The 57,671-nt window shown below is 73.0% G+C and carries 46 protein-coding genes (1 of these 46 cut by a window edge); 21 read left to right on the plus strand and 25 right to left on the minus strand.

Annotated elements, in window-relative coordinates; genetic code table 11:
* Positions 1-112: 112 nt before the first annotated feature.
* From SNR22_RS07715 to SNR22_RS07725, 3 genes are read left to right on the plus strand one after another with little or no spacing between them, the layout of a single operon-like run.
* Positions 113-1,663: an ABC transporter ATP-binding protein gene (locus tag SNR22_RS07715; RefSeq protein ID WP_320066010.1), complete on the plus strand. Its 1,551-nt coding sequence runs from the start codon at positions 113-115 to the stop codon at positions 1,661-1,663.
* A complete protein-coding gene (locus tag SNR22_RS07720; protein ID WP_320065787.1) occupies positions 1,660-2,994 on the plus strand; it encodes an ABC transporter permease in 1,335 nt (444 codons plus the stop codon). The genes SNR22_RS07715 and SNR22_RS07720 overlap by 4 nt, the downstream gene beginning before the upstream one ends.
* 3 nt (positions 2,995-2,997) lie before the next feature.
* Positions 2,998-4,278 carry an ABC transporter permease gene (locus SNR22_RS07725; RefSeq protein ID WP_320065788.1) on the plus strand — a complete coding sequence of 427 codons (1,281 nt, stop codon included), beginning with the start codon at positions 2,998-3,000 and terminating at the stop codon, positions 4,276-4,278.
* A 120-nt stretch (positions 4,279-4,398) separates the two neighbouring features.
* Here SNR22_RS07725 and SNR22_RS07730 read toward each other — a convergent pair whose 3' ends face one another.
* Positions 4,399-5,025, minus strand: coding sequence for a hypothetical protein (locus SNR22_RS07730; RefSeq protein ID WP_320065789.1), 627 nt, complete (start codon positions 5,023-5,025; stop codon positions 4,399-4,401).
* Between the two features lie 216 nt (positions 5,026-5,241).
* On the opposite strand from SNR22_RS07730, the gene SNR22_RS07735 reads away from it, so the two are divergent.
* The 3 genes from SNR22_RS07735 to SNR22_RS07745 all read left to right on the plus strand — a co-directional run bounded on the left by SNR22_RS07735 (position 5,242) and on the right by SNR22_RS07745 (position 8,071).
* Positions 5,242-5,949, plus strand: a complete 708-nt coding sequence (locus tag SNR22_RS07735) for a cytidine deaminase (protein ID WP_320065790.1) — start codon at positions 5,242-5,244, stop codon at positions 5,947-5,949.
* Positions 5,950-6,000: 51 nt separating this feature from the next.
* Entirely contained in the window at positions 6,001-7,281 is a 1,281-nt protein-coding gene (locus SNR22_RS07740; protein WP_320065791.1) for a thymidine phosphorylase, read from the plus strand.
* 109 nt (positions 7,282-7,390) lie between these two features.
* Positions 7,391-8,071, plus strand: a complete 681-nt coding sequence (locus SNR22_RS07745) for a DUF4272 domain-containing protein (RefSeq protein WP_320065792.1) — start codon at positions 7,391-7,393, stop codon at positions 8,069-8,071.
* Positions 8,072-8,137: 66 nt separating this feature from the next.
* Here the strand turns inward: SNR22_RS07745 and SNR22_RS07750 are convergent, their stop codons facing one another.
* Positions 8,138-9,013 (minus strand): putative RNA methyltransferase, encoded by an 876-nt coding sequence (locus SNR22_RS07750; protein WP_320066011.1) that lies wholly within the window; start codon positions 9,011-9,013, stop codon positions 8,138-8,140.
* A 64-nt stretch (positions 9,014-9,077) separates the two neighbouring features.
* Between SNR22_RS07750 and SNR22_RS07755 the strand changes: the two genes are divergently transcribed.
* Positions 9,078-10,154: an adenosine deaminase gene (locus SNR22_RS07755; protein ID WP_320065793.1), complete on the plus strand. Its 1,077-nt coding sequence runs from the start codon at positions 9,078-9,080 to the stop codon at positions 10,152-10,154.
* On the opposite strand, the gene SNR22_RS07760 is transcribed toward SNR22_RS07755, so the two are convergent.
* Positions 10,155-10,493, minus strand: coding sequence for a hypothetical protein (locus SNR22_RS07760; protein ID WP_320065794.1), 339 nt, complete (start codon positions 10,491-10,493; stop codon positions 10,155-10,157).
* A 460-nt stretch (positions 10,494-10,953) separates the two neighbouring features.
* Between SNR22_RS07760 and SNR22_RS07765 the strand changes: the two genes are divergently transcribed.
* The 4 genes from SNR22_RS07765 to SNR22_RS07780 all read left to right on the plus strand — a co-directional run bounded on the left by SNR22_RS07765 (position 10,954) and on the right by SNR22_RS07780 (position 15,833).
* Entirely contained in the window at positions 10,954-14,355 is a 3,402-nt protein-coding gene (locus SNR22_RS07765; RefSeq protein ID WP_320065795.1) for a nitrate- and nitrite sensing domain-containing protein, read from the plus strand.
* Positions 14,352-14,756, plus strand: coding sequence for a roadblock/LC7 domain-containing protein (locus SNR22_RS07770; protein ID WP_117671056.1), 405 nt, complete (start codon positions 14,352-14,354; stop codon positions 14,754-14,756). The genes SNR22_RS07765 and SNR22_RS07770 overlap by 4 nt, the downstream gene beginning before the upstream one ends.
* Before the next feature lie 101 nt (positions 14,757-14,857).
* On the plus strand, positions 14,858-15,238 hold the full coding sequence (locus SNR22_RS07775) for a DUF742 domain-containing protein (RefSeq protein WP_320065796.1): 381 nt from the start codon (positions 14,858-14,860) through the stop codon (positions 15,236-15,238).
* 1 nt (position 15,239) lies between these two features.
* Positions 15,240-15,833, plus strand: a complete 594-nt coding sequence (locus tag SNR22_RS07780; protein WP_320065797.1) for an ATP/GTP-binding protein — start codon at positions 15,240-15,242, stop codon at positions 15,831-15,833.
* Between the two features lie 110 nt (positions 15,834-15,943).
* Here the strand turns inward: SNR22_RS07780 and SNR22_RS07785 are convergent, their stop codons facing one another.
* The 10 genes from SNR22_RS07785 to deoC form a co-directional block, all read right to left on the minus strand.
* Positions 15,944-17,170, minus strand: coding sequence for an ABC transporter substrate-binding protein (locus SNR22_RS07785; protein ID WP_320065798.1), 1,227 nt, complete (start codon positions 17,168-17,170; stop codon positions 15,944-15,946).
* A gap of 215 nt (positions 17,171-17,385) precedes the next feature.
* Positions 17,386-20,070, minus strand: coding sequence for a hypothetical protein (locus tag SNR22_RS07790; protein WP_320065799.1), 2,685 nt, complete (start codon positions 20,068-20,070; stop codon positions 17,386-17,388).
* Between the two features lie 64 nt (positions 20,071-20,134).
* Positions 20,135-21,151, minus strand: a complete 1,017-nt coding sequence (locus tag SNR22_RS07795; RefSeq protein ID WP_320065800.1) for a DNA primase — start codon at positions 21,149-21,151, stop codon at positions 20,135-20,137.
* Between the two features lie 243 nt (positions 21,152-21,394).
* Positions 21,395-23,287, minus strand: a complete 1,893-nt coding sequence (gene cydC, locus SNR22_RS07800) for a thiol reductant ABC exporter subunit CydC (RefSeq protein WP_320065801.1) — start codon at positions 23,285-23,287, stop codon at positions 21,395-21,397.
* Complete coding sequence (gene cydD, locus SNR22_RS07805; RefSeq protein WP_320065802.1) at positions 23,284-24,963, minus strand: thiol reductant ABC exporter subunit CydD; 1,680 nt, start codon at positions 24,961-24,963, stop codon at positions 23,284-23,286. The genes cydC and cydD overlap by 4 nt, the downstream gene beginning before the upstream one ends.
* Positions 24,964-25,381: 418 nt before the next feature.
* Complete coding sequence (locus tag SNR22_RS07810) at positions 25,382-26,287, minus strand: M56 family metallopeptidase (protein WP_320065803.1); 906 nt, start codon at positions 26,285-26,287, stop codon at positions 25,382-25,384.
* 10 nt (positions 26,288-26,297) lie between these two features.
* The gene (locus SNR22_RS07815) at positions 26,298-26,747 is read right to left on the minus strand and encodes a BlaI/MecI/CopY family transcriptional regulator (RefSeq protein WP_320065804.1); all 450 of its coding nucleotides are present in this window, start codon (positions 26,745-26,747) and stop codon (positions 26,298-26,300) included.
* 203 nt (positions 26,748-26,950) lie between these two features.
* A complete protein-coding gene (locus tag SNR22_RS07820) occupies positions 26,951-27,775 on the minus strand; it encodes an aldehyde dehydrogenase family protein (RefSeq protein WP_320065805.1) in 825 nt (274 codons plus the stop codon).
* Entirely contained in the window at positions 27,768-29,198 is a 1,431-nt protein-coding gene (locus tag SNR22_RS07825; protein WP_320065806.1) for an aldehyde dehydrogenase family protein, read from the minus strand. The genes SNR22_RS07820 and SNR22_RS07825 overlap by 8 nt, the downstream gene beginning before the upstream one ends.
* Positions 29,199-29,203: 5 nt before the next feature.
* Positions 29,204-30,202 (minus strand): deoxyribose-phosphate aldolase, encoded by a 999-nt coding sequence (deoC, locus tag SNR22_RS07830; protein ID WP_320065807.1) that lies wholly within the window; start codon positions 30,200-30,202, stop codon positions 29,204-29,206.
* 200 nt (positions 30,203-30,402) lie between these two features.
* Here deoC and upp point away from each other — a divergent pair, with 200 nt between their 5' ends.
* Positions 30,403-31,035, plus strand: coding sequence for a uracil phosphoribosyltransferase (gene upp / locus SNR22_RS07835; RefSeq protein ID WP_320065808.1), 633 nt, complete (start codon positions 30,403-30,405; stop codon positions 31,033-31,035).
* Positions 31,036-31,143: 108 nt separating this feature from the next.
* Positions 31,144-31,821: a GOLPH3/VPS74 family protein gene (locus SNR22_RS07840; RefSeq protein WP_320065809.1), complete on the plus strand. Its 678-nt coding sequence runs from the start codon at positions 31,144-31,146 to the stop codon at positions 31,819-31,821.
* A gap of 47 nt (positions 31,822-31,868) precedes the next feature.
* Here the strand turns inward: SNR22_RS07840 and SNR22_RS07845 are convergent, their stop codons facing one another.
* On the minus strand, positions 31,869-33,536 hold the full coding sequence (locus tag SNR22_RS07845; protein ID WP_320065810.1) for a phospho-sugar mutase: 1,668 nt from the start codon (positions 33,534-33,536) through the stop codon (positions 31,869-31,871).
* Positions 33,537-33,596: 60 nt separating this feature from the next.
* Complete coding sequence (locus SNR22_RS07850; RefSeq protein WP_320065811.1) at positions 33,597-35,846, minus strand: serine/threonine-protein kinase; 2,250 nt, start codon at positions 35,844-35,846, stop codon at positions 33,597-33,599.
* A 211-nt stretch (positions 35,847-36,057) separates the two neighbouring features.
* Here SNR22_RS07850 and SNR22_RS07855 point away from each other — a divergent pair, with 211 nt between their 5' ends.
* Together SNR22_RS07855 and SNR22_RS07860 are read left to right on the plus strand one after the other, a co-directional pair.
* Positions 36,058-37,641: a methylmalonyl-CoA mutase gene (locus SNR22_RS07855; RefSeq protein WP_320065812.1), complete on the plus strand. Its 1,584-nt coding sequence runs from the start codon at positions 36,058-36,060 to the stop codon at positions 37,639-37,641.
* Between the two features lie 478 nt (positions 37,642-38,119).
* Positions 38,120-39,382: an amidohydrolase gene (locus tag SNR22_RS07860; protein WP_320065813.1), complete on the plus strand. Its 1,263-nt coding sequence runs from the start codon at positions 38,120-38,122 to the stop codon at positions 39,380-39,382.
* Here SNR22_RS07860 and SNR22_RS07865 read toward each other — a convergent pair.
* Positions 39,339-40,268, minus strand: coding sequence for a DUF4349 domain-containing protein (locus SNR22_RS07865; RefSeq protein ID WP_413775608.1), 930 nt, complete (start codon positions 40,266-40,268; stop codon positions 39,339-39,341). The two genes, SNR22_RS07860 and SNR22_RS07865, sit on opposite strands and share 44 nt — an antisense overlap.
* Before the next feature lie 104 nt (positions 40,269-40,372).
* On the opposite strand from SNR22_RS07865, the gene SNR22_RS07870 reads away from it, so the two are divergent.
* The 4 genes from SNR22_RS07870 (at position 40,373) to SNR22_RS07885 (ending at position 43,860) form a co-directional block, all read left to right on the plus strand.
* Positions 40,373-41,002, plus strand: a complete 630-nt coding sequence (locus tag SNR22_RS07870) for an MBL fold metallo-hydrolase (RefSeq protein ID WP_320065815.1) — start codon at positions 40,373-40,375, stop codon at positions 41,000-41,002.
* A gap of 4 nt (positions 41,003-41,006) precedes the next feature.
* A complete protein-coding gene (locus tag SNR22_RS07875; RefSeq protein ID WP_320065816.1) occupies positions 41,007-41,966 on the plus strand; it encodes a hypothetical protein in 960 nt (319 codons plus the stop codon).
* 6 nt (positions 41,967-41,972) lie between these two features.
* Positions 41,973-42,722, plus strand: coding sequence for an SCO6745 family protein (locus SNR22_RS07880; protein WP_320066012.1), 750 nt, complete (start codon positions 41,973-41,975; stop codon positions 42,720-42,722).
* Positions 42,723-42,894: 172 nt separating this feature from the next.
* On the plus strand, positions 42,895-43,860 hold the full coding sequence (locus SNR22_RS07885; RefSeq protein ID WP_320065817.1) for a GNAT family N-acetyltransferase: 966 nt from the start codon (positions 42,895-42,897) through the stop codon (positions 43,858-43,860).
* Positions 43,861-43,958: 98 nt separating this feature from the next.
* On the opposite strand, the gene SNR22_RS07890 is transcribed toward SNR22_RS07885, so the two are convergent.
* Positions 43,959-44,414: a gamma-glutamylcyclotransferase gene (locus tag SNR22_RS07890; protein WP_320065818.1), complete on the minus strand. Its 456-nt coding sequence runs from the start codon at positions 44,412-44,414 to the stop codon at positions 43,959-43,961.
* A gap of 106 nt (positions 44,415-44,520) precedes the next feature.
* On the opposite strand from SNR22_RS07890, the gene SNR22_RS07895 reads away from it, so the two are divergent.
* Positions 44,521-45,924, plus strand: coding sequence for an NAD(P)H-quinone dehydrogenase (locus tag SNR22_RS07895; protein WP_320065819.1), 1,404 nt, complete (start codon positions 44,521-44,523; stop codon positions 45,922-45,924).
* An 18-nt stretch (positions 45,925-45,942) separates the two neighbouring features.
* Here SNR22_RS07895 and SNR22_RS07900 read toward each other — a convergent pair whose 3' ends face one another.
* The 7 genes from SNR22_RS07900 to SNR22_RS07930 all read right to left on the minus strand — a co-directional run bounded on the left by SNR22_RS07900 (position 45,943) and on the right by SNR22_RS07930 (position 55,666).
* On the minus strand, positions 45,943-46,779 hold the full coding sequence (locus tag SNR22_RS07900) for an SDR family oxidoreductase (protein WP_320065820.1): 837 nt from the start codon (positions 46,777-46,779) through the stop codon (positions 45,943-45,945).
* Between the two features lie 104 nt (positions 46,780-46,883).
* Positions 46,884-47,492 carry a DedA family protein gene (locus SNR22_RS07905; protein WP_320065821.1) on the minus strand — a complete coding sequence of 203 codons (609 nt, stop codon included), beginning with the start codon at positions 47,490-47,492 and terminating at the stop codon, positions 46,884-46,886.
* 402 nt (positions 47,493-47,894) lie between these two features.
* On the minus strand, positions 47,895-49,943 hold the full coding sequence (locus SNR22_RS07910) for an ABC transporter ATP-binding protein (protein ID WP_320065822.1): 2,049 nt from the start codon (positions 49,941-49,943) through the stop codon (positions 47,895-47,897).
* Positions 49,940-51,673 (minus strand): ABC transporter ATP-binding protein, encoded by a 1,734-nt coding sequence (locus tag SNR22_RS07915; RefSeq protein ID WP_320065823.1) that lies wholly within the window; start codon positions 51,671-51,673, stop codon positions 49,940-49,942. The genes SNR22_RS07910 and SNR22_RS07915 overlap by 4 nt, the downstream gene beginning before the upstream one ends.
* The gene (locus SNR22_RS07920; RefSeq protein WP_320065824.1) at positions 51,667-52,149 is read right to left on the minus strand and encodes a MarR family winged helix-turn-helix transcriptional regulator; all 483 of its coding nucleotides are present in this window, start codon (positions 52,147-52,149) and stop codon (positions 51,667-51,669) included. The genes SNR22_RS07915 and SNR22_RS07920 overlap by 7 nt, the downstream gene beginning before the upstream one ends.
* Before the next feature lie 208 nt (positions 52,150-52,357).
* Positions 52,358-53,797 (minus strand): GuaB1 family IMP dehydrogenase-related protein, encoded by a 1,440-nt coding sequence (locus SNR22_RS07925; protein WP_320065825.1) that lies wholly within the window; start codon positions 53,795-53,797, stop codon positions 52,358-52,360.
* A gap of 117 nt (positions 53,798-53,914) precedes the next feature.
* A complete protein-coding gene (locus SNR22_RS07930) occupies positions 53,915-55,666 on the minus strand; it encodes an acetyl/propionyl/methylcrotonyl-CoA carboxylase subunit alpha (RefSeq protein WP_320065826.1) in 1,752 nt (583 codons plus the stop codon).
* A 158-nt stretch (positions 55,667-55,824) separates the two neighbouring features.
* Here SNR22_RS07930 and SNR22_RS07935 point away from each other — a divergent pair, with 158 nt between their 5' ends.
* Positions 55,825-57,081 carry an MFS transporter gene (locus tag SNR22_RS07935; RefSeq protein WP_320065827.1) on the plus strand — a complete coding sequence of 419 codons (1,257 nt, stop codon included), beginning with the start codon at positions 55,825-55,827 and terminating at the stop codon, positions 57,079-57,081.
* 35 nt (positions 57,082-57,116) lie between these two features.
* On the opposite strand, the gene SNR22_RS07940 is transcribed toward SNR22_RS07935, so the two are convergent.
* Positions 57,117-57,671 carry the 3' portion of an O-methyltransferase gene (locus tag SNR22_RS07940; protein ID WP_320065828.1) on the minus strand. It continues 99 nt past the right edge of the window, so 555 of the gene's 654 nt are visible here — the last part of the coding sequence; the start codon falls outside the window, past its right edge — the gene reads right to left on this strand; the stop codon is at positions 57,117-57,119.

The raw sequence follows: 57,671 nt of genomic DNA on the forward strand, positions 1-57,671 counted from the left end.
CCGGTTCGGCAGCGGCTACGCTGCACCATCGCTCACACTCCAGGAGGTTGCGCTGAGACTCGAACTGCGCGGCATCACCAAGCGGTTCGGTGATCTGGTCGCCAACGACCACATCGACCTGACGGTGGAGCCTGGAGAGATTCACGCCCTGCTCGGCGAGAACGGTGCGGGCAAGTCGACCCTGATGAACGTGCTCTACGGGCTCTACCAGCCCGACGAGGGCGAGATCCTGGTCGACGGGACACCGCTGAAGCTGAAGGGCCCGTCCGACGCGATCGCGGCCGGGATCGGCATGGTGCACCAGCACTTCATGCTGGTGCCGGTCTTCACCGTGGCCGAGAACGTCATGCTCGGCTCCGAGCAGGTCAAGGGCGGCATCGCCGGCTTCCTGGACCGGCGCCGGGCCCGCCGTGAGGTCGCCGAGGTCTCCGAGCGGTACAACCTTCGGGTCGACCCGGACGCGGTGATCGAGGACCTGCCGGTCGGCATCCAGCAGCGGGTGGAGATCGTCAAGGCCCTCACCCGCGACGTCGACCTGCTGATCCTCGACGAGCCGACGGCCGTGCTCACCCCGCAGGAGACCGACGAGCTGCTGACGGTCATGCGGTCGCTGAAGGCCGCCGGCAAGTCGATCGTCTTCATCACCCACAAGCTCGGTGAAATCAAGGCCATCGCCGACCGGATCACCGTGATCCGGCGCGGGAAGACCGTGGGCACCGCCTCGCCGACGGCGAGCCGGGACGAGCTGGCCGCCCTGATGGTGGGCCGCAGCGTCCGGCTGACCGTGGACAAGGAGCCGGCCGTCCCGGGCCGGCCGATCCTGGAGATCGCCGGCCTGGTCGTCGACGACGACCGGCAGATCCGCGCCGTCGACGGGGTGGACCTCACCGTGCACGCGGGCGAGGTGCTCGGCGTGGCGGGTGTGCAGGGCAACGGCCAGACCGAGCTGATCGAGGCGGTCATGGGCCTGCGTCCGGTCCTCGCCGGCACGGTCACCCTCGACGGTCAGCCGGTGCACGGCTGGTCGACCAAGAAGGTGCTCCGCGCCGGGGTCGGTTACGTCCCCGAGGACCGCAGCGTCGACGGCCTGGTCAAGGAGTTCAGCGTCGCCGAGAACCTGGTGCTGGACATCTACGACCGGCCGCCCTTCGGCAAGGGGCTGTCGCTGAAGCCGGACGCCATCGCGGCGTCGGCGCGGGAGCGGATCGAGCAGTTCGACGTCCGCACCCCGTCGGCCGACGCGGCCGTCGGCACGCTCTCCGGCGGCAACCAGCAGAAGGTGATCGTGGCTCGGGAACTGTCCCGACCGCTGAAGCTCTTCATCGCCGCCCAACCCACCCGCGGCGTCGACGTCGGCTCCATCGAGTTCATCCACTCCCGGGTGATCCGGGAGCGGGACCAGGGCACCGCCGTCATGGTCGTCTCCAGCGAGCTGGACGAGGTGATCAACCTGGCCGACCGGATCGCGGTGATGTACCGCGGCCGGGTCATCGGCATCGTCGGCCCGAACACCCCCCGCGAGGAGATCGGCCTGCTGATGGCCGGCATCACCCCCGACGCGGCCCCCGAACTCGTCGAGCCGGCCCCCGACTCGCCGGCTGCCGGCGACACGGCATCCCCGGCCCCGGCTCCCGAGGGCCCCGGTAACGAGGACAAGGCATGAGCGACTCGAACCCGTTGTCGGGCTCCCCTGACAAGGAGCCGGCGACCGAGGACCAGGCGGCGCGGGTCTCGGCCGGCGACACCGACCGGACCGTCACCGCCACCGCGCCGAAGCGGCCGGAGCCGGCGACCCGGCCCACCCTGGGCCGGCTGTTCCTGGACAACCTCTGGGCGGCCAACACGGTCACCGTCACGGTGCTCGCGGTGCTGCTGGCGATGCTCGTCGGCGCCGTGTTGATCATCGTCTCGGACCCGGACGTGCTGGCCACCTACGGCTACATCACGGCCCGCCCGGGCGACGCGTTCAGCGCGAGCTGGACGGTGGTCAGCGAGGCGTACGCGAACCTGTTCAAGGGCGCGATCTTCGACCCGGAGGCGTCCGGGTTCAGCGCGGCGCTCAGCCCGATCTCGGAGACGCTGACCTACACCGCACCGCTGGTCTTCACCGGCCTGTCGGTGGCGCTCGCCTTCCGGGGCGGCCTGTTCAACATCGGTGCCCAGGGCCAGGCCACCATCGGCGTCATCTTCGCCGCGCTGGCCGGCTTCCTGCTGCCACTGCCCCCGGTGCTGCACCTGCTCGTCGCCCTGATCGCCGGCGCGGTCGGTGGCGCGCTCTGGGGCTTCATCCCGGGAATCCTCAAGGCGCGCACCGGCGCCCACGAGGTGATCAACACGATCATGCTCAACTACGTCGCGGTCTACTTCCTCTCCTGGATCATCGTCCAGAGCGGCGTGCAGAACCCCGACCGGGCCGACGCGATCAGCAAGCCCGTGGACTCCTCCGCCCAGCTGCCCCGACTGCTCGGCGACAACCTGCGGGTGCACGCCGGCATCCTGCTGGCCGTGCTGGCCGCCTGGTTCGTCGCCTGGCTGCTCAACCGCTCCACCTTCGGCTTCGAGCTGCGTGCGGTCGGCGCCAACCCGGACGCCGCCCGCACCGCAGGCATCAGCGTCTCCCGCACCTACGTGCTGATGATGGCGCTCGCCGGGTTGCTCGCCGGGTTCGGCGGCAGCCAGATGGTGCTCGGCTCGACGGCCACCGCGCTGACCCCGCTGGTGATCGCCCAGATCGGCTTCGACGGCATTCTGGTGGCCCTGCTGGGCCGGGTGAAGCCGTGGGGCGTCCTGCTGGCCGCGCTGCTCTTCGGCGCGCTCCAGGCCGGCGGCAACCGGATGCAGTCGTACTCGGGGATCTCACTGGAGCTGGTCACGGTGCTCCAGGCGCTGATCGTCATCTTCATCGCCGCGCCGGCCCTGGTGAAGGCGATCTTCCAGCTCCGGGCCGCCCGCGCCGCCCGGTTGCAGACGAGCCTTGCGGCGAAGGGCTGGTAACGCATGTCAACCATGGCTGTCCCGGACATCGCCGTTTCCCAGGTCGACCACGGCTTCTGGAATCGCACCCGGAAGGTCGGCCTGGTGCTGCTGGCGCTCGGGGTGATCTCGGCGGTGCTCTTCGGGGCGCTCGCCACCGATCAGCAGGCCCGCTTCACCCTCAGCGAGACCGAGGGCGGCGCCGCACTGGAGATCAACGGCACCATCGGGGCGATCCTGTTCGGGGTCATCGCCGCGGCGACCGGCGCGGCGCTGCTGGCCGGCGTGCCGAAGCGCTGGTTCGCCGTGCTGCTCGGCCTCGGGCTGGCCGCCTTCGTGCTCTCCTTCCTGTGCTGGCAGGTGTCGGCCGCCCCCGAGGGGCGCAACTTCATGCCGCTGGTCAACATGGTGCGCGGCACCTTCATCCTGGCCCTGCCGCTGATCTTCGGTGCCCTCTCCGGCCTGCTCTGCGAGCGCTCCGGCGTGGTCAACGTGGCCATCGAGGGGCAGTTGCTGATGGGCGCCTTCAGCGGCGCACTGTTCGGCAGCCTCTCCGGCAGCGTCTGGGTGGGCCTGGTGGCCGCCGCGGTCGGCGGCGCGTTGATCTCGCTGCTGCTCGCCATCTTCGCCATCCGCTACCTGGTCGACCAGGTGGTGATGGGCATCGTGCTGAACCTGCTGGCCGTCGGCATCACCGGCTTCCTCTACGAGCGGCTGATGCAGACCAACACGGAGCGGTACAACTCCGCGCCCCGGTTCGGCAACTGGGAGATCCCGCTGCTCTCCGACATTCCGGTGCTCGGGCCGGCGCTGTTCAGCGCCAACATCTTCCTCTACCTCGGGTTGCTGCTGGTGCTCGTCATCCACATCGCCCTGTTCCGCACCCGCTGGGGGCTGCGCACCCGGTCGGTCGGGGAGCACCCGACCGCCGCCGACACCCTCGGCGTGAAGGTGCTGCGGCTGCGCTACCGCAACGTCGTGCTGGCCGGCGTGGTGGCCGGGATCGGCGGGGCGTCGTACACGCTGGCGCTCTACTCGTTCACCAAGAACATGATCGGCGGCAAGGGCTTCATCGCCCTGGCCGCGCTGATCTTCGGCCGGTGGAGCCCGACGGGCGCGCTGCTCGCCGCGCTCTTCTTCGGCTTCGCCGACCAGCTCGGCACGTACCTCGGGGCGATCGGCAGCAGCATTCCGAGCCAGTTCCTGGCGATGCTGCCGTACCTGGCGACGATGCTGGCCGTGGCAGGCCTGGTCGGCAGGGTCCGCGCGCCAGCCGCCAACGGCAAGCCGTACATCAAGGGCTGAGAACTGATCGGATCCGTGCCCGGCCGGGGGAGTCCCGGCCGGGCACGGTCGTCTCCGCGGTCGGGAGGGACGGCGATGCCACTGATCGGACGGCCTCCCGGCCGGCTGATCCCGCCCCGGTCAGAGCAGTCCGGCGTGGATCAGCGACATCGGCACCTCCGGTCGCCGGTCCTCCCATCGCCCCTCGTCCGCCGACCACCAGTAGTACCGCTCGCCGAGCAGCCGTTCCCAGATCGCCAGCAGGTCGGTGAGCGAGGCCGTGTGGGCCACTCCGACGTCCTCCGGCTGGGCTGCCCACAGGTGAAGGGGAACCCCGACGTCGGTCGCCCCGTCGAGATTGGCGAAGACCAGGTTCGCGTCGAACGCGAACAGCGGCATCCACGACGGTCGCCAGTAGCCGTCCCAGTCCCGATCGTCGGCCGGGTAGTGCGGGCGACCGCAGAGCTTCAACATCAGCGCCCGCTCCGACAGCGCCTCATCGAGGGAGAGTAGCTCCCACCCGCCGGGGCCGACCTGGCTCTCCGTCCCGAGCCTGGTCCCCGGCTGGAACCGTCGTACCCCGTCGTGCCGGCCCCACCACAGCCGCAGCTCGTCCGGCAGGGCCGACCCGAGGGGGCGGAACCGGGCGGCCAGTTCGTCCTCGGCCAGCCCCGGCGCGAGCCGACCGGCGATCGGTGCCCCGTGCTCACGCCAGCGGGCCTCAAGCGCTTCGAGGATGTCGGCCGTCCTTCCCTGAGTCTCAGACATCGTCGGAGGGTGGCACGGGCGGTCGACACGCGCAATCACCCCAAATGGGCGGTCCCGGACGGGTGCCGCGCGGTGGCCGGCCACCAGGGTCTCCGGGGACTCGTTGAGCTCGATCGGGTGGCCCGCCCAGCCGATCACGGCCAGGGCGGCGGCCCGCACGCACCGTGGCCCGCCCCTGCCCGCCCCTGGCCGGCGTGAATTGGGCAGAATGACGAGATGACCGACATTGACTGGGAGCGGCTGCGGGCCGCCGCCACCGAGGTGATGCGACACGCGTACGTGCCGTACTCGAAGTTCCCGGTCGGGGCCGCCGCCCTGGTCGACGACGGCCGGATCGTGGTCGGCTGCAATGTGGAGAACGCCGCCTACGGCGTGGTGCTCTGCGCCGAGTGCGGGGTGGTCTCCTCGCTGCACGCCACCGGCGGCGGCCGGATCGTCGCGCTCTCCTGCGTGGACGCCACCGGCGAGCCGCTCATGCCGTGCGGCCGGTGTCGGCAACTGCTCTGGGAGCAGGGCGGCCCGCAGTGCCTGATCGAGGCCCGGGGCGGCCCGCTGACCATGGCGGAGTTGCTGCCGCACGCGTTCGACGTGACCGACCTGGAGGCGGTGACCGGCGAGGACCCGGTGCCGGTGGTGCCGGACCGGCTGGCCGCCTGGCGCGGTCGGGGCACCGTCTTCGTGCACCCGGACCTCTCCGCCGGCCAGCAGGTGTGGACGGCGTACTGGGAGCGGTCGGCCGGGGACACCGAGGGCGCCGAGACCGGCGTGCTGGAGGAGGGCCCGAGCTGGAACGCCCCGGCGGACGCGATCACCTGGGGCCACGCCCGTACCCCGCGTGTGGTGGTGGTCGACGCGGCCGGCACCATCTTCTGGGCGGGCGATGGAGAGCCCCCGATGGAGATCCCGATCCGCTGGGGTGGCTGAGCCCCTTCGACCGGCCACCGTCCACGACGACAAGAGGGGATCGACTCGACGATGAGTGCTTTTACCGCGGTGGACGTCATCCGCACCAAGCGGGACGGCGGCGTGCTGAGCGACGCCCGGATCGACTGGGTGGTCGACGCGTACACGAAGGGGCTGGTTGCCGACGAGCAGATGGCGGCCCTGGCCATGGCGATCCTGCTGCGCGGGATGACCGCCTCGGAGATCGCCCGGTGGACCGCCGCGATGATCGCCAGCGGGGAGCGGCTGGACCTGACGGCCGTCAACCGGCCGACCGTCGACAAGCACTCCACCGGCGGCGTCGGTGACAAGATCACCCTGCCGCTCACCCCGCTGGTCGCGGCCTGCGGCGGCGCGGTGCCGCAGCTCTCCGGGCGGGGCCTGGGCCACACCGGCGGCACCCTGGACAAGCTGGAGTCGATCCCCGGCTGGCGGGCCGCGCTGACCAACGACGAGTTCCTCCGCCAGCTCCGCGAGGTGGGCGCGGTGATCTGCGCGGCCGGCGAGGGACTGGCCCCGGCCGACCGCAAGCTGTACGCGCTGCGCGACGTCACCGGCACCGTGGAGGCGATCCCGCTGATCGCCAGCTCGATCATGAGCAAGAAGATCGCCGAGGGCACCGGCGCGCTGGTGCTCGACGTGAAGGTCGGCTCCGGGGCGTTCATGAAGTCCGTCGACGACGCCCGCGAGCTGGCCCGCACCATGGTCGAGCTGGGTGGTGCGCACGGTGTGCGGACCGTCGCCCTGCTCACCGAGATGTCCACCCCGCTCGGGCTGACCGTCGGCAACGCGGTCGAGGTGACCGAGTCGGTCGAGGTGCTGGCCGGTGGCGGCCCCGCCGACGTGGTGGAGCTGACCCTGGCCCTGGCCCGGGAGATGCTCGACGCGGCCGGGCTACCCGACGCCGACCCGGCGGCGGCGCTGCGTGATGGCCGGGCGATGGACGCCTGGCGGTCGATGATCCGCGCCCAGGGCGGCGACCCGGACGCCCCGATGCCGACCGCGAACGAGGTCGAGGTGGTCCGCGCCGACGCGGCCGGCTTCGTCTCCTCGATCGACGCGTACGCGATCGGGGTGGCCGCCTGGCGGCTCGGTGCCGGCCGGGCCCGCAAGGAGGACCCGGTCAGCATCCCGGCCGGGGTGGTGCTGCACAAGCGCCCCGGCGACCCGGTGCGGGCCGGCGACCCGCTGTACGAGCTGCGCGCCGAGGACGCCACCCGGATCCCCGCGGCGCTCGCCGAGGCGGCCCCCGCGGTACGGATCGCGGCGTCCGCCCCGGCGGTGGCCCCACTGGTCATCGAGCGGATCGGTTGAGGGGCCCAGCCGTCAGGTGCCATGGTGCCGCCCACCGGTACCGGCTATTCTCCCAGGCCAGGGGGGACGACCGGGCACTGAGCCGATGCGACTGACAGGGATCTGAGCCGTGCGTGTACCCGCCCCCGACCCGCGAGAGGTCCGTGACGCCAGCCTGGACGAGTTGTCCCGGTTGGGGTTACCGCTGCCCCCGAGCCAGTTTCCCCTGGTCTGGGAGCCGGGCGACGAGATCGAGCTGCGGCCGACCGTGGAGATCGAGGCCCGGATCGCGGTGCTGCACCTGATCCTGGCCCGGTGCTTCGGCATGCCGCCGCAGGCGGCGATGAGCTGGCTGCTCGGTTCGCACCTGGTCGACATGCTCACCCCGCCCGAGGGGCAGTTCGTGATGGGCGGCAAGGGCGACCACCGCTCGTTCGTGCTGCACCACGACGCGGTCTTCTCGCTGGCCTGGGTGCTCGGCCTGGCCAAGCAACTCGACCCGACGCTGCCGGTGGACGAGCGGCTGATGGAGCGGCTGCCACAGATCGCCGCCGGGGAGACGTTCCCCGAGTGGCGCTCCCGCATCCTCGCCGCGCCCCAGCACCCGGCCGACGCGGCGGCCCTGCTCGACCTGCACTACTGCCTCGACTGGGCGTACCTGGAGACGGAACGGGCCGGCGGGTCGCTGCCCGGGCTGGTCGACGCGAACGCCATCGGGCAGCGCCGGTGGGCGCTGGAGTGGGCGGTGGTCCTGCACGGGCCGTACCACGACGAGCCGCCGGGCTGGGAAGAGGTCGACCTCTCCACCTGACCCGCGACCGGCCTCCGTCCGGGCGGTGCCGGGCGCTCCGCCCGGGGGTGCCCCCGGCTGGGGCGTTCAGCGCGGGCGGTGCACGGTCAGCCGGACCGCGAGGGTCACCCCGACCGGCTCGGGCAGCGTGGCGATCCGCACGGCGAGGGCGGCCGGGTCGGTGTGCCAGGCGCTGGGTCCCATTCCGACCAGGGTGGCCACCTCCGGCCGGGTCAGCTCCAGCCGGGCCCGCAGCACGCTCTCGGCGACCTCGTCGAAGTGGGCGGCCAGGCTTCCGGCGACCCGGTCGGCCTTGGCCGGGTCGACCCGCAGCAGGCCGAGCACGTCGACCAGTTCGGCGAGGTGGGCCCCGGTCGGGGTGACCACCAGCAGCGCGCCGGCCGGGTGCAGCACCCGGCGGAACTCCGCCCCGTTGCGCGGCGCGAAGACGTTGAGCAGCACGGCCGTCGACGCGTCGGCCAGCGGGAGCCGCTGCCAGGTGTCGGCGAGGGCCGCCGCCACGCGGGGGTGGGCCTGCGCCGCGCGGCGCAGCGCCGGCTTGGAGACGTCCAGGGCCAGACCCACGGCGTCCGGCAACGCCGCCAGCACCGCGGCGAGGTGCCACCCGGTTCCGGCGCCGGCATCCACCACCAGCGGGTACGCCCCGAGCGCCGCCCCCGCGGCTCCGGCCCTGTCCGCCGCGTCCCGGGCTGCGTCGGCGAGCGCGGTGGAGACGGTGTCGTAGTGGCCGGCGGCCAGGAAGTCGGCCCGGGCGGTCACCATCTCGGCGCTGTCCCCGACGTGCGGGGCTCGGCCGGTGAGCAGGTTGACGTACCCCTGACGGGCCACGTCGAAGCTGTGCCGGCGCGGGCAGCGCAGCGCCCGGGCGGTGCCGGCGGTGGCCTCGGCGAGCGGTTCCGCGCAGACCGGGCAGCGCAGCCGGTCGACGATGCGGGGATCCATCACCCGGTGATTCTCCCAGCCGGTCCCGTGGCCGGGGCGGCCGGTGGCTGACTAGGGTCTGACCATGGTCGCTATCTCATACGAGGACATCGTCAAGGTCCCGAAGGCGCTGCTGCACGACCACCTCGACGGCGGCTTGCGCCCGGCGACGATCGTCGAACTGGCCGCCGAGGTTGGCCACGAACTGCCCACCACCGATCCCGAGGCGCTCGGCCGCTGGTTCGTCGAGGCGGCGGACTCCGGCTCGCTGGAGCGGTACCTGGAGACGTTCGCGCACACCGTCGCGGTGATGCAGACCGCCGCCGCGCTGCACCGCGTCGCCCGGGAGTGCGCGCTCGACCTCGCCGCCGACGGGGTCGTCTACGCCGAGGTGCGGTTCGCCCCCGAGCAGCACCTGGAGCGGAACCTGACCCTGGACGAGGTGGTGGAGGCGGTCGTCGCCGGTTTCACCGAGGGCGCGGCGCTCGCCGCGGCGGCCGGTAACCCGATCCGGGTCGGCACCCTGCTCACCGCGATGCGGCACGCCGCCCGGTCACAGGAGATCGCCGAGTTGGCGGTGCGGCACCGGGACGCCGGGGTGGTGGGCTTCGACATCGCCGGCGCGGAGGCGGGCTTTCCGCCCACCCGGCACCTGGACGCCTTCGAGTACCTCCAGCGGGAGAACTTCCACTTCACCATCCACGCCGGCGAGGCGTTCGGACTGCCGTCGATCTGGCAGGCCATCCAGTGGTGTGGCGCGGACCGGCTGGGCCACGGGGTGCGCATCGTCGACGACATCGTCCCCGGCGATCCGCCGGTGCTCGGCCGGCTGGCCGCGTACGTGCGGGACAAGCGGATCCCGCTGGAGCTCTGCCCGTCGTCGAACGTGCAGACCGGAGCGGCGGCGTCGATCGCTGAACACCCGATCGGGCTGTTGCGTGACCTGCGGTTCCGGGCCACGGTGAACACCGACAACCGGCTGATGAGCGGCACCTCGATGTCGCGGGAGATGGCGCTGCTGGTGGATGCCTTCGGCTATGGCTGGAAGGAACTCCAGTGGTTCACCATCAACGCGATGAAGAGCGCCTTCATCCCGTTCGACGAGCGGCTGGCGATCATCGACGAGGTGATCAAGCCCGCGTACGCGAAACTGCTGGGCTGATCAGTGGTGGTGCGGGTGGCCGGCGAGCAGGTCGGCCACCCGGCGCAGTACCTCCCGGGCCGGGGCCGGACGGGCGCCGAGCCCGGCCTGCCGGCGCAGCACGGCCGGCTCGGCGCGCAGCAGGGCCAGCCCTCGCCGGAACAGGACCCGGGGGGCCTTGCGCTGTTCGGCCAGGTCACGGGCGAGTCGTCGGACGAAGGTGGTCCCGCGTGGACGGCGCAGCGCATACGCGCCGGCGAGCAGCCCTCGGCGTCGACACTCCTCGACTATCTCGGCGGCGAAGATCCCTTCGGCGACGAAAAGTGGCGATCCGGCCAGCTCGAATGGCCGGCTGGACACCTGGCGGTCAGCGCCTATCGCATAAATCGGCACCTCGGCCCTGCCGTCGCAGGCCAGTCGGGCAATCGTCGCCACTGCGGCCTCGCCGTCCCACGACCGTGGTGAGTCCCAATCCACAAGCCCGTTGTGACGCGGCAACGTTGGGTCATCGCCATTCTTGTAGAAGTCGTCGAGGCAGAGGACCGGAAGTCCGGTTCGCTGCGCAATATACGACTTTCCGGAGCCGGAAGGGCCGGCGAGCAGGACAACGCGGTGCAGATGATCCATTACTTTGTGTCACTCCGGCCAGGCAGATAGCGAGCAAATTGCATCAACATCTCATCACACCAGCGGCAACGGCCAACCTGGGCTTTCTTCTTGGAAGGCGGCGTGATGGAATCTCGGAGGTCCGACCCGCCGGGTCGGTCGCTGGGCGTTGCCCGGGGCAACGCGCGGGCGCTGTGATCGCGAGGGCGGTGACGTGAGCAAACGGCCAAAGACGGCGGGCTCCTTCCTGTCGCGACTGCGTCGGCCGGCCGATCGGCTCCGCGACATGCCGATCTGGTCCAAGCTCGGTCTCATCATGATCGTGCCGACCCTCGCGACGGTCGTCGTCGGCACCAGCGGCCTCGTCGACAACCTCGACACCCTGAGCAACGCCAACCGCTCGGGCGACCTGGCCAACCTCGCCGGCTACTCGGGCGAACTGGTCAACAGCCTGCAGGACGAGCGCACCTCGGCGGTGCTGCTGCTCGGCGCGAACGGTGAACAGGCCAAGGCGCAATACCAGGAGTCGTACAACCGGGTCAACAGCCGGGTCAACCAGGCCACGGGCCCCTACCAGCAACAGCGCCTTGAGATCGAGGACCTGCCGGGCAGCCTGGACACGATCCTCGACGGCATCGACCAGAACCTGAAGGACCTGCCCGGCACCCGCAGCCAGGTGTTCAACGGCAAGTTGAAGATCATTGACGCGATGCAGGCGTACGAGGGTCTGATCAACGACCTGTTGGCCGTCCGCGACTCCGCCACCCAGCTCGCCGGTGACAACGACCTGAGCGACCGGATGCGGGCCGCGGCCGCCGTGGCCCGGGAGAAGGAATACCTCTCGGTTCGCCGGGTGGTGGTGCACCGGGCGCTGATCCAACGCGAGCTGACCCCGGTGCTACGCACCGACTACATTGCCAGCGGCACCGGCCAGCAGCAGGCACTGCAGAGCTTCAAGGCGGTCGCCAATTCCGCCGAGTCGGACCTGCATGACCAGACCGTCGCCGGTGGCGACCGGCGCGAGGCGCAGAACTACACCGGCTGGATCGACGGCAACATCAACGGCAGCATGCTCGAGGCACCGTTCGGGGCGGACCAGTGGGACGGGGCCATGGTGGCCAACGCCAGGCTGATCCGTGCCGTCGAGGCGAAGCTGGACAGCGGCGTGATCCGGCAGGCCGACGCGCTGCGCTCCGACGTGCAGCGGACGGTGTTTCTCCAGACCGGCCTGCTGCTCGGCGTGCTGCTGCTGGCCATTCTCTTCGCCTACCTGGTCGCCCGGTCGATGGCTCGCTCACTGCGCGACCTGCGCCAGGGCGCGCTCAACATCGCCCGGTTCGGCCTGCCACAGGCAGTTGCCCGGCTGCGTGACCCGCAGCTCTCCAGCCAGCTCTCCCCGGTCCAGTTGGCCAACCAGATCGCCGAGCCCCTGCCGGTCCGCAGCAAGGACGAGTTCGGTCAGGTGACCGAGGCGTTCAACGCGGTCCACCTGGAGGCCGTGCGGACCGCGGCCGAGCAGGCCGCGCTGCGCGCGTCCGTCGCGACCATGTTCGTCAACCTGGCCCGCCGGTCGCAGATCCTGGTGGACCGGTTGATCGGCCACCTCGACCGGCTGGAGCGCGGCGAGGAGGACCCGGACCGGCTGGCCGAGCTGTTCCAGCTCGACCACCTGGCGACCCGGATGCGCCGTAACGACGAGAACCTGCTGGTGCTAGCCGGCGCCGACTCCACCCGCGTGCAGCGCCAGCCGGCGGCGCTGATCGATGTGCTGCGGGCCGCCCAGTCCGAGGTCGAGCACTACACCCGGATCGAGTTCGGGGTGATCGACCGGGACATCGAGGTCGCCGCGCACGCGGTCAACGACCTGGTCCATCTCGTCGCCGAGCTGTTCGACAACGCGACCGCCTTCTCCCCACCGGACTCGCAGGTGATGGTGGAGGCCCGTCGGGTCGGTGACCGTGCCTCCCTCTACGTGGAGGACCGGGGCATCGGTATCAGCGCCGACCAGATCCACGACCTGAACGACCGGCTCGCCACGCCGCCGCAGGTGGACGTGGCCGTCTCCCGGATGATGGGTCTGGTCGTGGTGGCCCGGCTGGCCTCCCGGCACGGCGTCCGGGTCGAGCTGCGGCCCGGCGCGGACCGTGGCACGGTCGCCGACGTCACCATGCCGACGTCGGTGCTGGTGCTGCGGGCGCTGTCCGGCCGGGTCCAGCAGCCGTTCGGGCTGCCGTCCTCCGGTCCGCAGCCGTCCTCCGGTCCGCAGCCGTCCTCCGGTCCGCAGCCGTCCTCCGGTCCGCAGCCGGCCGGGTCACTGCCGGCCCTGGGCGCATTCGCGGCCTTCAACAACGGGCCGTCGAACCCCGTACCGGCGCAGCGCCCGGGGCCCTCCGGCAATCAGGTCACCCTGGGCGGCCGCACGTTCGACCCGGCCTCGCGCAACGGCCAGGGCTCGCCCGCCCCGGCCGACTCGACGAGGTCGATGCCGGCCTGGTCCGACCTGACAGGGGCCAGCGGGGGCGACGGCGGCGACCCCTTCGGCCCGCGCACCTCCAAAGGTCAGCAGGTCGATCCGCTGCCGCAGCGCCGCGCTGGCGATGCCGACCAGCACGGGACCGGCCAGCAGCCGGTGATCCCTCGGCAGCTGCCGAGCAGCCCGGAGCCCCGGGGCTGGACCCCGCCGCCCGTCTCCGCACCTCCGGTCTCGGGCGTGCCGATCTCCGCACCGCCGCTGCCGAACCGGCCGGGTCCGTCGGCCCAGGCCCAGGCCGCGCCGCCGGCTTGGCCGCCGGTGGCCCCGTCGGAGCGCGAGCCGGCTGCCCCGCCGGTGCCCGAGCGACTCGCCGCCGCGCTGGACATGACGACTGAGCTGCCGCGGGTGCCACGCACCGACGGGCCGCCGATGCCGCCCACCCCGCCGGCCACGCAGGCCCAGAACCGGCAGCGGTACGCGGACGAGACCATGGAGCTGCCGATCTTCCGTGAGCTTGAGTCGGCCTGGTTCCGTACCCGCCGCGAGGGTGCCGAGGAAGCGCTGGGCACTCCCCAGCCGGCGGCGACCAACGAGGCCGCAGCCCCTGCGAACGGGGCGGTGACCCAGCAGTTCTCTGCGGTCGACGTCAACGGCCGGGCCGTTCAGACACCAGCACCAGGGACGACAGGTAACGCACCGATGGCAGACATCACGACGGCCGGAGGAGCGCCCCGCGACAACGGGCTGACGGCCAACGGCGGCGTCCGCCCCGGTCGCACCGAGCCCCTGGCGACCCGACGGCCCGGTGCCGCCTGGCAGTCCGCAGCCGACGACGGATGGCGGGCCGCCTCGGCGGCCACCGAGGTCCCGGTGGCGGAGACCACCCGCCAGGGCCTGCCGAAGCGGGTGCCGATGGCCCAGCTTGTGCCGGGCGGGGTGGAGAAGCTGACCACCTCAGTCCAGCGCCGTACGCCGGAGGGTGTCCGTGGTCTGCTCTCCGCCTACCATCGAGGGGTGCAGCGTGGGCGTACCGAGCCCGACGGCAACCCGACCAACCCGGACCTGACTCCGGGAGGGCAGCAATCCTCGCAGTCTGGCTCCGGCCCGGTGGCCGGGAGCAGGCAGAAGGAGCAACAAGGATGACAACTACGCAGGATCTCGGTTGGCTGCTGGCCAACTTCGCCGACCGGGTGCCCGGTGTCGCGCATGCGGTCGCCGTCTCCGCGGACGGTCTGCTCCTCGCGTCGTCACGAGACCTTCCACGTGACCGGGCTGACCAGTTGGCCGCGATCGCGTCCGGGCTGGTCAGCCTGACACAGGGGGCGGCTCGCTGCTTCGAGGGTGGCGCGGTGTTGCAGACCGTGGTCGAGATGGACAACGGCTTCTTGTTCCTGATGTCCATCTCGGACGGATCGTCCTTCGCCGTGCTCGCCGCTCGCAGCTGCGACGTCGGCCAGGTCGGGTACGAAATGGCCCTCCTGGTCGACCGGGTAGGCGACGCGTTGACCCCGCAGCCGCGTGCGGCTGTGGGGATGATGGGCTGACCCGCGCTGGCCGGTGGGTCGAACGGAACAGCAAGGACAACAACGACGGGTTTCGTTCCAGGGCCCAGCCGGTGTGAGGGACGAGGGAGGTGAACGGCGACATGGTCGATCGTGACGAGCCAACCGGAGCGTTGGTCCGTCCGTACGCCGTGACCCGTGGTCGTACCCGCCCCCGGCTGGACATCGCCCTGGAAGCGCTCGTCGAGACGACGGTGCGCGGCCGTACCGCCGCTGCCACTGGCAACGGCGGCCAAGGCCGCGAGCACCAGTACATCGCCGCGCTGTGTGACGGACGTGTGCAGTCGCTCGCCGAGATCGCGGCGCGCTTGCAGCTTCCGCTCGGCGTGGCCAGGGTGCTCATCGCCGACATGGCGACCGACGGCCTGGTCGCGATCCACGAGCCGACCATCCTGGACGACTCCGACGACGCGGTGGGCACTGAACTGCTGGAGAGGGTGCTGAGTGGACTTCGCAGGCTCTGACATGTCGCACCGCCCGCCCGCACCGAGCGGCCGGGTGACATCGGCGAAGATTGTTATCGCCGGAGGGTTCGGCGTCGGCAAGACGACGCTTGTCGGCTCGGTCTCGGAGATCACGCCGCTGACCACCGAGGCCATCATGACCTCGGCCGGCGTGGGCGTCGACGACACCCGGCAGGTGCCGGGCAAGACGACGACCACGGTGGCGATGGACTTCGGTCGTATCTCGATCGACCGGGATCTGATCCTGTACCTGTTCGGTACCCCCGGCCAGACCCGGTTCTGGTTCATGTGGGACGAACTGGTTCGGGGTGCCATCGGGGCGGTGGTCCTGGTCGACACCCGGCGACTGGCCGACTGCTTCGCGGCCATCGACTTCTTCGAGCATCGGCGGCTGCCGTACCTGGTGGCCATCAACTGCTTCGACGGGATGCAGTACCACAACCCGCAGGACGTCCGGGACGCGCTGGCGATCTCGCACGACGTGCCGGTGGTGGCCTGCGACGCCCGGAACCGGGAGTCGACGAAGCACGTGCTGATCTCGCTGGTCGAGTACGTGCTGACCATGCGCCGCTCGCGCGCCGTCGCGCCGGCCTGAGTCGTCCGGGACGCGCCCGGTGACCGGCATACCGCCGGGTCATCGGGCGCTTTCGGCCGTCCCGGCCCGCCCGCCGGCCAACCCCCTTTGGACGGGGTCCGCCGGTCGGTTCAGGACACCCGGACCCAGCCGCCGTGGTCGACCCGGTAGATGCCGAGGGAGTTGCGGTCCATGCCGCCGTGCCGGATCGGCGCGAACGAGTACGCCCCAGCGATGCCCTCGATGATCTGGGTCTGGAGGTACGCGCGCAGGCGCCCCCGGTCCACGCTGGCCGCCCGCCGGGCCGCGTTGGCGAGCAGTTGGAGCGCGTCCGAGGCGTACGGGGCGAAGCCGCTGAACCCGCCGTGCCGCTGGATGTAGCGGTACACGAAGTCCCGTCGGGCCAGCGCCGCAGTGGTGGTGTTGGTGAGGGTGGACCCGCCGAGGCAGATCGGGTGCACCGCGTACGCGCCCTCCAGGGCGGTCGCGTTGGTGTCGTCGAGGGTGTCCTCGGCGACACCGCCCGCATCCAGGTAGAGCGGTCCGGCGTGCCCGGCCTGGCGCAGTGTCCGGGCCGCGGCACCGGTGTCGGGGGCGGTGCCCCAGATCACCACGGCGTCCGGCTTCGCCGCTGTCACCCGCTGGGCGGCCGGGAAGAAGCTCTCCTCGGTCCGGGGGAGCCGGACGATCGTGCCGGGCTTCAGGTCGACGGCCCGCAGGGCCGCTGACATCGTCCGTACGCCGGAGTTGCCATGCAGCCCGTCCGCCGCCAGCACCACCACCCGTTTCCGTCCCTGCGAGGCGATGAGGCGGGCCAGCCGACGGGCCACGTCGGCGGCGTCCGGGGTCAGCTTGTAGATGTACGTCCGCTGGGCCAGCGGCAGCACGATCCCGTCCCCGTGTGCCAGGGAGACGTACGGGGTCATGAGCTGCTGGGCGACGTCGACGATGGCGGCTGAGGTCTCGGCGAGGGTCCCGCCGAGCAGGGCGTGCACCCCATCCCGCCGGATCAGCTCGGTGACCTGCCGGGCGGCCAGCCGTGGGTCGCTGGCGTTGTCGCGGACCTCCAGCCGGACGGTCCGCCGCAGGTTGCCGACAGGCACACCGTCGGCGTTGAGCGACTCCAGGCTGATCCGCAGGGCCCGCTCCTGGAGCACCCCGAGGGCGGCGCCGGCGCCGGTCAGCTCCAGGCTTACCCCGAGCACCAGATCCTGACCGCCGAGCGTGGTGGCACCGCCGGTGGGGCCACCGTCCTCCGCCCCAGTCCGTCCGCAGGCGGTCAGCAGCAGGGTGCCGGCCGCTGCCGCGAGCACCTTCCGCCGGTCGAGTGTGGCCGGGCCGCTTGCCGGTGTCGCCATGTGCCAGTCGCCTTCCCACCCCGGCGGCACCTGCCGCCGGCCACTATCGCCGGGAATGTTCCCGGGCACCGCGACTCGGCGTCAACTTATTGGCGTGTGGGAAGGAACACGCAGGTGGGAGGCTGTTTTCGGGCATCGACGGCGGGGTGTGCGGTGCGGGCTGGGCCGGCCCGGTCCCGTCGTACGTGTGCCGATTCGGGACCGGGCGCGGTGGGTCAGGAACGGTAGCCGGCGGACCGGTACTCGAACTCCCGGTCGTCGTCGCGGTCCCCGGTGTCGCGGGTGAAGTCCCAGCCGCCGGCCGCCTCCCGGCCCGGACGCCCGCCGACCGCGAACCCGCCGATCTCCTGCCCGCGACGCCAGCCGCGGAAGTAGCCGGTGGTGTTCTCGGCCAGGCTGGCCGCGTTGCGGACGATCCGCAGCGGGCGCTCCTCGCGTAGCGGGGAGCCGGGGACCAGATTGGCCTGCGGCACCCGCTTCGGCAGGCCGGCCTTCGTCTCGGCGCCGACGGCGGGGCGGGCAGCTTGCTCGGCGGCCTGCCACCCGGTGTCGGCGGTGCTTGCCCAGTCCAGCTCGGACTCGTCGTCCTGGCCGACGAACCAGGCCGACCTGGCGGCCGCGAAGATCAGCAGATCGCCGTCGTCCTCGGCGGAGATCGGTGGGGTGCGCCTCTCCATCGGTGCGGCGCGGGGCGACTGGACCGGGGCCGGCCGCCGTTCCGTGACGGGCCGTTCGGGGAGGCGTTCCGTGACGGGCCGGTCGAGGCGGTGTTCCATGGCGGGTCGCTCGGGGAGCCGTTCCGTGACGGGCCGTTCGGGGAGCCGTTCCGTGACGGGCCGGTCGAGGCGGTGTTCCATGGCCGGTCGCTCGGGGAGCCGTTCCGTGACGGGCCGTTCGGGGAGCCGTTCCATGGCGGGCCGGTCGAGGCGGTGTTCCGTGACGGGCCGTTCGGGGAGCCGCTCCATAGCCGGTCGCTCGGGGAGGCGTTCCATGGCGGGCCGGTCGAGGCGGTGTTCCGTGACGGGCCGCTCGGGGAGCCGCTCCATGGCCGGCCGCTCGGGATGGGGCTGCGGAGCGGGCCGGTCGGCGCGAGAGGACTCCCCGCGGTCGACCAGCCGCAGCGGCGGCGTCTCCAGGTGCGCGTCACCGGTCGGGGCCGGCCCGTGGCGCAGCGCCCGGTCCGCCAGCGGCGGCGGCTCGACCAGCCGCAGCATCGGCGGCTCCTGGGGCAGGTCGTCGGCGAGCCAGGGCGGGGTGACGCGGCCCTCGGTCGGGACCAACGCCGTCGGCCCGTCGATCTGGCGCTGCCCCCGGTCGTCGAAGGCCCGGACGACCGGGTTGTCGGCGGCGCTGTCGGACAGATCCTCGGGGTTGTTGACCAGAGGCCAGTTCGCCCGGGAGCCCGGGGGGGCGGAATCCTGGCTGGGACGCGGGGTCGGCACCGGCACGCTCAGGTCGGTGGCGCTGAAGCCGCCGATGGGCGGCGCCGACTCGCCGGTGGTCTTGGGCCGGGGCGGGATGACGGTGCGTTGCCGCTCCGTGCGGGCGTGCTGGATCGCGGCGGTGGTCAGCGTGGGCCGGAACGGCTCGCCGGCCTCTGCCGGCGGCACCGAGCCGCGCTCACGCTGGAGGGGGGCCATCGGGGTGATCCCGGGCGGCGGCGGGGGCACCGGGCGGTTGGTCGGCCCGTCCACCCGGCGTGGCTCGCCGGTCGTCGGCAGGGCGGAGACGGCCGGGCTGGCCGGGCTGGCCGTCGCGGCCGGGACGACCGGGCGTGGGGCGACCGGCGGCGGCGCGATGGGCTCCGGCGCGACCGGCGGCGGGCCGAGCGGCCGGGGCATGGCCGGCAGGCTACTGCCGGGGACCGGCTCGGGCCGGCTACGTCGGCCGACCGGCTCGGGCTCGGTGGGCCGCAGCGCGCGCAGCCCGGTCCCGACACCGGCAAGGCCGGTCAGTTCCGCGACCGGCTCGCCCCGGTGGGAGGTGGCACGCCGGCCGGCTGCCGAGGCCGGAGCGGTGACCCGGGCACCGAGCGCGCTGACCAGCGCCTCGCAGCCCGCGTCGCAGGCCCGCACCGAGGCGACCGCCTGGCGGACGGTCTCCGCCACGGCGGAGGTGAGCGCCCGGCTGACCGCCGCGCGGCGCGGGGTCTCGGAGATGGCCACGCGTAGGGCGGTCACCGCGTCGTTGATCTCGTCGGCGTCGGCGACCCCGTCTGCAGCGAGGTGGGCGGCGATGGCGTCCGCCGCCACCGACACCTCCCGGCCCCGGGCGATCGTCCCGCCCAGCATGCCCGGCTCGGGCAGGGCGTCCAACACGGCCAGCGCGACCGGTTCGGCCGGGTCCGGGTACGCGCGCAGCGCGGCCGGGTAGAGCTCCCGCAGCACCTCGCGCAGCGCTGCGGCGGCGGAGTGCCGGCCGCTGGCGAGAGCGGCGTGCGCCGAGAGGACCTGCTTGTAGCCGGCGAGGTCCCGGGGGGGTGGCAGGGTGACCGCGGAGAGCGCCCCGGCCTGGAGGGCCCGGGCCAGCCCGACCGCCCGCCGCTCGACCGGCGGGGACTGCATCTCCTCCACCGAGTCGTCATCGGCGAACCGCTCGGCGAAGTCGTCCACCGAGTCGTCGTCGGCGATCGCCAGGGGACGCCCGGCGGCGCTGAGCAGCGAGGTGACCGTGTGGTCGTCGCTGTCGGCCGCGATCGCCGCCCCGCTCGGCCCGCCCGACCGCTCCACGAGCAGCACGACCAGCCGGGCGTACCCGGCCGGGTCGTCGTCGATCTCGCAGACATGGAGCAGCCGGCCTGCGTCGTCGACCACAGCGGACGTCAGCGTCGAACCGGCCGAGGCCGGTCTGTCGGCCGAATCCACCGAGGCCAGACCGCAGTACACGCGCACGAGCGCCACGGCGTCGTCCTCCTCCCGGGACTGAGGTCTTTCTCTGCCAGAGACTGATGCTCCCTGGAACGCGTCAGTCGCGCCAGTCCACGACCGCAGAGATCTTGCCGACAATGGTGCGCCAACCGAGACTGGCCGTCTGCGCCCCGACCTTCTTCAGCCGCCGACGCCCGAGGAAACCGCCCAGCCCGCCGTTGACCGTGGCCCGCAGCGCCTCATCCAGATTGTCCAGGCTGGAGCCGGCGGAGAGCATGTCGAGCACGGCGGGAAGGCGCAGCGCGTATGCGATGTCCCGGGCTGCCTCGCCGGCCTCGATGAGCAGGGGTGCGTCCCAGGTGTCGTGCCCGCCGCGCAGGTTCTCCACGACCAGGTCCAGCTCGTAGGTGTCCTCGTCGAGCGGGGCGATGTCGGCGGGGCTCAGCCGACCGGCCAGTTCGGTCCAACCGTCCAGCTGGGACATGTCGGTGGGCGCGCCAGACCGGACGAAGCTGACCAGGGACTCGGGCGTCTTGAACAGCAGCAGCTTGCCGCGGTGGCTGAGGAAGACCGGGACCTCCTCGTCGCCCGCCTCCTCGTCCTCGTCCTCGTCCTCGTCCTCGGCGTCCTTGGCGGTCTCGTCGTCGTCGGCGTCCGTGGAGGAGTCGTCGGCGTCCCGGCGTCGGGCCTTGCCGTCGGTGTCGTCCTCGTCGGCCTCGGCGAACTCGGCGGCCACCTCCTCGTCGAGGATCACGACCTCGTCGTCGTCGGATTCCGCCTCGGCCGCCTGGCGGCGGGCCAGGAAGGGGTCGTCGGTGTCGCGGTCGGTGACGTCGGTGGGGGTGAGCTCCCGCGCCGGCCGGTATGCTCGCAGCGTGTAGCCGGTGCCGGCGGGCAGCGCGATCTCCACCGGGTCGATCCGCACCTCGTCCCAGAGCGAACGGTCGGCGTCCTGCGCCGACGGCTGCTCGACCTCCTCCTCGACCTCATCGACGGTGCCGTCGGTGACCTCTTCGACGGTGCCGTCGGTCTCGTCGAGCTCAGGCTCGTCGGCGTCGGGCCGTTGGGGCGACTGGCGGGCCACGCTGACCTCCGGGTGCTTCGGGATACCCACCCGGCGGCGTCTCCGGCCGCCAAGTGACTCTGGGCACATACCCTAGTGGGCCGTCCCGGGGGGCCGGTGCCCGCACCCCGTCGGAGTCCGGCTCGTGGACAAGTGGCAACGGCCGAAAGCGCCCTACCGCCGGCCGGAGCGGACCCTTCGTCACCGACGCGTACGCCGTCGCCCGGAGACCGGGGAGCGAGCCGGCCACGGCCGGGGCCCGGCGAGGGCCGGGGAGATTCCTGAAGCTGGCGCCTACGAGCGGGGGATCAGCGCCAGGTAGCCGCGTTCCGCCGCCTCCTGGAGCAGCCACTGGTCCCGGTACCAACCTGGCGCGGCGATCAGCTCGGCGTGCCGGCCGCGCTGGACGACCCGGCCGGCGTCGAGCACCACGATCTCGTCGAGGTCGGCCAGCCCGCTGAGCCGGTGGCTGATCAACAGCACCGAGTGCCCGGCCGGGGTGGCGGCCAGCGCCGAGGCGAGCACCGCGTCGGCCGCGGCCGGGTCGAGGCCCTCGGTCGGCTCGTCGAGCACCAGCACCCCCGGCGCGGCGAGCAGCGCCCGGGCCAGCGCGAGGCGCTGCCGCTGGCCGCCGGAGAGCTGACCGCCCTCCTCGCCGACCACGGTTTCCCAGCCGGCTGGTTGGGCGTGTACCCAGTCCAGCAGGCCGGCGGCCCGGGTCGCGGCGGTCAGCTCCTCGGTGTCGGCGGTGGGCCGGCCGAGCAGCAGGTTCTCCCGGACCGTGGCGTGGAAGACGTATGCCTCGGCGAGTAGCCCGCCGACCGCGCGGGGCAGTTCCTCCGCCGGGTACGCCGCCGGCTCCACCCCGTCGAGGGTGACTCGGCCCTCCTCGGGCCGCGTCGTGCCGGTGAGGACGGCGGCGAGGGTGCTCTTGCCGGCACCGCTCGGGCCGACGACGGCGACCCGGCGGCCGGCCGGCAGGTCCAGGGTGAACCGATCCAGCGCCGCAGCTGCGCCCGCCCGGTACCGGACGGTCACCCCGTCGAAGCGCACGTCGTGTCTGGCGGCGACGGCCGGCCCGGTGGGCCCGTTCGCGGCCCCGGCGGGCGGGACCGCCCCGGCGGCGTCGGGGGCAGCGGTCACGTCGGCGGCAGCGGTGCTGTCGGCCTCCGGCGCGGTCAGCAGGGCGGCCACCCGGACCAGGCCGGCCCGGAGCTGGGTGCGTTGCCGGGCCGCGCCGACCAAGGTCAGCGCCACCTCGACGGCGGTCAGGGAGCCGACCGCCAGCACCCCGACCAGCACCCCGCCGACCCCGGCGTTCAGTGCGGTGACCACCACCCCCGCCGCGGTCGCCCCGGCGACCAGCACCCCGGCCGCGTCCACGGCGAACCCGGTCGCGGCGAGCCGCCGTTCCAGCCGGGCCAACCGTCGGGCCCGCCCCGCGGCGACGTCCAGCGCCTGCCCGGTCGCCCCGAACGCGGCCAGGTCGGCCGCGCCGTGGATGAGGTCCACCGCGTCCGTGGCGAGGGCGCCGCGCAGCGGGGCGACCTCGTCGGCGGCCCGGCGGGTCAGCGCGGTGGCGGCCAGCGGCAGCGCGACCCCGGCGACGAGCAGGCCCAGCGCCAGCACCCCGGCCGCCGGCAGCGACACGAGTGCCGCCCCGGCCACGGCCAGCACGCTGACCCCCGCGGCGGCGGCCCCGGGCACGAGCACCCGCAGGAGCAGGTCCTGGACCGCCTCCACGTCCGACACCAGCCGGCTCAGCGCGTCCCCGGTGCGCTGCCGGGTGGCGTCGCGCCGGGTCGCCAGGGCGGCGAACACCCGGGTCCGGACGTCGGTGATCATCCGTAGCACGGCGTCGTGGCCGGCCAGCCGCTCGGTGTAGCGCAACACGCCCCGGCCGATCGCCAGCGCCCGGACCGCGACGATCGCCACGGTGAGCCGGTCCAGCGGCGGCTGGCCGGCGGCGCTCATCAGCAGCCAGGTGGCGGTGGCCATCAGGGCCAACCCGGCGAACTCGGTGGCGGCCGCGAGCAGCCCCGCCCCGACGAGCCGCCCGAGGTATGGCCGGGCCAGCCGGAGCACGGCCCGCTCGGCGGCCCGGACGCTTCCGTCGTCCCCCGGCTCGACGGTGCGGGAGGCGTCGGTGGCCCGGGGGACGGCCCGCTCGGCGGGACTGTTGCTCATCGGGCCACCCTTGCGGCCGGCGCGGGGGTCAGCTCGGTGACCCGGCCGTCCTCGACCCGCAGGATCCGGTCGGCGTCCTCCAGCAGCGCCGGCCGGTGCGCCACCAGCAGGGCGGTCCGCCCGGCCACGAGCCGGCGGGTGGCGGTGAGCACCACGGCCTCGCTGGCGGTGTCCAGTCGCGCGGTGGGCTCGTCGAGAAGCACCACCGGGGCGTCCCGGAGGAACGCGCGGGCCAGCGCGACCCGCTGCCGCTGGCCGCTGGAGAGGCCGTGGCCACGCTCGCCGAGCACGGTGTCGAGCCCGTCGGGCAGGGCGGCGACCACCTCGTCCAGCGCGGCGGCGGAGACCGCGGCGGCGAGTGCGTCGTCGGGGGTGTCGGGCGCGCCGAGCCGGATGTTGTCGGCCAGCGTGGCGGCGAACAGGTGGGCCCGTTGGGGCACCCAGGAGAGCTGGCTCCGCCAGGCGTCGGGGTCGACGCCGGCGAGGTCGACTCCGCCCACGGTGACCCGGCCCCCCGTCGGGGCGACGAAGCCGAGCAGAAGGTTGAGCAGGGTGGTCTTGCCCGCGCCGCTGGGCCCGACGATGGCGATCCGCTCTCCGGGGCGGATGCTCAGCGTGACGTCCCGCAGCGCGACCGTCCGCTCGTACGCGACGGTCACGCCCTCGAACCGGATCTCGCCCCGCCCGTCGGGGGCCTGCGTCGACGGGGGCCCGCCGGCCTTCGACGGCTCCACGGCGGAGAGGGTGAGCGCCTCGTCCAGCGCGGTGAGCCCCTCCATGCTGGCGTGGAACCGGCTGCCGGCCGCCCGCAGCGGCAGGTACGCCTCCGGGGTGAGCAGCAGCACCAACAGCGCGGTGGAGAGAGTGAGCCCGCCGCCGAGCAGCCGGATACCCACCGGCACCGCGACCAGCGCCACCGACAGGGTGGCAACCAGCTCCAGCACCAGGGCGGAAAGGAACGCGATTCGCAGCGTCTTCATGGTGGCGGCGCGGTGCCCGTCGGCCATCCGACGCACCACCTCGACCTGGTCCCGGGCCCGGCCGAACGCGCGCAGGGTGGGCAGCCCGGCGACCATGTCGAGGAAGTGCCCGCCCAGTAGCGACAGCCGTCGCCACTGGCGTTCCGTGGCGGCCTGCGCCTGCCAGCCGAGCAGCGCGCCGAAGACGGGAATCAGCGGCAGGGTCAGCATGATGATCACCGCAGAGCCCCAGTCGGCGAAGACGACCCGGGCCAGCACGGCCACCGGCACCGTGACGCTGAGCACGAGCTGCGGAAGGTACCCGGTGAAGTACGCGTCCAGGGCGTCGAGCCCGCGCCCGGTCAGAGTGGCGAGCTGCCCGGCCCGCTGCCCGGCGACCCAGCCGGGCCCGTGGCGGCCGACGGCGGCGAGCAGGTCCTCCCGGAGGGCGGCCTTGACGGTCGCGGCGGCCCGCGCCGCCACCGTGCCCTGCGCCCAGGTGATCAGGGAACGCCCCGCCACGGCGGCGAGGAGACCGGCCAGCGCCGGCCGATTCAGCCGCCCGTCGATCGCGGTGGCCAGCAGCGTGGCCAGCGCGGTGGCCTGCCCCACGACCAGCAGCGCCGTCAGCCCGCCGAGAATCGCGAGCACGGCGAGGTCGCGCCGGGCCGCAGGGACCCGGCGCAGCAGACGTGGGTCGAAGGGACGGCGGTTCACCGGTTCACCGGTGCCCTACCGTCGGTCCGTCCTCGGAACACCCAGCAGCACATCACCTGAAAGCCTAGTAGGGCCGCCCTGACCAGCCCCGCCGGTGCCACCGAGGTGGCGGGAAAGACCGCACCGGCCGCCCTCGGGCGAGCGCCGTCCGGGCCGCCAACAGCATCGCGAAGAGCGCAAACGGCAGCAGTACGGCGAAGAGCGGACGCTGTGCCGCGGTGCGTACCCAGTCGGAGCGCAGCCCCGCGACGAAGGCCGGAGCGACCGTGGCGAGCGCCACCGCGACCAGCCGGCGGGCGGTGGTGACCGACGACGTCGGGCGCGGTTCGACGGCGTAGCGAAGATCCGACGGGCCGGGGGCGGGAACGCGAACCGGGGTGGGCTGTTGCGCCGCGGGTGTGCTCCCCGCGAGCCATGCTCAGCTCAGGAAGAGGGAGATCGGGAGCGCGACCAGCGTGGTCGCCACCGTCAGCGCGATGGCCCCGATCACCCGGGGCGGCCGGTTGGCGGCCAGCAGTCGCTGGACCCGCACGTCCAGATCCCGGTCGCCCACGCCGAGCGCGCCGGCCGGGGTGACCCGGTGGCCGGCTGCGGCGAACCGCCGCAACGCGCCCGCGAGGGGCACCTCGGCATGCAACTCCCGGGCCTTGTCGTCGGCGCGCATCTCGACCAGCAGCGCCACCCGCTCGTGCGCGTCACGCACCCAGCGGAACCAGGGCAGCGCCCGGCACAGCGCGGTGAACGGAAGCAGCACCAGGTCGTGCCGCTCCTGGGCGTGCGCCCGCTCGTGGGCGAGCACCGCCTCCAACTCGGCCCGGTCGAGCAGGCTGAGCGTCCCGACGCTGACCACCACCCGGGGCTTCACGCCCGGCAGGCAGTACGCCGCCGCGCTCGGGTGGTCCAGCACCAGCGCCCCGGGCACCTCGGGGTCACGGCGGGCGACCAGGGTGAGCAGGTCCCGGTGCCGACGCTGGGCCCGGACAGCCGCGTGGACGCTGCGCACCGTCGTGGTCAGCAGCACCGCCCCGATGCCGACCCCGACCCCGACCAGCCCGAGGTGGACCGCGCCCAGTCCGGCCGGCAGGGTGCCGTGGGCCAGATCGGTGCCGAGGGCGAGCAGCGCGCTCCCCGTGGACCGGTCGTACGTGACCACGCCGAGCGCCATGGGCAGGCCGATCGCGGAGAGGCCGAGCGCGAGCCCGACCGCCTGCCAGCAGACGATCGCCACCCGGGGGCTGCGCCACGTCCAGGTGGAGGCCGCGAGGGCCTGGGTGGCCAGGTAACAGGCCAGGACCGAGACGGCGAAGTGCACGGCGTACGCCATGGCGGTGGCCCTACCGGTCCGTCGCCTCGTCGGCCAGGGCGGGCTGCCCGGCCCGGTCCTCCGTACGCGGATCCTCGACCCGATCGGTCAGCGACCCGGCCGCCTCGGCGCCCAGGGCTGCGCGCAGCACGTCGGCCTCGGTTCCGGTGACCGAATGGGCGAAGCGCACCAGCGCGGCGTCCCGGCTGCCGCCGAGGTCCAGGGCGTCGAGCATGAGCCGGGCGATGTGCGCCTCGCGGCTGGCCGTCGCCCGGTACTGCCAGGCCCGCCCCTCCCGCTGGCGCTGCACCATGCCCTTACCGGCGAGCCGGTCCAGCACGGTCATCACCGTCGTGTACGCGAGTTCACGGCCGTGGAGCGCGTCGGCGACCTCACGCACGGTCACCCCGTCCGACGTGCTCGGAACGGTGTCCCACAACACGTCCATCACCGCACGTTCAAGATCCCCAAGCCGCGTCACCCACCAATCCTACCCCCCGTAGTAGACCCCCCACCCCACCCCGCCTCCCCGCCCCCACCCCCCCCGGAAGGACCCGCGCACTTTCGGAGAATGAGTGGCCATTCGATGAGGAATGGCCACTCATTCTCCGAAAGCGTGGGCGAAGAAGGTGGGGCGGCGGGGGTGGAGGCGGCGGGGGTGGGGGAGCGGGATGGGGTGGGGGGTTAGGTGCCCTTGGGGTGCCAGACCGTTTTGGTCTCCAGCAGGGCGGTCATGCGGGTGATGCCGGGATCGGCGGACCAGTCGTGGTCGGCCGGGGCTGGGCGGAGCACCCGCTTGAGGTTCTCCGCCGCCTTGACCTCCAGATCGGCCGCGAACTCGGGGTCGGTCACCCCGGTCAGGTCGATCGCGTTGACGTCCATGTGCGCGGCCAACGTCGGCGCGGTCTCCGTCGGCGGGCCGGTGAGGATGTTGATCACCCCGCCGGGCAGGTCGGAGGTGGCCAGCACCTCGGCCAGGGTCACCGCAGCCAGGGGCTGCGCCGGGGAGGCCACCACCACCACCGTGTTGCCGGTGACGATCGCCGGGGCGATCACGCTGACCAGGCCGAGCAGCGCCGGGGCCGCCGGGGCCACCACGGCCACCACGCCGGTCGGCTCGGGCGCCGACAGGTTGAAGTAGGGCCCGGCGACGGGGTTCGCGCCGCCGTACACCTGGGGGAGTTTGTCGGACCAGCCGGCGTACCAGACCCAGCGGTCGATCGCGGCGTCCACCTCGTCGGCCGGCACGCCGAGGGCGACGAACTGCTCGCGGCGGCCCTCCAGCATCTCGGCGACCCGGTAGAGGATCTGCCCCCGGTTGTACGCGGTCGCCCCGGCCCAGCCCTTGACGGCGGCGCGGGCGGCGACGACCGCCTCCCGCGCGTCCTTGCGGGAGGCCAGAGACACGTTCGCCGACTGCACGAGATACGACCGTCCCGACTCGCTGCGCGGGAACTTCCCGCCGATGAAGAGCTTGTACGTCTTGCGTACCGCGACCCGCTCAGACATTGAGGTACCCCTCCAGCCCGTGCCGGCCGCCCTCGCGACCGTAGCCCGACTCCTTGTAGCCGCCGAAGGGCGAGGTGGGGTCGAACTTGTTGAACGTGTTGGCCCAGACCACCCCGGCGCGCAGCCGGTCGGCCGTCCACAGGATCCGGGAGCCCTTGTCGGTCCAGATCCCGGCGGAGAGCCCGTACGGCGTGTTGTTGGCCTTCTCGACGGCCTCGGCCGGGGTGCGGAACGTCAGTACGGAGAGCACCGGGCCGAAGATCTCCTCCCGGGCGATCCGGTGCGCCTGGGTGACGCCGGTGAAGATCGTTGGCGCGAACCAGAAGCCGCGTTCGGGTAGCTCGCACGGGGGCGACCAGCGCTGCGCGCCCTCGGCGGCGCCGGCGTCGGAGAGTTCGCGGATCCGGGCGAGTTGGGCGGCGGAGTTGATCGCCCCGACGTCGGTGTTCTTGTCCAGCGGGTCGCCGACGCGCAGCAGCGCCATCCGGCGCTTCAGCGACTCCAGCACCTGCTCGGCGACGTTCTCCTGGACCAGCAGCCGGGACCCGGCGCAGCAGACGTGCCCCTGGTTGAAGAAGATGCCGTTGACGATCCCCTCGACCGCCTGGTCGATCGGGGCGTCGTCGAAGACGATGTTCGCGGCCTTGCCGCCCAGTTCCAGGGTGAGCTTCTTGCGGGTGCCGGCGACCGATCGGGCGATGGCCCGGCCGACCTCGGTGGAGCCGGTGAAGGCGACCTTGTCCACGCCCGGGTGCTCGACCAGCGCCCGGCCGGTGTCGCCGGCCCCGGTGACGATGTTGACCACACCGGCCGGCAGTTCGGCCTGCTGGCAGATCTCGGCGAAGAGCAGCGCGGTCAGCGGGGTGGTCTCGGCGGGCTTGAGCACCACCGTGTTGCCGGCCGCGAGCGCGGGGGCGATCTTCCAGGCCAGCATGAGCAGCGGGAAGTTCCACGGGATGACCTGCGCGGCCACCCCGACCGGCCGTGGGTCCGGCCCGAAGCCCGCGTGGGTGAGCTTGTCGGCCCAGCCGGCGTAGTAGAAGAAGTGCGCGGCGACCAGCGGCAGGTCGACGTCCCGGGACTCCCGGATCGGCTTGCCGTTGTCGAGCGACTCCAGCACGGCCAGTTCGCGGGAGCGTTCCTGAATGATCCGGGCGATCCGGAACAGGTACTTGGCGCGGTCCCGGCCCGGCATCGGGCCCCACACCTTCTCGTACGCCGCCCGGGCGGCGCGGACCGCGCGGTCCACGTCCTCGCTCCCGGCCTCGGCGATCTCGGCGAGGACCTCCTCGGAGGCGGGGTTGACCGATTTGAAGGTGCCGCCGTCGGTCGGGTCGACGAACTCGCCGTCGACGAAGAGCCCGTACGAGGGTTTGAGGTCCACCACCGAGCGGGACTCGGGGGCGGGCGCGTATTCGAACATCACTCTCAGTCCAGGGTGAAGTAGTCGGGACCGGAGTAGACGCCGGTCGTCAGCTTGGTGCGCTGCATGAGCAGGTCGTTGAGCAGGCTGGACGCGCCGAACCGGAACCAGTCCGGGTCGAGCCAGTCCGCGCCGACGGTCTCGTTGACCATCACCAGGTACTTGATCGCGTCCTTGGTGTTCTTGATCCCGCCGGCGGGTTTCACGCCGACCTGCCGCCCGGTGGCGGCGCGGAAGTCGCGGACCGCCTCCAGCATCACCAGGGTCACCGGGAGGGTCGCCGCGACCGGCACCTTGCCGGTGGAGGTCTTGATGAAGTGGGCGCCGGCCAGCATGGCCAGCCAGGAGGCCCGCCGCACGTTGTCGTACGTGGACAGCTCGCCGGTCTCCAGGATCACCTTCAGATGGGCGTCCCCGCAGGCGGACCTGGTGGCCACGATCTCGTCGTAGACCTCGGAGTAACGCCCGGCCAGGAACGCGCCCCGGTTGATCACCATGTCGATCTCGTCCGCGCCGGCCGCCACGGCGGCCCGGGTGTCGGCGAGCTTCACCTCCAGCGGTGCCTGCCCGGAGGGGAACGCCGTCGCCACGCTGGCCAGGTGCACGACCCCGGGTCCGGCCACCTGGCCCGGTCCGGAGCCGGCGCTCGACCCGCGCAGCACCTCGGCGACGTACGGGACCATCGCCGGGTAGACGCAGACCGCGCCGACGTGCGGGCAGGTCGGGTCGGCCGGGTCGGGGCGCAGCGCCTTCGCCGCGAGCGCCCGCACCTTGCCGGGGGTGTCCGCGCCCTCCAGGGTGGTGAGGTCGACCATCCGGATGGCCAGGTCGATCGCCTGGGCCTTGGCCGTGGTCTTGATGGAGCGGGTGCCGAGCTGGGCCGCCCGCTGCTCCGCGCCCACTTGGTCCACGCCCGGCAGGCCGTGCAGGAAGGCCCGCAGAGCGGTCTCGGATCGTCCCAGTTCGGATAGGTCCGACCGGGCCGACGTCGCTGTCGCCGTCATGCCGGGAAGTCTACGCATCGACCCGCGTTGTGATCTCGATCACGATGGCCTCGATTCGGCCGCCGCAGGGCCCCGCGAGGCCCCCGCAAGGCCCCCGAGAGGTCGCCGGGGGCCGCGGGGAGGTCCTTCGGGGTGAGCGGCGTCGCTGCCGGGCCTGCGCCCGCACTGGGCGAGCCGACCGTTCGGTAGGTTGAGTGATCGTGGACGTACACGTCATTGACCACCCGCTCGCCCAGTCGCGGCTGACCGCCATGCGGGACGCACGCACCGACTCCTCCTCGTTCCGGGCCGCGCTGCACGAGCTCACCACCATGCTCGTGTACGAGGCCGCCCGCTCCTTCCCCGTCGAGAAATACCAGGTGCAGACCCCGGTTACCGGCACCGAGGGCACCCGGCTGGCCAACCCGCCGCTGCTGGTGCCGGTGCTGCGGGCCGGTCTCGGCATGGCCGACGCCGCCCTCGGCCTGCTTCCCGAGTCGTCGATGGGCTTCGTCGGCCTGGCCCGCGACGAGGAGACGTACGAGCCGCGCGCCTACATGGAGTCGCTGCCCCGCGACCTGTCCGGCCTGCCCGTGCTGGTCCTCGACCCGATGCTGGCCACCGGCGGCTCCCTGGAGCACTGCTGCCGGCTGCTCGCCGACCGGGGCTGCACCGACATCACCGTGCTCTGCGTCCTCGCCGCGCCGGTCGGCATCCGCCGGCTGGAGCAGTCCGGCCTGCCGTTGCGCCTGGTCACCGCCTCGATCGATGAGGGCCTCAACGACCAGATGTTCATCGTGCCGGGCCTCGGCGACGCCGGCGACCGCCAGTTCGGCGGCATGCCCCGCTTCTGAGGTGCAAGGAAGGGCACCTCGTTAACGCCTGAGGTATAGAAGGGTTCCCCTCTCACGGGGGCGGGTTGGGGTGCGCGGAATTGCGCGCAGGCGTTACCGTCTCGGGCCATGACTGGTGTTGTGCTCGCCGAGGAGTTGCTGCTCCTCGCGTACGACGACGAATCCGGCAAGGCGACCATGCCGCGGATCAGCCTCGACCTGGGAATGGCCGCCGCGGTGCTGATCGAGCTGGCGCTGGCCGGCCGGATCGCGTACGCCGACGGCAACCTGGTGGTCACCGACTCGGCCCCCACCGGCGAGCCCCGGCTCGACGAGGTGCTGGGCCGGATGGCCGCCGACACCCCGCACACCCCGTCCTCCTGGGTGCAGCGGCTGCGCCACGCCCTCCGCGACCGGATCCTCGGCGACCTGGTCGGCCGGGGGGTGGTACGTGACGTCGAGGAGACCGAGCTGGGCTTCATCCACGTGCACCGCTACCCGACCACGGACGCCTCGGTGGAGGAGGACATCCGGCGTCGGCTGGCCGAGGCGCTGGCCGACGGGCAGCTTCCCGACGAGCGGACCGCTGCCCTGGCCACCCTCGTGGCGGTGCTCCGGATGGAGCCGGCGCTGGGCCTGACCGGCGACGCCGCCCGGGACGCCCGGGTACGGCTGGCGGAGATCGCCGACGGGGCCGGCTTCTCCGGCGACGTCGGTCTGGACGTCTCGGTGGTCCGCCCCTCGGTGGCGCTGGTCGTCACCGCTCTGGGGCAGGCGGTGGACGCCGCCCTCGGCAAGCGCGCCTGAGAGGTGCGGAAGGGCACCCCCGTTGATGGGTGCCCTTCCGCACTCACCTACAGGCCGAGGGTCGTCGCGACCTCCGCGCGCAGCGCGGCGAGCGCCGTGGCCGCGCGGGTGCGGGCCGCCGGCACGTCGCCGCCCGCGACCGGCTCCACCACCTCCAGGTACGCCTTGAGCTTCGGCTCGGTGCCCGACGGGCGGATCACCACCCGGGCCGCGTCGGTACGCAGGATCACCACGTCTGCCTCGGGGAGCAGGTCCCGCGCCTCGGTGACCGGGTGGCCGAGCAACGCGGTCGGGGTGGCCGCCCGGACCCGGGCCATCGCGTCGGTGATCACCCGCAGGTCGTCGACCCGCACCGAGAGTTGGTCGGTGTGGTGCACGCCGAACTCGGCGGCCAACTCGTCCAGCCGGTCGGTGAGGGTGCGGCCCTCCGCCTTCAGGCCGGCGGCCAGTTCGGCGACGGTCAGCGCGGCGGTGATGCCGTCCTTGTCCCGCACGTGCTCCGGGGCGACGCAGTAGCCCAGGGCCTCCTCGTAGCCGAAGACCAGCGGGGCGGAGCCGCCGCCGGCCCGGACGATCCACTTGAACCCGGTCAGCGTCTCGTCGTACGGCAGGCCCCGGGCCGCGCACATCGCCCGCAGCAGGGACGACGACACGATGGTGGTGGCGTACAGGCCCCGCACACCCCGGCGCATGAGGTGGTCGGCGAGCAGCGCGCCCACCTCGTCGCCGCGCAGCATCCGCCAGCCGGTTCCCGCGTCGCGGACGGCCACCGCGCAGCGGTCCGCGTCCGGGTCGTTGGCGATCGCCAGGTCCGCACCGGTCCGCTCGGCGAGCGCGACGAGACGGTCCACCGCCCCCGGCTCCTCCGGGTTGGGGAAGCTCACGGTCGGGAAATCCGGGTCCGGTTCCGCCTGCTCGGGCACCACGCCGGGCACGCCGAACCCGGCGCGGGCGAAGGTGGCGGTCAGCACCGCCGCGCCCACCCCGTGCAGCGGGGTGTACGCCACCCGCAGATCGCGTGGTCCGTCTGCGGAAACCACGGCGGCGGCCCGGTCCACGTACGCGGCGGCCAGGTCGTCGCCGAGCACCTGCCCGGCCGGCCCGAGCGGCACCTGGGCCAGCGGGCCGACCGCCCGGATGGCCGCCTCGATCCCGGTGTCGGCCGGCGGAACGATCTGCGCCCCCGCGCCCAGCCCGCCGCCGAGCCGCGCGCCCAGGTACACCTTGTAGCCGTTGTCCTGTGGCGGGTTGTGGCTGGCGGTGACCATCACACCGGCCACCCCGCCGAGGTGCCGCACCGCGTACGCCAGCACGGGGGTGGGCAGCGGGCGGGGCAGCAGCAGCGCCGGGCGGCCCGCGCCGGTGGCGACCTGGGCGGTGCGCTCGGCGAACTCCCGGGAACCGTGCCGGGCGTCGTACCCGATCACCAGCGGACCGGGCGCGCCCTGGGCGGCGAGCCAGCCGACCAGCCCGGCGGCGGCCTGGGTGACCACGGCGAGGTTCATCCCGTTCGGACCCGCGCGCAGCGGCCCCCGCAGCCCCGCGGTGCCGAAGGTCAGCGGCCCGGCGAACCGGTCCGCGAGCTCGGGCGCGCTCGCCGGTAGGCGGTCGAGCACCGCCCGCAACTCGTCGCGGGTGGCCGGGTCGGGGTCGTCGTCGAGCCACCGCCGGGCCTGGTCGCGAATGTCGTCAACTTCAGTGGGTTCCGCCGCCATTGCCTCTTGATAGCACGGCGGCGGAACACCACGTCGCATCGGCCTCGCCCCCGGTGGGCCTCAGTTGGCCCCACCGAGCTTGAACGACGTCACCATCTTTTCGAAGATCGGTTTGCTCTCGGCGAAGCGGGCGTCGGTGGCGGAGAGGTAGAACGAGTAGACCTTCCCCTCGTGCACCACCCCGCGCCACACCCCGTGCCGCATGCCGTCGCCCTCGCCGCAGGTGTATTCGAACTCGGCCGCCGACTGGCCGTCGAGCTTCTGCTCGGACATCGACAGCTGGTTGTAGGGCTTCGGGCAGGAGGTGGACCTGGTCCGCAGGCCCCTCTCGGCGGTCTCGGCCCAGCGCAGGGACGACGTGCCACCCCAGTCCTCGGCGAGGATGCGCACCTTGCGCCCGCCGTCCTCCGGGTCGATGAAGTCGACCCAGACACCGGCGCTCTTACGCTCCCAGCCCTTGGGTACCTGCACCGTGATGCCCTTGGTCGAGTGCTCCTGCATCTCGACCACCGGGGCCGCGGGGGGCGCGGGTGGCGCCGCCGGGGTGGCCGGCCCTTCCGGGTCGCCGCCGCTGAACAGGACGACCGCGGCCACCAGCAGCAGCACCGCGAGGCCGCCGGCCGCCGCGAGCTGCACCTTGCGCGGCCAGCCCCGCACGCCGGCCACGATCCGGCCGACGCCGCCGGGTTTGCCGCCGTCGGCCGGGGTGGGCGCGGTGCCCGGGGTGGCCCACGGCTGGCCGGTGCCGGCGACCGACCACTGGCCGCCGCCGTACTGCCCGCCGAGCCGCTGGGTCGCCTCGGGTGTGCCGTACGCCGGCACCGCCTGGGTGGCGTCGGGGGGGCCGACCCGTTGGGTGGCGTCCGGCCCGCCGAAGGGGTGTCGCTTGGTGCCCGGCAGGACCCCGAAGGGCGCCCGCTGGACGGCGTCGGGGCGGGGCCCGAAGGGCACCTGCTGGACGGCGTCGGGGCGGGGCCCGAAGGGCACCTGCTGGGTGGCGTCGGGCGAGCTGCCGTACGTCACCCGCTGGGTGGCCTCCGGCGCACCCCCCGCGTCGACCCGCTGGGTGGCGTCCGACGAGCCACCGTACGTCCGGGCGGCCGGTGGCGTCGGCGTCGGCGCGGCAGGCGGCGTCGGCGTGGGCATCGCCCCGGTGGGGGTGTGCAGCGGGCCGGCGAGCGCGTCGGCGCTGGTGTCGTCCAGCGCGGCGGCGCTCGCGGCGGCGGAGGTGATGGCCTTCTTCGCCGTGCCGCCCTGGCGCAGCGCGGCCAGCCGGTCGGTCAGCGACTCGCCGGGGGCGAGCATCGCCGAGCCACCGATCTGTCCGCCGGGCGACTCGGGTGCTGGCGGCGGATTGACGGGGACCGGGGGCCGCGGCGCCACCGGCACCACCGCGTACGGGTCGGTCACCGAGTGGACGGCGGTGGCGTTGCTGGTCAGCGGGCCGGCCAGCAGCTCGCGCAGCATCGCCCGGGAGGTGTGCACGTCGAGCCGGCGGGCCGGGTCCTTCTCCAGCAGCCCCATCAGCACCCGGGTCAGTGGGCCGCTGCGCTGCGGGGTGGCCGGCGGATCCTCGACCACGGAGTGCATGGTCTCGATCGGGTCGCCCTTGTCGAATGGGGGCCGCCCCTCGACCGCCGTGTAGAGGGTCACGCCGAGGGAGAACAGGTCGCTGGGCGGGCCGAACTCCTGGCCCATCGCCCGCTCGGGGGAGATGAAGTGCGGCGAGCCGAGCACCATCCCGGGGGTGGTGAGCTGCACGTCGGTGGGGAGCTTGGCCACGCCGAAGTCGGTGAGCACGCACCGGCCGTCGGTGCAGATCAGCACGTTGGCCGGCTTGACGTCGCGATGCAGCACGCCCATGGCGTGCGCTACCTCCAGCGCGCCGAGCAGGGCGATGCCGATCTTGGCGACCGCGCGGGGCGCGACCGGCCCGTCCTCGATCACCATGTCGGCCAGGCTGCGGGCGTCCAGCAGCTCCATCACGATCCAGGGGCGGCCACCCTCGGTGACCACGTCGTACACCTGGACCACGGCAGGGTGCTGGATGGCGGCGGCGGCGCGCGCCTCGCGCAGGGTCCGCTCGTACATCGCGTCGCGGTCGCTCGGGGCCAGGCCCGGCGGGAGGATGACCTCCTTCACCGCCACGTCGCGCCGCAACAGGGTGTCTGAGGCACGCCACACCGTGCCCATGCCGCCGTTGCCCACCGCGGACCGGAGCGAGTAGCGACCACCGATGGTGGTGCCGGGCGCCGCGCGTCCGTGGGGTGGACTGATCGGTCCGCCGCTCCACGTCGGGATCTGAGTCACAGAAAAGCCACCGGGGTAAATCGAGGGGGCTGGGACACAACGCCTCTATCTTGCTGGTTCCGACGCCGGATGCGAAACCCGACGCGGCGGACGTTTGTCGAACTCGACCGTGCGTGGCTGGTTGTTCACTCTGGGGTCACCCCCGGACGAAGGTGGCGGATGTGCGGAATCCCTCACCCGTCCGTGCGCCCCCGCGTCCTACCATCCGGAGATGAGCGAACCGCGGTCGAGCGAGTCCGGCTTCCCGATCAAGGCCCTCTACACGGCGGGCGACCTGCCCGAGGACCTGGACTCCCGGCTGGGCGACCCTGGCGAGTTCCCGTACGCCCGTGGGGTCTACCCCACGATGTACACCTCCCGGCCGTGGACCATGCGCCAGTACGCCGGCTTCGGCACCGCCACCGAGTCCAACGCGCGCTACCACCAGTTGCTGCGGGCCGGGACGATGGGCCTCTCCGTCGCCTTCGACCTGCCCACCCAGATGGGGTACGACTCCGACGACCCGATCGCGCACGGCGAGGTGGGCAAAGTCGGAGTGGCCATCGACTCCATCGAGGACATGCGGCTGCTCTTCGACGGCATCCCGTTGGACAAGGTCTCCACCTCGATGACGATCAACGCCCCCGGCTCGGTGCTGCTGCTGCTCTACCAGCTCGTCGCCGAGGAGGCCGGGCTCGCCGGGTCGGCGCTCAACGGCACCATCCAGAACGACATCCTCAAGGAGTACATCGCCCGGGGGACGTACATCTTCCCGCCGAAGCCGTCGCTGCGGCTGGTCGCCGACACCTTCGCGTACTGCCACGAGCAGGTGCCGAAGTGGAACACCATCTCCATCTCCGGCTACCACATGGCCGAGGCCGGTGCCACGCCCGCGCAGGAGATCGCCTTCACGCTGGCCAACGGCGTCGAGTATGTCCGCGCCGCGCTGGCCGCCGGGCTGGCCGTGGACGACTTCGCGCCCCGGCTGTCGTTCTTCTTCGTCGCCCGGACCACGCTGCTGGAGGAGGTCGCGAAGTTCCGTGCCGCCCGGCGGATCTGGGCCCGGCTGATGCGCGACGAGTTCGGGGCGAAGAACCCGAAGTCGATGATGCTGCGCTTCCACACCCAGACCGCGGGTGTGCAGCTCACCGCCCAGCAGCCCGAGGTCAACCTGGTCCGGGTGGCGGTGCAGGGGCTCGCCGCCGTGCTCGGCGGCACCCAGTCGCTGCACACCAACAGCTTCGACGAGGCCATCGCCCTGCCCACCGAGAAGGCCGCCCGGCTGGCCCTGCGCACCCAGCAGGTGCTGGCGTACGAGACGGACCTGACCGCCACGGTCGACCCGTTCGCCGGCTCGTACGTGGTGGAGGCGATGACCGCCGAGATCGAGACGGCGGTGACCGAGCTGATGGACCGGGTCGCCGACCACGGTTCGGTGGTGGACGCGATCGAGGTGGGCTTCCAGAAGCGGGAGATCGAGCAGTCCGCGTACCGGATCGCCCAGGAGATCGACTCGGGCGAGCGGGTGGTGGTCGGGCTCAACCGGTTCACCGTCGACACCGACGAGCCGTACGAGCCACTGCGGGTCGATCCGACGATCGAGGCGACTCAGGCCGAGCGGCTGGCCAAGCTGCGGGTGGAACGCGACGGTGGCGCCGTCGCGCGGGCCCTCGACGTACTGCGCGCCGCCGCCGAGGGCACGGAGAACGTGCTCCACCCGATGAAGGAGGCCCTGCGGGCCCGGGCCACGGTGGGCGAGGTCTGCGGCACCCTGCGCCTGGTCTGGGGCACGTACCGCCCGAGCGACCGGTTCTGACGGCCCCCACCCCGCCTCCCACGGCACCGGGAAGGCGTGGCGCGTCGGATGTGTGTCTCCGGGGGCGGTGGGGTACCCCATCCGGGTGACGGGGTCGGACAGCGTGTGCGCGACTGCGGCGTCCCGCCGTGTCACCGTCGGGGTCGACCGGCCGCTGATCGCGGTCGGTTAATTGTCCGAGCGGCAGTCAATTGAAGCGACTAATGCGACAATTCGGGAAACGGCGGCCCCGGGATCGACGGCGATTTCGCGACCGTTGACTCGATTACGGGTTGTAGGAGGTGTGGGGCAGATGACGGCGTTCGAACGCGATCTACCTGCTGTCCCGCAGATTGTCGAGCCCTTCCACCAGGGTTTTCGTGACGCTGCGCGGTCCGATCGCTACGGGAATGAAGTTGCACAGCGTCACCGCCGGAGGTCTAGGCTGTCTGCTGTCCTTCCGGATGATCCAATCATTTCTAGTGATCGAGATTTCGACGTGACGAGTGCGTTGACGCTGCCGGATGGCAGCCAGCTGGCGTCGTCGGCGTGGCCGCAAGCGCCGTCCGGGTCCCAGCCCCTTCCCTTCGAGCTGGACCATCTACTCGCCCTGCGGGAGCCCGGGCTTGTCGCCACCCGCCGGCACATCCACTCCCACCCGGAGCTCTCCGGCGAGGAGTTCGAGACCGCGGCCCTGGTCGCCCGCGAGCTCTCCCTCGCCGGGCTGCGCCCGCGCCTGCTGCCGAAGGGCAACGGCGTCATCTGCGACATCGACGGACGCCCCGATGGCCCGGTGGTCGCGCTCCGCGCCGACATCGACGCGCTGCCGCTCACCGACGTCAAGGACGTGCCGTACCGGTCCACCCGGGAAGGCGTCTGCCACGCCTGCGGCCACGACGTGCACACCACCGTGCTGCTCGGCGTCGGCATGCTGCTGGCCCAGCTCGCCGACCTCGGCGAGCTGGACGGCCGGGTCCGGCTGATCTTCCAACCCGCCGAGGAGATCCTGCCCTGCGGCTCGCTGGAGGTCATCGAGGCCGGCGGCCTGGACGACGTGGTGCAGATCTTCGCCCTGCACTGCGACCCCAACCAGCCGGCCGGCAAGGTCGGCCTGCGGGTCGGCCCGATCACCGCCGCCGCCGACAACGTCACCGTCCGGCTCACCGGGCCGGGTGGGCACACCGCCCGCCCGCACCTGACCGTCGACCTGGTCGACGCGCTCGGCCGGCTGGTCACCGAGGTGCCCGCCCTGGTCAGCCGCCGGGTGCCGGCCAACAGCGGGCTGCTGCTGGTCTTCGGCCAGGCCTCGGCCGGCACCCAGTGCAACGTCATCCCCTCCGAGGCGTGCGCCTCCGGCACCCTGCGGGTGATGGACCGCGACACCTGGGAAAAGGCTCCCGAGATCGTCGCTCAGGTGGTCCGGGACGTCATCGCCCCGACCGGGGCCGCGGTCGACCTGGAGTACCTGCGCGGTCGCCCGCCGGTCAGCAACGACGCCAGGGCGATCCAGGTGCTGACCGCCGCCACCGTCGCGGCGCTCGGCCCCGACGGCGTCGCGGAGACCCCACAGAGCATGGGCGGCGAGGACTTCTCCTGGTATCTGGAGCACGTCCCGGGCGCGCTGGCCCGCCTCGGCGTCGGTAAGCCCGGCCCGAACGTCGACCTGCACCGGGCCTCGTTCGACGTTGACGAGCGCGCCATCGCGTTCGGCGTCCGACTCATGGTGCAGACCGTGCTGCGGGCACTCGCGGCGACTCGCTGAGGACCGGCGCCGGCCTGCGCCGGCGCCGGCGCAGCAGCACCACCAGCAGCGCCACGGGCAGGCCCAGGGCCACGGCCCAGGGCAGCACCGCCCCGAGCACGGTGAGCAGGACACCCACCGAGACGGCGAACGCCTCCCAGCCGCCGCGCAGGCCGGCCAGGAAGCCGGTCTCCGACTCGTCGTCCGAGGTCTCCGCGTCCTTGCCGGCCAGGGTGATGGTGATGGTGGAAAGCGCGGTCAGGTCGGCCAGCCGGCGCTTCTTCGCCTCCAGCGACGCCAGGTCGGCCTCCCGCCGGGCCACCTCGCCCTCCAACGTCACCAGGTCGCCGATCGAGGTGGCCCGGGCCAACAGCTTGCGACCACTCTCCACCCGGGCTCGCTGGGTGGCGATCCGGGCGTCCAGGTCCACGGTCTCCTCGGTCACGTCCTCCGTACGGATCGACCGGTGCTCCTGCCGGCCCAGCTTCGCCAGCTCCTCCAGCACGACGGCGAACCGCGCCGCCGGTACGCGCAGTTTCAGCTCCGCCCACGCGCCCGCGCCGGCGCTGCGCCGCTCGTCGCCGCCGACGAAGCCCCCGGCCGAGGTGACCGCGGTCACCGCGGACTGGGCGGCGGCGTCCACCTCGTCCACCCGTACCCGCATGGTTCCGGTGTAGACGATCGAGCGCTGGTCGACCCGCAGGTCCGGCGACCCGCCGCCCGCGCCCGCCTTCGCCTTTCCCGCGTCACTCTCGGCCTGGGGTGCGGCCCGCTCCGCCGATCCCGCTGAGTCGGCCGACGTCTGTTGACCGCCGCCCGCGCTGCACCCGCCCACCGCGAGCAGGGCCACCAGCCCAACCGCCGTCAGCAACCTCTGTCCTGCGCGTACGCCCATTCCCGCTCCCATCCATTACGGCCCACTCGGGCGATACGTCAGACGTGCCGCGGCGTCCCCCGGGTTCCGGCAGACTGCGCTCAGGATCATCACGATTCGATAATCAAGGAGTCATGATGCAGCTCATCAAGTACGCCCACTCGTGCCTACGCGTCGAACACGACGGAGGGGTGCTGGTCGTTGACCCGGGTGGCTTCAGCGACCCGGCCGCACTGGACGGGGCGGACGCGGTGCTGATCACCCACGAACATCCCGACCACCTGGACGTCGAGGCGGTCACCCGGCAGCTCGACCGCCGGCCGTTCCGCGTCCACGGCCCGGCCTCGCTGGCCGGCGTCCTCGGCGACGCGGCTGAGGCACTGGAACCGGTGACCCCCGGGCAGTCGTTCACCGCGGCCGGCGTACCGGTTCGGGCGTACGGCGGTCGGCACGCCGTCATCCACCCGGACATCCCGGTGGTGGACAACCTGGGATACCTGCTCGACGACGTGGTCTACCACCCCGGCGACTCCCTCGTGGTGCCCGAGGACGTCCAGGTGGACACGCTCTTCGCGCCGATCCACGCCCCCTGGTCCAAGTTCTCCGAGGTGCTCGACTTCATCCGCGCGGTCGCCCCGCGCCGCGCATACGCCCTGCACGACGGGCTGCTCAACGACAACGGTCTCGCGGTGCTGAACCGCCAGTACGCCGCCCTGTCCAAGACCGACTACCAGCGCCTCGAGCCGGGCAGCCGGCTCGAGGCCTGACCCGGTGCCGCCCCCTCGGGACCTGGTCCGACGGCTCTACTCCGAGCCGCCGGACCGGTTTGTCGCCACCCGCGACGCTGCCGTCGGCGAGGCCCGACGGGCCGGCGATCCGGCCACGGCCCGGGAGATCGCCCGGCTGCGCCGCCCCACCGTGGCCGCCTGGCTGGTCAACCTGCTCGCCATCCGCCGTCCCGAACTCGTCGCCGACCTGGCCCAGCTCGCCGAGGCGCTGCGCGCGGCCCAGCGCGACCTGCGCGGTCCCCGGCTGCGGGAACTCTCCGCCCAACGCCGGGCGTTGGTCGCAGCGTTGGTCGCCGAGGTGCGCCACCTGGCGGCCGACGCCGAGGGCGGGCCGCCGGGCGGGAAGCTGCCGCTGGCCGAGGTGGAGACGACGCTCAACGCCGTGCTCTCCGACACCGGCGTCGCCGAGCAGGTGCGCTCCGGCCGGTTGTTGCGGGCCACCAGCTACGCCGGCTTCGGCGAGGTGCCCCGTCCCCAGCTGCGGTTGGTCACCGGCGGCGAGGCATCCCCGCCGGTCGCCGCCACCGGCCGGGTCGCCGCCACCGGCCGGGTCGCCGAGCGGGACCGGAGCCGGCGGGAACGCGACGAACGGGCCGCGCAACGGGCCGCCGGGGCCGAGCGGGCTCGGCAGCGCCGGGCGCTGGAACGGGAGCTGACGAAGGCGCGTACCGACCAGGGGCGGGCCGAGGCGGAGCTGGCCGGCGCGGCGGACGCCGAGCACGACGGCGCCGAGGAACTGGCCGACATCGAGCGGTCGCTGGCCGCGCTGGAGCGGCGACGCGCCGAGGCCGAACAGGAACTGAGCCGGCGCAAGCTGGCCCGCCGAGGGGCCGAACGCGCCGTCACCGCCGCCCGGCGGCGCACCGGCGAGGTCGAGGGAGCGATCGAGGCGATCGATGCCGAAGAGGGGGCTGACGGCGGGGGAGACAGCGGGGGAGACTGAGTGGCGATGACGCCGGAGCAGGTCGCCGCCGCGAGCAGGCCGCACGTGTTGGAGCTCGGGGAGAGGTTCACTCGCTGCCCCCGCACGCTGCGCCGGGCCCGCCTGCTCGGCATCTCCGGCTGGGCCTTCCACATCGTCGGCCGGGCCGGGGCACTGGGCGACGTCCGGGCCCCGACGGTGGCAGCCGCCCTCGGCTTCATCGCCCCGGAGGCCGTCGTCGACGGGTGGGACGGCGCCGCCCGGGTGGTCCGCCCGCTGGAAGTGGCCGAAGCGAGCCTCGCCGAATGCTGTCGCTGGGGCGACGAGAACCTGGCCCACCTGCCCGGGGTGGACCGGCTGGCCGCGCTGCTGCACCGGGTGATCGACACGGCGGATGCCGGGGGGATGCCGCTGTTCGCCGCCCGGCGGGCCATGACAGCGCCGGGCGACTCCCCGGGCGCCCGGGCGGCCCTCGGCCTGCTGCTGCTGCGCGAGCAGTTCGCCGGGGCATACCTGATGGCGGTGCGGGCCGGCGGGATGACCCCGCTGGAGGCGCTGCTCGCCGGGCCGGAGGGGGAGGCCGGTGCGCTGGCCTGCGGCTGGCCACCGCCGTACCCCCGGATCGGCCCGCAGGTGCGTCGCCGGCTCTGGGCGGAGGCGGTGACCGACCGGCTGACCTCGGCCGGGTTCTGCGCCCTCGCTCCAGATGAGAGGGCCGCGCTGCTGGACCTGCTGGCCGCCACCCGCGCCCGGGTGCAGGGAAGACCCTCTTCCTGACACCTGCGGTAGCGAGGGTTCCCTCTTGCCGCGTCGGGCTGAGCGGCCCGCCCGGCCGGCCGGCCGGCATTCCAACCCGGGGTCGCGGTGAGCGGCGCTTGACCGCGCGGCGGCGGCCCGCCCAGCGCCTAAATGGGCGGCGCGGGTGGCGGGCGGCTGGCAGGATCGTGCGGTGTCCCTTCCCGTTGGCTGGAGCGTGCGTCGCCCCACTCTCGACGACGTGCCGTCGATCCTCGCGGTGGTGCACGCCGCCGACACCTACGCGATCGGCTACCCGGACTTCGACGCCGACGATGTCCAGGCCGCGCTGACCGCGCCGTACGTCGACCCGACCCGGGACTGCTGGCTCGGCCTCGACCCGCTCGGAACGGTGGTCGCCTGGGCGACCGTGGAGAACCCCACCGGCGTCGGGCGAGAGTCCGTCGACGTCTTCGCCGACCCGGCGGCGGGCCGGGCCGTCCAGGTTCCGCTGCTGGACCGGCAGCTCGCCCGGGTGGCCGAGCGGGCCGCCGAGCGCGGGCTGCCGGCCCTCACGGTCCGCTGCGCGGCCTACCCGCCGGAGCACCAGTGGCGCGCGGCCCTGCTCGACCGCGGGTTCACCCACGCCAAGCGGTACGTCCGGATGCGTCGCCCCCTGGCCGACCTGCCGGCAGAGCCGCCCGTCCCACCCGCCGAGGTGACGATCCGTCAGGTGCGCCCCGACGACGAGGCGGACCTGCGGGCGTTCCACCGGGTCTACGACACCGCGTTCCGGGATATTGCCGACTACGAGCCGCTGCCGTACGAGCGATGGCGGGCCCGGATCGGCGATGGCTCCGCCTGGGACGAGTGGTTCTTCGCCGAGTCCGACGGCGCCCCGGTCGGCGTGCTCCAATCCTCCGACCAGGCGCTCGACCGGGGCGAGGGGTTCGTCAAGAACCTGGCCGTGCTGCCCGGAGAGCGGAAACGTGGCGTCGGCGCGGCGCTGCTGCTGTGGGCGTTCCACCGGTACGCCGCCAAGGGCCGGGCCTTCGCCGGTCTCGGCGTCGACCTGGCCAACCCGACCGCCCCGCTTCCCCTCTACCGTTCCGTCGGCCTGCGCGAGGAGCGCACCCGCACCATCGACCTGTACGAGCTGGTCGTCCCGGCGGCCGGCTGAACCGCCCGGCGGTCGACGCTGTGGGGTGCGCGACCCGGGGCGGGGGCGGCGGGCGGCCCGTGCGGCGGGCGGAGCAAACTGGAGACGTGCGAGACGCGCTACGCCGACGCGGTGCCGGTCGGGCGGGACCGCAGCTCGATGACGTAGTCGTCGGGCGCGCCCGCCTTCTCGGCGGCGTTCGCGATCTCCGACAAATACCACGCCGTCGGCAGGCCGCCCTCGTACCCGTCGAAGACGTACACCCAGGCGGTCACCTCCCCGTCGAGGGTGGAGACTCGGACGTGCAGCTTGCGGTACGTCTCGGCGGTCACCCCCTCGATCTCGTCGAGCTGGGCGGCGTCGTAGGAATGGATGTCGTAGAGCGCCACGAAGACGCGGTCGCCGGGGGACTCGACGACCGTGCTGACCGCCCCCTCCCAGCCGATGACGCCCTCACCGGCGAAGGTGAGCCGCCAGCCTTCCAGCCAGCCGATGCCCACCATCGGCGAATGCGGACAGTAGGCGCGCATCCGGGCGGGGTCCAGGTTTGAGCCGTAGGCGGCGTAGTGACGCACGGCGATGACGATAGCCCGGCGGACGGGTGGGGGAGAATACGACGGTGCGTGTCGAACGCGTCGGGAAGAAGAAAGTCACCGTGAGCATGGACGAGGAGCGATAGCTGTGAGCCAGATCGTGATCATCGGCGGGGGGCCGGCCGGGTACGAGGCGGCCCTGGTCGCCGCCCAGCTGGACGCTGATGTCACCGTGGTGGAGGCCGAGGGGGCCGGTGGCGCCTGTGTGCTCTCCGACTGCGTTCCGTCCAAGACCTTCATCGCCAGCTCGGAGGTGGTCACCGGGTACCGGGACACCGAGCAGTTCGGGGTGCACTCCGACGGGCTGGAAGCGGTCACCGTCGACGCCCGTACGGTGCACGAGCGGGTCAAGCGGCTGGCCCTGCACCAGTCCGCCGACATCCACGCCAAGCTGGTCAAGGCCGGCGTCACCTTCGTGGCCGGGACGGCCCGGCTCGGCGATGACATGCTCGGTCACACCCACCGGGTGGTCGTCACCCCCGCCGACGGGGGCGAGAAGTACTCGGTCGACGCGTCGACCGTGCTGGTCGCCACCGGTGCCACCCCGCGCCAGCTACCCACCGCCCTGCCCGACGGCGAGCGCATCCTGACCTGGCGGCAGGTGTACGACCTGGCCGAGCTGCCCGAGCACCTGATCGTGGTCGGCTCCGGCGTCACCGGCGCCGAGTTCGCCAGCGCGTACCTGGCGATGGGGGTCGACGTCACCCTCGTCTCCAGCCGCGACCGGGTGATGCCGCACGAGGACGCCGACGCGGCGATGGCGATCGAACGGGTCTTCCGCTCCCGGGGGATGACGATCCTCAACAACTCCCGCGCCGAGGGCGTCCGCCGCACCGCCGACGGGGTCGAGGTCGAGCTGGCCGACGGGCGGCTGGTGCAGGGCTCGCACGCGCTGATCGCGGTCGGCTCGATCCCCAACACGACCGGCCTCGGCCTCGGCGAGTACGGCGTCGAGCTGGCCCGGGGCGGTTACATCACCGTCGACCGGGTGTCCCGGACCAACGTTCCCGGCGTCTACGCCGCCGGCGACTGCACCGGGGTGCTGCCGCTGGCCAGCGTCGCCGCGATGCAGGGCCGGATCGCGATGTGGCACGCGCTCGGCGAGGCGGTCCGGCCGCTGCGGCTGCGTACGGTCGCGGCGAACGTCTTCACCGACCCCGAGCTGGCCACCGTCGGCGTCTCCCAGAACGAGGTGGAATCCGGCAAGACCCCGGCCCGGCAGGTGATGCTGCCGCTGACGGGCAACGCCAGGGCGAAGATGTACGACCTCGCCGACGGCTTCGTGAAGTTGTTCTGCCGCCCGGCGAGCGGCCAGGTGATCGGCGGTGTGGTGGTCGCACCGAAGGCCAGTGAGCTGATCCTGCCGATCACGATGGCGGTGGAGAACAACCTGACGGTCAACGAGCTGGCCCAGACCATCACCATCTACCCGAGCCTGTCCGGTTCGATCACGGAGGCCGCCCGTCAGCTCATGCTCCACGAGCTGGAGTAGCCGCCGAGGCCGGGGCGGTCAGCGGAAGGCGTCGGCGTGGTGGGCCGCCCATTCGGTGTACGGGCGGGCGGGGCGGCCGGTGACCGCCTCCACCGTGGTGGTGACCTGCTCGGGGCGGTCGACGAAGGCGGCCCAACCGTCCAGGGCTGACGCGGCGAAGGCGGCGTTGCCGAACGCCCCGGCCAGCAGCGCGTGGGCCTCGTCCCGGGGCATCTCCGCCCAGCGCAGCTTCCGGCCGAGCGCCCGGCCGATGGCGTGCACCTGCTGCTCCTGACTCAGCGTCGCCGGGCCGCTGAGCAGGTGACGGGCGCCCAGGTGCTCGTCCGAGGTCAGTGCGGCGACCGCCACCTCGGCGAGGTCCCGCTCGTGGATCAGCGATCGGGCCGCGTCCCCGTACGGCCAACGCACCACGTCGCCGGCGCGAATCTGGTCGGCCCAGATCAGCGTGTTGGCCGCGAAGCCGGTCGGGCGCAGAAACGTCCACCCCGCCCCGGATTCCTCGACGGCCCGCTCCACGACCGCCCAGAACGACTCCGGTTGGTCGGCCGCGCCCGGCGCGGAGAGGTAGACGATCCGGGGCACCCGGGCCGCGATCACCCGCGCCACCTCCGGGGCGGCGCGGCGGGCCAGTGCCGGGTCGGCGGAGGGCCAGATCAGGAAGACCGCGTCCACGCCGGTCAGGTGCGCGGCGAGCGACGCCGGGTCGGTGAGGTCGGCGGCCACCACCTCCACCCCGGTCGGCAGGTCGGCGGCGGTGGGATTCCGGCTGACCGCCCGGACCCGTTCGCCATGTGCCGTCAGGATCGACACCACTTCCCGGCCGACTGTGCCGGTCGCCCCCGTCACCAGAATCATCTCCGCCTCCTCGCCTGAATCCGGGCGTCGCCCGCCCCACTTCCTCAGACCGTAGGAGCTGAAGCGGAGTTCAGGTCAACCCCTCGCGTGCCGCTCGCCGGGGGTCAGTCCGTGGGGGCCTCAGGGCGAACGTTGCGGGCGCCGAACACCGTCATCGCCCATCCGGCCGCCGCGAAGCCGGCTGCCGCCGCCCCCGCGATCAGCAGCAGCTGCCAGGCCGACTCGGTGAGCGCCTTCCCGCCCAGGTGACCTACGAGGGCCCCGTACGTGGCCCAGCTGCACGCCGCCAGGGCCTCGTACCCGAGGAAGAGCCGGTACGGGTAACGGCTGCGGCCGGCCGAGAAGCAGGCGGCCATCCGGCCCCCGGGGACGAAGCGGCAGAGCAGGATCACCAGTGGCCCGGGGCGGCGCAGCCTTCTGGTGATTCGCCCGGCCATCCGGCGGGCCCAGCCCGGCTCGGCGCTCCGGGGACTCTGGCGGTCGGGCGCGCTCCGGCCGAGCAGGTAGCAGGCCAGATCGCCGACGAAGACGCCGAGCGCGCCGACGCCGATGGTCAGGGGCAGGCTCAGCCCGCCGTACACGGTGAGCGCCCCGCCGGTGATCATCACGGCCTGGGTGGGGATCACCGGGACGAACGCGTCGGCCACGAGCAGCCCGAGCAGCGCCAGGTAGGCCCAGAGCGGCGACGCAACCTCAGTGAGAAGTTCGAGCACGGTTGCCACCTCGGCTGATCGGATCTGCTGAGCCTGACGGCGTGTCGGCGGTCACCGTGGCCCGGCCCGGCCGGCGGTGACCGCCGACACTGCGAGGCCACGGGGTGCGACGGGCAGTCCCCGAGCCGGTCCCGCCGAGGCCGGTCGCCCTTCCCGACCTCGGCGTACGGGTGAAGGCGGGCGGTGGATCGGTGCGGGCCGGCGTACCGTTTGTCGCGCGGCCCAGGCGCGTCGGGCCCCCGTCTCCGATGACCGGGCCGCCATGGGCCGCCGGCAGGTCCCGTGCCGGCGGCCCACCCTTGCTCCCGTGGAGCCGGGCCGGCATGGCCTGTTCGGCCACGCCGGCCCGCCGCCCGGCCAGGGGCCCGCCCGCTGTGGGTGGTTCGTCGTCCACAGCGGGTATCAGCCTTGCATCGCGGCGGGCTGGGGTTCGGCGTCGAGGGAGACCACCGGGTCGGGCTGAGTGAACTGGGACTGGTAGAGCCGGTGGTACGCGCCCTCGGCGGCCAACAGTTGGTCGTGCGTTCCCTGCTCGACGATGCGGCCGTTCTCCATCATCAGGATCAGGTCGGCGTCGCGGATCGTGGAGAGACGGTGGGCGATCACGAAGCTGGTCCGGTCCGAGCGCAGGGCCGCCATGGCCCGCTGGAGCAGCACCTCGGTGCGGGTGTCCACCGAGCTGGTCGCCTCGTCGAGGATCAGCAGCGAAGGCTCGGCCAGGAACGCCCGGGCAATGGTGACGAGCTGCTTCTCGCCGGCGCTGATATTGCTGGCCTCCTCGTCGATGACGGTGTCGTAGCCGTCGGGGAGGCTGTGGACGAACCGGTCCACGAAGGTGGCCCGGGCGGCGGCCACGATCTCCTCCTCGCTGGCGTCCGGCCGGCCATAGGCGATGTTGTCCCGGATGGTGCCGCCGAAGAGCCAGGTGTCCTGGAGGACCATGCCGATCCGGCCGCGCAGGTCGTCCCGGCTCAGCGTGGCGACGTCCACGCCGTCCAGGGTGATCCGGCCGCCGTCCAGCTCGTAGAAGCGCATGATCAGGTTGACCAGGGTGGTCTTGCCCGCCCCGGTGGGCCCGACGATGGCCACGGTGTGGCCCGGCTCGGCGATCAGCGACAGGTCGGCGATCAGCGGCTTGTCCGGCTCGTACCGGAAGGAGACGTGCTCGAACTCGACCCGGCCGTGCGGGTCGGTGACCCGGGCCGGGACGGCCGGGTCGGCGCTCTGCTCCCGCTCGTCGAGGACGGCGAACACCCGCTCCGCGGAGGCCACCCCGGACTGGAGCAGGTTGGCCATCGCGGCGACCTGGGTGAGCGGCTGGGTGAACATCCGGGAGTACTGGATGAACGCCTGCACGTCGCCGAGACTCATCGTTCCCGAGGCCACCCGCAGCCCGCCGACCACGGCGATCGCCACGTAGCTGAGGTTCCCGATGAACATCATCGCCGGCATGATGATCCCGGAGATGAACTGGGCGCCGAAGCTGGCCCGGAAGAGCTCCTCGTTCTTGGCGGTGAAGGCGGCCCCCACCTCGCGCTGCCGGCCGAAGACCTTGACCAGCTCGTGGCCGGTGAAGGCCTCCTCGATCTGGCCGTTCAACTCGCCGGTGTGCTTCCACTGGGCGACGAACTTCTGCTGCGACCGTTTGGCGATCCGGGCGGTCACCACCACCGACAGCGGCACCGCGACCAGGGCGACCAGCGCCAGTAGCGGCGAGATCCAGAACATCATGGCCAGCACGCCGATCAGGGTGAGCAGCGCGGTGAGTAGCTGGCTCAGGGTCTGCTGGAGGGTCTGCGAGATGTTGTCGATGTCGTTGGTGACCCGGCTGAGCAACTCGCCCCGGGGCTGCTTGTCGAAGTACGGCAGCGGCAGCCGATTCAGTTTCTCCTCCACCTCGGCGCGCAGCCGCAGCACGGTGTGCTGCACCACGCCGTTGAGGATCCAGCCCTGCCACCACATCAGCAGGCTGGCCGCCAGGTAGAGCCCGAGCGCCAGCAGCAGCACCCGGCTCAGGGCGGTGAAGTCGATGCCCGCCCCGGGCACCACGTCCATTCGGGCGAGCATGTCGGCGAAGTTGTCGTTTCCGGCGGCCCGGGCCGCCGCCACGGCCTGCTCGGCGGTGGTGCCGGCCGGCAGTTGGCGGCCGATCACCCCACTGAAGATCAGGTCGGTGGCGTGGCCGAGGATCTTCGGCCCGTACACGCTGAATCCGACGCTGACCAGAGCCAGGGCGATGATGGCGACGAGCGGGAGCCGATGCGGGCGTAGCCGGCCCAGCAGCCGACGGGCGGACGGCCCGAAGTTCATCGACTTCTCCACGGGCCCGCCGGTGGCGCCCCACGGCGGGCCGCCGCGCCGGCCGCCCGGTGGCAGCGGCTTCGGTGCTTCGCCCCCGCCGGCGGGCTGCGAACCCGGGGATGCGGGCTTCTGAGCAGGTACGGCGGTCATGCCGGCACCCCCGCCGTCTGCTGGGAGGCGAAGATCTCCGCGTACGTCGGGCAGTCTTCCAGTAGTTCGGCGTGTCGGCCCATCCCGACGATGCCCCCGTCCTCAAGAACGATGATCTGGTCGGCGTCGACGATCGTGGAGACCCGCTGGGCCACGATCACCACCGCCGCGTCTGCGGTGACCGGCCGCAGCGCCGCCCGGAGCCGGGCGTCGGTGCCGAGGTCGAGTGCCGAGAACGAGTCGTCGAACAGGTAGATCTCCGGCCGGCGGACCAGGGCCCGGGCGATGGCCAGGCGCTGCCGCTGCCCGCCGGAGACGTTGGTGCCGCCCTGCGCGATCGGGGCGGCCAGCCCTTCGGACAGCTCGGCGACGAATTCGCGTGCCTGGGCGATCTCCAGGGCGGCCCAGAGCTCCTCGTCAGTGGCGTCCGGGTTGCCGTACCGCAGATTGCTGGCGATCGTGCCACTGAACAGGTACGGCCGCTGCGGCACCAGACCGATCCGCCGCCACAGCTCGTCGGGGGCCAGGTCACGGACGTCCACCCCGTCGACCAGCACCGCGCCGGCGGTGGTGTCGACGAGCCGGGGGATCAGCGTGAGCAGGGTGGTCTTGCCGGAGCCGGTGCTGCCGATGATCGCTGTCGTGCGACCGGCCGTTATGCGGAACGAGATGTCGTGCAGCACCGGCGCGCTCGCCCCCGGGTACTGGAACCGCACGTCGCGCAGCTCCAACTCGCCCCGGGCGGTCACCTCGGTGACCGGCGTGGCCGGCGGGACCACCGACGAGTCGGTGTCCAGCACCTCGCCGATCCGCTCGGCGCAGACCGCGGCGCGCGGCACCATCATCAGCATGAAGGTGGCCATCATGACCGCCATCAGGATCTGCATCAGGTACTGGAGGAAGGCGGTGAGCGCGCCGACCTGGATCTGGCCGGCGTCCACCCGTTGCGCGCCGAACCACAGCACCGCGACGCTGGAGAGGTTGAGCACCAGCATCACCACCGGGAAGATCAGGGCCATCAGCCGGCCGATGCGCAGGGCGGTCGCGGTCAGGTCGGCGTTCGCGCGGCCGAAGCGTTCCGTCTCGTACGGCTCGCGGACGAACGCGCGGACCACCCGGATACCCGTGATCTGCTCGCGCAGCACCCGGTTGACGGTGTCGATCCGGGTCTGCATGAGCCGGAAGCCGGAGACCATCCGCCGGAAGATCAGGACGAGCGCGACCGCGAGCATCGGGATGCAGACCAGCATCAGCCAGGAGAGCCCGGCGTCTTCGCGCAGCGCCATCACCACCCCGCCGACGCTCATGATCGGCGCGGCGACGAGCATGGTGCAGCTCATCAGCACGAGCATCTGCACCTGTTGCACGTCGTTGGTGTTGCGGGTGATCAGCGAGGGCGCGCCGAAGCGGGCCACCTCGCGGGCGGAGAACCGGTTGACGTGCTCGAAGATCTCTCCCCGGACGTCCCGGCCGAAGCCCATCGCCGTACGCGCGCCGAAATAGACCGCAGCGGTCGAACAGATGATCTGGACGACACTGACCAGCAGCATCCAGACGCCGGTGCGCAGGATGTAGCCGGTGTCACCGACGGCAACGCCCCGGTCGATGATGTCGGCGTTGAGGCTCGGCAGGTAGAGCGAGGCTATCGTGCCGACGAATTGCAACGCCACCACCGCCGCCAGTGCTCGACTGTACGGGCGCAGGTGGGTGCGGAGTAGCCGGATCAGCACGCAGGGCCCTCCGGCCTCGCGTTGGGACTCGTCATCTTTGGCTCCTCTCCACTACTGATGACCTCGAACAGGAACTCCCGGATCACGGCCGCCTTCGCCGGGTCGGCGTCGACGGAGGTCAGTGGTCCAGTGTTCCGCATGAGGGCGGTGAGCTTGGTGACCCGCTCCCGGCCGGCGGGGGTGAGGGCCAGCCGCACGCTACGCCGGTCGGCGTCGTCACGGTGCCGCTCCACCAGGCCGTCGCGTTCGAGGGTGTCGATGATGCCGGTAAGGGTGGCCGGCCGGACGAAACAACGCTCGGCGACCACCCGGTGGGGCAGTTCGCCGTGCCGGGCGAGGGTGATCAGGGTGCCCATGCCGGCCTGGGTGAGGCCGTGCTCCTCGGCCAGGTAGCGGTTCCAGTGCTGGCCGACGATGTGGCCGGCGGTCACCAGCAGTCGGCCGAGCGGCACGTCTCCCAGTCCGGTCAGGTCCATGGCAACCAGATTAGCCCCCTGATAGTCAGGCCCCAAACAAAATAACGACGGTGGTTTGCGAGGGGCGCTCCGCTCAGAGCAACGCACGGGGGCGAGCGGGGTTACCGGCCCCGCGCGATCTTGCAGTTGCGGCCCGGGCAAAGAGGTGAAAACGCCCTTATCGGAGGCCGCAACTGCAAGATCGGCGGGGGTGGGGGGTGGGGGGGGGTTACCAGCTTGTTGGCAGGGGCATTCCCTCGGTGTAGCCGGCGGTGCTCTGCACCCCTACCAGTGCGCGCTCGCCGAACTCGGCCAGGTCCCGCGCGCCCGCGTACGTGAAGGCGCTGCGCACCCCGGCGATGATCTCGTCGATCAGGTCCTCCACCCCGGGGCGGTTCGGGTCCAGGTACATCCGGGCCGAGGAGATGCCCTCCTCGAAGACCGCCTTACGGGCTCGGTCGAACGGGCTGTCGTCGGCGGTCCTGGCGCTCACCGCCCGGGACGACGCCATCCCGAAGCTCTCCTTGTACCGCCGGCCGTCCGCGTCCGCGTACAAATCCCCCGGGGACTCGAACGTGCCGGCGAACCAGGAACCGATCATCACGTTCGACGCGCCGGCCGCCAGCGCGAGCGCCACGTCCCGGGGGTGTCGTACCCCGCCGTCGGCCCAGACGTGCCGGCCCAACTCCCGGGCCGCCGCCGCGCAGTCGAGCACGGCTGAGAACTGCGGGCGCCCCACCCCGGTCATCATCCGGGTGGTGCACATCGCGCCCGGCCCGACGCCCACCTTCACGATGTCGGCGCCGGCCTCGATGAGGTCGCGTACCCCGTCGGCGGTGACCACGTTGCCGGCCGCGACCGGGACGCCCGGGTCGAGCCCGCGGACCGCCCGCAGTGCGGAGATCATCCGCGCCTGGTGGCCGTGTGCGGTGTCCACCACCAGGGTGTCCACCCCCGCCTCGAGCAGTGCGGCGGCCTTGCCGGTGACGTCGCCGTTGATCCCGACGGCCGCGGCGACCCGCAGCCGGCCCCGGTCGTCGACGGCCGGCCGGTAGAGGGTGGCGCGCAGCGCGCCCTTGCGGGTCAGCACCCCGACCAGGCGGCCCTCGCCGTCCACCACCGGGGCGAGCCGTCGCCGGCCCGCCGAGAGTCGGTCGAAACCGGTACGCGGGTCCGCGTCCGCCGGCACCGTGTGCAGCTCGGTCGACATCACGTGCCGCAACTGGGCGAACCGGTCCACCCCCAGGGTGTCCGCCTCGGTCACCACGCCCAGCGGGCGGCCGGCCTCGTCGACCACGACGACCGCGCCGTGCGAGCGCTTCGGCAGCAGGTGGATGGCGTCGCCGACGGTGTCGGTCGGGCCGAGGGTGATCGCGGTGTCGTGCACCAGGTGCCGCCGCTTGACCCAGCCGACGACGTTGGCCACCACCTCGATCGGGATGTCCTGCGGAATCACCGCGATGGCACCGCGGCGGGCGACGGTCTCGGCCATCCGCCGGCCGGCCACCGCCGTCATGTTCGCCACCACCAGCGGGATCGTGGTGCCCGTGCCGTCCGTGGTCGCCAAATCGACGTCCAGCCGGGAGGCAACCTCGGAGCGGGCCGGCGTCATGAAGACGTCGTTGTAGGTCAGGTCGTGCGCGGGAACCGCGCCATGAAGGAACCGCACGTCGCCATCATTCCCGCCCGCAGGCTCCCGCGCCCCCGGTGGTAGCCGAAAACACCCCGACCACGCCCGGGAGCCGGCGTGGTCAGCCGAGTAGCAGGGTCACCGCCCGGGGCGTGGTCAGGCGATGGTGCAGATTGCCGCGCCGGCGGTGATGACGGCGCCGACCTCGGCCGCGAGGCCGCTGACCGTGCCCGCCTTGTGGGCGTGCAGCGGCTGCTCCATCTTCATCGCCTCGAGCACGACCACCAGGTCGCCCTCGGCGACGGTGTCCCCGTCCGCCACGGCGACCTTGACGATGGTGCCCTGCATCGGGGAGGTGAGCGCATCGCCGCTGACCGCGACGCCGGCCTTGGCCCCGCCACCCCGGCGGGCCGGCTTGCGCGTGGCGGGCGCGGCTGCGGTCGTACCCCCGTTGAGGCCGGCGGGGAGGGTCACCTCCAGCCGCTTGCCGCCCACCTCGACCACGACGGTCTCGCGCTCGGCCGGGCCCTCGGCGGGGCCTGCGGCGGCGGTGAACGGCGGGACGGTGTTGTCGAACTCGGTCTCGATCCACCGGGTGTGCACGGTGAACGGCGCGGCGGTGAACGCCTCATCGCGTACCACGAGCCGGTGGAACGGCAGGGCCGTGGCCATCCCGTCGACGACCATCTCGTCCAGCGCCCGCCGGGCCCGCTCCAGGGCCTCGGTGCGGGTCTCGCCGGTGATGATCACCTTGGCCAGCAGGGAGTCGAAGTTGCCGCCGATCACGTCGCCGGCCGAGATGCCGGTGTCGACCCGGACACCCGGGCCGGTGGGCAGCCGCAGCGCGGTGACCGTGCCGGGGGCGGGCAGGAAGCTGCGGCCCGGGTCCTCGCCGTTGATCCGGAACTCGATGGAGTGCCCGCGCGGGGCCGGGTCCTCGCCCAGCCGCAGCTTCTCGCCGTCGGCGATCCGGAACTGCTCGCGGACGAGATCGACGCCGGCGGTCTCCTCGGTGACCGGGTGCTCGACCTGGAGCCGGGTGTTGACCTCCAGGAAGGAGATGGTGCCGTCCGCGCCGACCAGGTATTCCACGGTGCCGGCACCGTGGTAACCGGCCTCCCGGCAGATCGCCTTGGCGCTGTCGTGGATCTGGGCGCGCTGGGCGTGGGTGAGGAACGGCGCGGGGGCCTCCTCGACCAGCTTCTGGTGCCGGCGCTGGAGCGAGCAGTCCCGGGTGCCCACGACGACCACGTTTCCGTGCTGGTCGGCGAGGACCTGCGCCTCGACGTGCCGGGGCTTGTCCAGGTACCGCTCGACGAAGCACTCGCCCCGCCCGAACGCGGCGACCGCCTCCCGGGTGGCCGACTCGAACAGGTGCGGGATCTCCTCCATCGTGCGAGCCACCTTGAGGCCGCGCCCGCCGCCGCCGAAGGCGGCCTTGATGGCCACCGGCAGGCCGTGGTCAACGGCGAAGGCGATCACCTCGTCGGGGCCGGCGACCGGGTCGGCGGTGCCGGGGACCAGGGGAGCGCCGGCTCGCTGCGCGATGTGCCGGGCGGTGACCTTGTCGCCGAGGTCGCGGATCGCCTGCGGGGTCGGGCCGATCCAGGTCAGGCCCGCGTCGATCACGGACTGGGCGAAGTCGGCGTTCTCGGAGAGGAACCCGTACCCGGGGTGGACCGCGTCCGCGCCGGCCCTCGCGGCGACGTCGATCAGCTTGTCGATCCGCAGGTACGTATCGGCGGCGGTGTCACCGCCCAGGGCGTACGCCTCGTCGGCCAGGGTGGTGTGCAGGGCGTCCCGGTCGGAGTCGGCGTAGACGGCGACGCTGCCCAGGCCGGCGTCGCGGCAGGCACGGATGACGCGGACGGCGATCTCGCCGCGGTTGGCGATGAGTACCTTGCGCACCTTGTGGCTCCTCCCCGGAGGTTACTGACGGGGAGTTTATCGGCCGGGCCGCGACCTTTACGACCACGCAGTGTGGGATGCCGCACTCGCCCGGAGCGGTCGAGAGCTGCCTCCCACCCGGGCTGGAGCCGACGCCCGGCGCGCGTAGCGTAAGGGCCGTGCCCCGTATCACCCGTGACCGAACTACCTGGCTTACCTACTCCCAGCTCGGGCTCTGGGGCTTCTTCGTGTACGGCTTCGGCCCCGTGGTCCCGCTGCTCCGCGACGAGCAGGGCACCAGCGCCGCCGTCGCCGGCCTGCACAGCACCGGCATCGCCGTCGGCGCGCTCCTCGGCGGTGCCCTCTTCGCGCCCATCGTCCGCCGGTTCGGCAGGGCCCCGACGGCCTGGCTCGGCCTCGCCGGAGTGGCCGTGGGCGTCATCGCCCTGGGCACCTTCCGGGCGCTGCCCACCACCCTGACCTCCACAGCGGTGGTCGCCGCCTTCGGCATGCTGCTGATCAGCGGGGTGAACGTCGTCCTCACCGCCCACCATGGCCCCGCCGCGCCCGCCGCCCTCACCGAGGCCAACGCCGCCTGCGCAGGCATGGGCATCCTCGCCCCGCTGGTCATCGGGTGGAGCGTCGACGCGGGGCTCGGTTGGCGGCCGGTACTGGCCGTCGAGGTCGGCCTGATCGCGTCGCTGGCCCTCGTCGCCCTGGCTCTGCGGGTACGCCCCCCGCGCGCTCCCCGGGTCGACGTGCCGGCCCCGCGCGCTCCCCGGGTCGACGCGCCGGCCCCGGGCGGGAACGGTGCCTCGGCGGCCGGGCGTGGCGGGGGACGGCTGCCCCGGGCGTACTGGATCGCCTGGATCCTGATGGCGGTGACCGGGTCCATCGAGGTCTGCCTGTCGCTCTGGACCGCCGACGTGCTCCGCTCGCACTCCGGGCTGAGCGCCGGCGCGGCCTCGGCGGCGGTCGCCGCCATCGTCTGCGGGATGTTCCTCGGCCGGCTGGCCGGCGGCCAGGTCGCGTTGCGCTATCCGCCAGTGCCGCTGCTGCTGGCCGCGCTCGCCGTCTCCGGCACCGGCTTCGCCGTCTTCTGGCTCGCCCCCGTCGGCTGGCTGGCGGTCACCGGGCTCGTCGTGCTCGGCCTCGGCAACGCGCTGCACTACCCACTGGCCATCTCGATCGCCCTGGCCGTCTCCGGGGCCGCCGCCGACCGGGCGGCCGGCTGGTCGTCGTACTCGATGGCGGTGGGCTTCGGGATCGCGCCGGTGGCGCTGGGCTGGGTGGCCGACGGGGTCGGTGCGCACCTGGCCTTCCTGCTGCTGCCGGGGTTCATCGCGGTGTCCGCCCTGCTCTGCCTACGGCTCGCCCGCGCGCTACGCGTGGCCCGGACGACTGTCGAGCCCGCAGCGGCCGTGGTGGGCGCCTGATCGGGTGGACCCCGAGCGCGCCTGATCCGGCGTGCTCAGTGCACCCGGGCGAGCGTCAACCCGTCGGCGATCGGCAGCAACACCGTCTCCACCCGCACGTCGGCCAGGATCTCGTCGTTGAACGCGGCGATGGCCCGGTCGGCGGCGCTCTGCGGGGCCAGCACCCGCCCCCCGCGCAGCGTGTTGTCCACCGCGATCACCCCGCCCGGACGCATCCGGGGCACCAACTCCGCCCAGTAGACCGGATACCCCACCTTGTCCGCGTCGATGAACGCGAAGTCCAGGTGCCGCTCGTGTGGTAGCTCACGCAGCGTCTCCCCGGCCGGCCCGATGCGCAGCTCGATCCGGTCGGCGACGCCGGCCCGCGCCCAGTACCGCCGGGCGATGCCCGTGTACTCCTCGGAGATGTCGAAGCAGGTCAGCCGGCCGTCCTCAGACAGCCCTCGGGCGATCGCCAGCGACGACAGCCCGGTGAAGGTGCCCACCTCCACCGCCTGCCGTACCCCGAGCAGCCGGGTGAACAAGGTCAGGAACGCCGCCTGCTCCGGGGCCACCTGCATCCTCGCCTCAGCCGGCAGCGCGGCGAGGGT

This window comes from Micromonospora sp. RTGN7 (assembly GCF_033804645.1).
In the GTDB taxonomy this organism is placed as follows: Bacteria; Actinomycetota; Actinomycetes; order Mycobacteriales; family Micromonosporaceae; genus Micromonospora.

What these genes read in the sequence shown, in the direction of transcription:
- SNR22_RS07810 (WP_320065803.1), bottom strand. Translation starts at nt 26,287, where the DNA reads ATGGCGTACGCCGTGCACTTCGCCGTCTCGGTCCTGGCCTGTTACCTG.
- SNR22_RS07910 (WP_320065822.1), bottom strand. Translation starts at nt 49,943, where the DNA reads ATGACCGCCGTACCTGCTCAGAAGCCCGCATCCCCGGGTTCGCAGCCC.
- SNR22_RS07740 (WP_320065791.1), top strand. Translation starts at nt 6,001, where the DNA reads ATGAGTGCTTTTACCGCGGTGGACGTCATCCGCACCAAGCGGGACGGC.
- SNR22_RS07720 (WP_320065787.1), top strand. Translation starts at nt 1,660, where the DNA reads ATGAGCGACTCGAACCCGTTGTCGGGCTCCCCTGACAAGGAGCCGGCG.
- deoC (WP_320065807.1), bottom strand. Translation starts at nt 30,202, where the DNA reads ATGACGGCGACAGCGACGTCGGCCCGGTCGGACCTATCCGAACTGGGA.
- SNR22_RS07880 (WP_320066012.1), top strand. Translation starts at nt 41,973, where the DNA reads ATGACGCCGGAGCAGGTCGCCGCCGCGAGCAGGCCGCACGTGTTGGAG.
- SNR22_RS07725 (WP_320065788.1), top strand. Translation starts at nt 2,998, where the DNA reads ATGTCAACCATGGCTGTCCCGGACATCGCCGTTTCCCAGGTCGACCAC.
- SNR22_RS07770 (WP_117671056.1), top strand. Translation starts at nt 14,352, where the DNA reads ATGACAACTACGCAGGATCTCGGTTGGCTGCTGGCCAACTTCGCCGAC.
- SNR22_RS07785 (WP_320065798.1), bottom strand. Translation starts at nt 17,170, where the DNA reads ATGGCGACACCGGCAAGCGGCCCGGCCACACTCGACCGGCGGAAGGTG.
- SNR22_RS07730 (WP_320065789.1), bottom strand. Translation starts at nt 5,025, where the DNA reads ATGTCTGAGACTCAGGGAAGGACGGCCGACATCCTCGAAGCGCTTGAG.
- SNR22_RS07920 (WP_320065824.1), bottom strand. Translation starts at nt 52,149, where the DNA reads ATGGACCTGACCGGACTGGGAGACGTGCCGCTCGGCCGACTGCTGGTG.
- SNR22_RS07900 (WP_320065820.1), bottom strand. Translation starts at nt 46,779, where the DNA reads ATGATTCTGGTGACGGGGGCGACCGGCACAGTCGGCCGGGAAGTGGTG.
- SNR22_RS07840 (WP_320065809.1), top strand. Translation starts at nt 31,144, where the DNA reads ATGACTGGTGTTGTGCTCGCCGAGGAGTTGCTGCTCCTCGCGTACGAC.
- SNR22_RS07775 (WP_320065796.1), top strand. Translation starts at nt 14,858, where the DNA reads ATGGTCGATCGTGACGAGCCAACCGGAGCGTTGGTCCGTCCGTACGCC.
- SNR22_RS07865 (WP_413775608.1), bottom strand. Translation starts at nt 40,268, where the DNA reads ATGGGAGCGGGAATGGGCGTACGCGCAGGACAGAGGTTGCTGACGGCG.
- cydC (WP_320065801.1), bottom strand. Translation starts at nt 23,287, where the DNA reads ATGAGCAACAGTCCCGCCGAGCGGGCCGTCCCCCGGGCCACCGACGCC.
- SNR22_RS07735 (WP_320065790.1), top strand. Translation starts at nt 5,242, where the DNA reads ATGACCGACATTGACTGGGAGCGGCTGCGGGCCGCCGCCACCGAGGTG.
- SNR22_RS07755 (WP_320065793.1), top strand. Translation starts at nt 9,078, where the DNA reads ATGGTCGCTATCTCATACGAGGACATCGTCAAGGTCCCGAAGGCGCTG.
- SNR22_RS07845 (WP_320065810.1), bottom strand. Translation starts at nt 33,536, where the DNA reads ATGGCGGCGGAACCCACTGAAGTTGACGACATTCGCGACCAGGCCCGG.
- SNR22_RS07825 (WP_320065806.1), bottom strand. Translation starts at nt 29,198, where the DNA reads ATGTTCGAATACGCGCCCGCCCCCGAGTCCCGCTCGGTGGTGGACCTC.
- SNR22_RS07855 (WP_320065812.1), top strand. Translation starts at nt 36,058, where the DNA reads ATGAGCGAACCGCGGTCGAGCGAGTCCGGCTTCCCGATCAAGGCCCTC.
- SNR22_RS07780 (WP_320065797.1), top strand. Translation starts at nt 15,240, where the DNA reads ATGTCGCACCGCCCGCCCGCACCGAGCGGCCGGGTGACATCGGCGAAG.
- SNR22_RS07820 (WP_320065805.1), bottom strand. Translation starts at nt 27,775, where the DNA reads ATGTCTGAGCGGGTCGCGGTACGCAAGACGTACAAGCTCTTCATCGGC.
- SNR22_RS07750 (WP_320066011.1), bottom strand. Translation starts at nt 9,013, where the DNA reads ATGGATCCCCGCATCGTCGACCGGCTGCGCTGCCCGGTCTGCGCGGAA.
- SNR22_RS07870 (WP_320065815.1), top strand. Translation starts at nt 40,373, where the DNA reads ATGCAGCTCATCAAGTACGCCCACTCGTGCCTACGCGTCGAACACGAC.